This is a genomic window from Saprospira grandis str. Lewin, from assembly GCF_000250635.1.
Lineage (GTDB): Bacteria > Bacteroidota > Bacteroidia > Chitinophagales > Saprospiraceae > Saprospira > Saprospira grandis.
Map to the genome: position 1 here is coordinate 1,715,001 of NC_016940.1, position 57,671 is coordinate 1,772,671.

44 protein-coding genes (2 of these 44 cut by a window edge) are annotated in these 57,671 nt (G+C 47.5%); 16 read left to right on the top strand and 28 right to left on the bottom strand.

Features of this window, described 5'->3' with window-relative positions; all coding sequences use genetic code 11:
- Positions 1–1,406 carry the 5' portion of a DUF5723 family protein gene (locus SGRA_RS07610; RefSeq protein WP_015692057.1) on the bottom strand. The gene continues 100 nt to the left of window position 1, outside the view, so only the first 1,406 of its 1,506 coding nucleotides appear in the window; its start codon is at positions 1,404–1,406; its stop codon lies beyond the left edge, outside the window.
- 193 nt (positions 1,407–1,599) lie between these two features.
- Here SGRA_RS07610 and SGRA_RS07615 point away from each other — a divergent pair, with 193 nt between their 5' ends.
- Positions 1,600–3,045, top strand: coding sequence for an IS4 family transposase (locus SGRA_RS07615; protein WP_015692058.1), 1,446 nt, complete (start codon positions 1,600–1,602; stop codon positions 3,043–3,045).
- Positions 3,046–3,197: 152 nt separating this feature from the next.
- Here the strand turns inward: SGRA_RS07615 and SGRA_RS07620 are convergent, their stop codons facing one another.
- Entirely contained in the window at positions 3,198–4,481 is a 1,284-nt protein-coding gene (locus SGRA_RS07620) for a DNA recombination protein RmuC (protein ID WP_015692059.1), read from the bottom strand.
- A 195-nt stretch (positions 4,482–4,676) separates the two neighbouring features.
- Between SGRA_RS07620 and rplS the strand changes: the two genes are divergently transcribed.
- Both rplS and SGRA_RS07630 read left to right on the top strand, forming a co-directional pair.
- Complete coding sequence (rplS, locus tag SGRA_RS07625; protein WP_015692060.1) at positions 4,677–5,090, top strand: 50S ribosomal protein L19; 414 nt, start codon at positions 4,677–4,679, stop codon at positions 5,088–5,090.
- 91 nt (positions 5,091–5,181) lie between these two features.
- The gene (locus SGRA_RS07630; protein WP_015692061.1) at positions 5,182–6,429 is read left to right on the top strand and encodes a hypothetical protein; all 1,248 of its coding nucleotides are present in this window, start codon (positions 5,182–5,184) and stop codon (positions 6,427–6,429) included.
- Positions 6,430–6,578: 149 nt separating this feature from the next.
- Here SGRA_RS07630 and SGRA_RS07635 read toward each other — a convergent pair whose 3' ends face one another.
- On the bottom strand, positions 6,579–7,847 hold the full coding sequence (locus SGRA_RS07635; protein WP_015692062.1) for an MFS transporter: 1,269 nt from the start codon (positions 7,845–7,847) through the stop codon (positions 6,579–6,581).
- A 179-nt stretch (positions 7,848–8,026) separates the two neighbouring features.
- Here SGRA_RS07635 and SGRA_RS07640 point away from each other — a divergent pair, with 179 nt between their 5' ends.
- From SGRA_RS07640 to SGRA_RS07665, 6 genes are all read left to right on the top strand, one after another.
- Positions 8,027–8,752, top strand: coding sequence for an RluA family pseudouridine synthase (locus SGRA_RS07640; RefSeq protein WP_015692063.1), 726 nt, complete (start codon positions 8,027–8,029; stop codon positions 8,750–8,752).
- Between the two features lie 18 nt (positions 8,753–8,770).
- Complete coding sequence (locus SGRA_RS07645) at positions 8,771–9,097, top strand: rhodanese-like domain-containing protein (protein ID WP_015692064.1); 327 nt, start codon at positions 8,771–8,773, stop codon at positions 9,095–9,097.
- Positions 9,098–9,354: 257 nt separating this feature from the next.
- Positions 9,355–10,935 carry an NAD(P)/FAD-dependent oxidoreductase gene (locus SGRA_RS07650; RefSeq protein WP_015692065.1) on the top strand — a complete coding sequence of 527 codons (1,581 nt, stop codon included), beginning with the start codon at positions 9,355–9,357 and terminating at the stop codon, positions 10,933–10,935.
- Between the two features lie 175 nt (positions 10,936–11,110).
- Positions 11,111–11,554 (top strand): hypothetical protein, encoded by a 444-nt coding sequence (locus tag SGRA_RS07655; protein WP_015692066.1) that lies wholly within the window; start codon positions 11,111–11,113, stop codon positions 11,552–11,554.
- A 146-nt stretch (positions 11,555–11,700) separates the two neighbouring features.
- The gene (locus tag SGRA_RS07660) at positions 11,701–12,441 is read left to right on the top strand and encodes a hypothetical protein (protein WP_015692067.1); all 741 of its coding nucleotides are present in this window, start codon (positions 11,701–11,703) and stop codon (positions 12,439–12,441) included.
- Positions 12,442–12,488: 47 nt separating this feature from the next.
- On the top strand, positions 12,489–13,046 hold the full coding sequence (locus SGRA_RS07665) for a hypothetical protein (RefSeq protein ID WP_015692068.1): 558 nt from the start codon (positions 12,489–12,491) through the stop codon (positions 13,044–13,046).
- Between the two features lie 63 nt (positions 13,047–13,109).
- On the opposite strand, the gene cysQ is transcribed toward SGRA_RS07665, so the two are convergent.
- Together cysQ and SGRA_RS07675 are read right to left on the bottom strand one after the other, a co-directional pair.
- Positions 13,110–13,901, bottom strand: coding sequence for a 3'(2'),5'-bisphosphate nucleotidase CysQ (gene cysQ, locus SGRA_RS07670; RefSeq protein ID WP_015692069.1), 792 nt, complete (start codon positions 13,899–13,901; stop codon positions 13,110–13,112).
- Between the two features lie 12 nt (positions 13,902–13,913).
- A complete protein-coding gene (locus SGRA_RS07675) occupies positions 13,914–14,831 on the bottom strand; it encodes a zinc-dependent peptidase (RefSeq protein WP_015692070.1) in 918 nt (305 codons plus the stop codon).
- Between the two features lie 233 nt (positions 14,832–15,064).
- Between SGRA_RS07675 and SGRA_RS07680 the strand changes: the two genes are divergently transcribed.
- The 3 genes from SGRA_RS07680 to SGRA_RS07690 all read left to right on the top strand — a co-directional run bounded on the left by SGRA_RS07680 (position 15,065) and on the right by SGRA_RS07690 (position 18,188).
- The gene (locus SGRA_RS07680; RefSeq protein WP_015692071.1) at positions 15,065–16,888 is read left to right on the top strand and encodes an AMP-dependent synthetase/ligase; all 1,824 of its coding nucleotides are present in this window, start codon (positions 15,065–15,067) and stop codon (positions 16,886–16,888) included.
- A complete protein-coding gene (locus tag SGRA_RS07685) occupies positions 16,857–17,285 on the top strand; it encodes a hypothetical protein (protein ID WP_015692072.1) in 429 nt (142 codons plus the stop codon). The genes SGRA_RS07680 and SGRA_RS07685 overlap by 32 nt, the downstream gene beginning before the upstream one ends.
- A gap of 297 nt (positions 17,286–17,582) precedes the next feature.
- Positions 17,583–18,188 carry an LON peptidase substrate-binding domain-containing protein gene (locus SGRA_RS07690; RefSeq protein ID WP_015692073.1) on the top strand — a complete coding sequence of 202 codons (606 nt, stop codon included), beginning with the start codon at positions 17,583–17,585 and terminating at the stop codon, positions 18,186–18,188.
- Between the two features lie 718 nt (positions 18,189–18,906).
- On the opposite strand, the gene SGRA_RS07695 is transcribed toward SGRA_RS07690, so the two are convergent.
- Positions 18,907–20,355, bottom strand: coding sequence for an L-serine ammonia-lyase (locus tag SGRA_RS07695; protein ID WP_015692074.1), 1,449 nt, complete (start codon positions 20,353–20,355; stop codon positions 18,907–18,909).
- 286 nt (positions 20,356–20,641) lie between these two features.
- On the opposite strand from SGRA_RS07695, the gene SGRA_RS07700 reads away from it, so the two are divergent.
- Positions 20,642–22,432 (top strand): BamA/TamA family outer membrane protein, encoded by a 1,791-nt coding sequence (locus SGRA_RS07700; RefSeq protein WP_015692075.1) that lies wholly within the window; start codon positions 20,642–20,644, stop codon positions 22,430–22,432.
- 212 nt (positions 22,433–22,644) lie between these two features.
- Positions 22,645–23,316, top strand: a complete 672-nt coding sequence (locus tag SGRA_RS07705) for a Crp/Fnr family transcriptional regulator (protein ID WP_015692077.1) — start codon at positions 22,645–22,647, stop codon at positions 23,314–23,316.
- Positions 23,317–23,385: 69 nt separating this feature from the next.
- Here SGRA_RS07705 and SGRA_RS24260 read toward each other — a convergent pair whose 3' ends face one another.
- The 6 genes from SGRA_RS24260 to SGRA_RS07740 form a co-directional block, all read right to left on the bottom strand.
- The gene (locus SGRA_RS24260; protein ID WP_015692078.1) at positions 23,386–25,941 is read right to left on the bottom strand and encodes an OmpA family protein; all 2,556 of its coding nucleotides are present in this window, start codon (positions 25,939–25,941) and stop codon (positions 23,386–23,388) included.
- 263 nt (positions 25,942–26,204) lie between these two features.
- Positions 26,205–27,194 (bottom strand): PorP/SprF family type IX secretion system membrane protein, encoded by a 990-nt coding sequence (locus tag SGRA_RS07720; RefSeq protein WP_015692079.1) that lies wholly within the window; start codon positions 27,192–27,194, stop codon positions 26,205–26,207.
- Positions 27,195–27,781: 587 nt separating this feature from the next.
- On the bottom strand, positions 27,782–28,066 hold the full coding sequence (locus SGRA_RS07725) for a hypothetical protein (RefSeq protein ID WP_015692081.1): 285 nt from the start codon (positions 28,064–28,066) through the stop codon (positions 27,782–27,784).
- Positions 28,067–28,118: 52 nt separating this feature from the next.
- Complete coding sequence (locus SGRA_RS07730) at positions 28,119–28,757, bottom strand: RloB family protein (RefSeq protein WP_041329562.1); 639 nt, start codon at positions 28,755–28,757, stop codon at positions 28,119–28,121.
- On the bottom strand, positions 28,738–30,042 hold the full coding sequence (locus SGRA_RS07735; RefSeq protein WP_015692083.1) for an AAA family ATPase: 1,305 nt from the start codon (positions 30,040–30,042) through the stop codon (positions 28,738–28,740). The genes SGRA_RS07730 and SGRA_RS07735 overlap by 20 nt, the downstream gene beginning before the upstream one ends.
- A 65-nt stretch (positions 30,043–30,107) precedes the next feature.
- Positions 30,108–31,607, bottom strand: a complete 1,500-nt coding sequence (locus tag SGRA_RS07740; RefSeq protein WP_015692084.1) for a sodium:solute symporter — start codon at positions 31,605–31,607, stop codon at positions 30,108–30,110.
- A gap of 327 nt (positions 31,608–31,934) precedes the next feature.
- Here SGRA_RS07740 and SGRA_RS07750 point away from each other — a divergent pair, with 327 nt between their 5' ends.
- Positions 31,935–34,562 carry an AAA family ATPase gene (locus SGRA_RS07750; protein WP_015692086.1) on the top strand — a complete coding sequence of 876 codons (2,628 nt, stop codon included), beginning with the start codon at positions 31,935–31,937 and terminating at the stop codon, positions 34,560–34,562.
- A gap of 1,149 nt (positions 34,563–35,711) precedes the next feature.
- Here SGRA_RS07750 and SGRA_RS07755 read toward each other — a convergent pair.
- The 11 genes from SGRA_RS07755 to SGRA_RS07815 all read right to left on the bottom strand — a co-directional run bounded on the left by SGRA_RS07755 (position 35,712) and on the right by SGRA_RS07815 (position 48,294).
- Positions 35,712–36,476 carry an MBL fold metallo-hydrolase gene (locus SGRA_RS07755; RefSeq protein WP_015692089.1) on the bottom strand — a complete coding sequence of 255 codons (765 nt, stop codon included), beginning with the start codon at positions 36,474–36,476 and terminating at the stop codon, positions 35,712–35,714.
- A gap of 12 nt (positions 36,477–36,488) precedes the next feature.
- Positions 36,489–38,264, bottom strand: coding sequence for a T9SS C-terminal target domain-containing protein (locus SGRA_RS07760; protein WP_015692090.1), 1,776 nt, complete (start codon positions 38,262–38,264; stop codon positions 36,489–36,491).
- 358 nt (positions 38,265–38,622) lie between these two features.
- Positions 38,623–39,246 (bottom strand): polysaccharide deacetylase family protein, encoded by a 624-nt coding sequence (locus SGRA_RS07770; RefSeq protein ID WP_015692091.1) that lies wholly within the window; start codon positions 39,244–39,246, stop codon positions 38,623–38,625.
- Complete coding sequence (locus SGRA_RS07775; protein ID WP_041329874.1) at positions 39,233–39,979, bottom strand: shikimate dehydrogenase family protein; 747 nt, start codon at positions 39,977–39,979, stop codon at positions 39,233–39,235. Before SGRA_RS07775 ends, SGRA_RS07770 begins: the two co-directional genes overlap by 14 nt.
- A gap of 340 nt (positions 39,980–40,319) precedes the next feature.
- Complete coding sequence (gene rfbB, locus SGRA_RS07780) at positions 40,320–41,375, bottom strand: dTDP-glucose 4,6-dehydratase (protein ID WP_015692093.1); 1,056 nt, start codon at positions 41,373–41,375, stop codon at positions 40,320–40,322.
- Entirely contained in the window at positions 41,375–42,307 is a 933-nt protein-coding gene (locus SGRA_RS07785) for a UDP-glucuronic acid decarboxylase family protein (protein ID WP_015692094.1), read from the bottom strand. Before SGRA_RS07785 ends, rfbB begins: the two co-directional genes overlap by 1 nt.
- 6 nt (positions 42,308–42,313) lie before the next feature.
- Positions 42,314–43,636, bottom strand: coding sequence for a UDP-glucose dehydrogenase family protein (locus SGRA_RS07790; protein ID WP_015692095.1), 1,323 nt, complete (start codon positions 43,634–43,636; stop codon positions 42,314–42,316).
- Between the two features lie 707 nt (positions 43,637–44,343).
- On the bottom strand, positions 44,344–45,165 hold the full coding sequence (locus SGRA_RS07795) for a ParA family protein (protein ID WP_041329565.1): 822 nt from the start codon (positions 45,163–45,165) through the stop codon (positions 44,344–44,346).
- Between the two features lie 319 nt (positions 45,166–45,484).
- Positions 45,485–46,735: a hypothetical protein gene (locus SGRA_RS07805; RefSeq protein WP_015692099.1), complete on the bottom strand. Its 1,251-nt coding sequence runs from the start codon at positions 46,733–46,735 to the stop codon at positions 45,485–45,487.
- Positions 46,736–46,758: 23 nt separating this feature from the next.
- A complete protein-coding gene (locus SGRA_RS07810; protein ID WP_015692100.1) occupies positions 46,759–47,343 on the bottom strand; it encodes an RNA polymerase sigma factor in 585 nt (194 codons plus the stop codon).
- Positions 47,344–47,373: 30 nt separating this feature from the next.
- Positions 47,374–48,294, bottom strand: a complete 921-nt coding sequence (locus SGRA_RS07815; RefSeq protein WP_015692101.1) for a hypothetical protein — start codon at positions 48,292–48,294, stop codon at positions 47,374–47,376.
- 295 nt (positions 48,295–48,589) lie between these two features.
- On the opposite strand from SGRA_RS07815, the gene SGRA_RS07820 reads away from it, so the two are divergent.
- Positions 48,590–49,921: a dicarboxylate/amino acid:cation symporter gene (locus SGRA_RS07820; protein ID WP_015692103.1), complete on the top strand. Its 1,332-nt coding sequence runs from the start codon at positions 48,590–48,592 to the stop codon at positions 49,919–49,921.
- Positions 49,922–50,176: 255 nt separating this feature from the next.
- Here the strand turns inward: SGRA_RS07820 and SGRA_RS07825 are convergent, their stop codons facing one another.
- The 5 genes from SGRA_RS07825 to SGRA_RS07845 all read right to left on the bottom strand — a co-directional run.
- Complete coding sequence (locus tag SGRA_RS07825) at positions 50,177–51,454, bottom strand: M16 family metallopeptidase (protein WP_015692104.1); 1,278 nt, start codon at positions 51,452–51,454, stop codon at positions 50,177–50,179.
- On the bottom strand, positions 51,454–53,649 hold the full coding sequence (locus SGRA_RS07830) for a tetratricopeptide repeat protein (protein ID WP_015692105.1): 2,196 nt from the start codon (positions 53,647–53,649) through the stop codon (positions 51,454–51,456). The genes SGRA_RS07825 and SGRA_RS07830 overlap by 1 nt, the downstream gene beginning before the upstream one ends.
- A gap of 548 nt (positions 53,650–54,197) precedes the next feature.
- Positions 54,198–55,592 carry a DUF389 domain-containing protein gene (locus SGRA_RS07835; RefSeq protein ID WP_015692107.1) on the bottom strand — a complete coding sequence of 465 codons (1,395 nt, stop codon included), beginning with the start codon at positions 55,590–55,592 and terminating at the stop codon, positions 54,198–54,200.
- Positions 55,593–55,733: 141 nt separating this feature from the next.
- On the bottom strand, positions 55,734–56,297 hold the full coding sequence (frr, locus tag SGRA_RS07840; RefSeq protein WP_015692108.1) for a ribosome recycling factor: 564 nt from the start codon (positions 56,295–56,297) through the stop codon (positions 55,734–55,736).
- 129 nt (positions 56,298–56,426) lie between these two features.
- Positions 56,427–57,671: the 3' portion of an ABC transporter ATP-binding protein gene (locus tag SGRA_RS07845; RefSeq protein ID WP_015692110.1), read on the bottom strand. 573 nt of this gene lie beyond the right edge of the window; only the last 1,245 of its 1,818 coding nucleotides appear in the window; its start codon lies off the right edge, out of view; its stop codon occupies positions 56,427–56,429.

A 57,671-nucleotide genomic window follows, 5' to 3' on the forward strand; every position in this document is an offset into this window, starting at 1 on the left:
CGCAAGCCCCCATAGACATTCAAGCCATGCACATACTCCCCCAATAGAAAATTCCAGACATTAGAAGAGCCCAAATAAAGCGGCCCCGCCCGAAAAGCAAAGCCCGCATTAAAATTATTGTAGCCATCTATTGCAAAAGGCAAAGCCAACTCATACCACTTATGCTCCCAGCGAGTACTGACTGACCATTGGCTCAAATCATGCAATTTAAGCGGTGCCCCTCCAGAAGCAAAAGCAAAATGTCCCGACATATTGACAAACAAGCGAGAAAAGACATGATAATCGACCTGAATATTCATAGAAGTAGGCAAACGTAGCTGATAAGCATCATTTGTTTCTTCCATATTAAAAGAATCCCGCATAATGCGACCAAAATCAGGCAGCCCATCAAAATTCATGGAGTCGATAGGCCAATTTACAGCCACATCACTAAAATTAGCACCATAAGTTCCTCGCTTAAAATTAACCACCCCTAAATCCAAAATAGACAAACCTACCTTTAACTTATACTGCTGCCCATCTCGAATTCCAGGAATAGGCGACTTCTCCTCTGGATGCCACTCATAAATCACCCCAAGATCCGCATTAAAGCCTACCTGATTGAGCAAAGCGGCGGCTCCATCAAAAGCAGATTGACGAACCGTATCATTTCCCTGAACGGCCGTGAAATCCTGCCAGTTATTACTATAACCAAAACGCACATTAGAGGCCAATACATTTAAGGTATCCTCATTAGGAAAATTAACGACCAAAGTATCGGCATAAAAATAAGAGCTAAATCCCCCAATTGGCAACTTCAAATGAGCCGCTACCTTTAGGCGGTGCTCCCCCTTCTTCCAAACTTCTTGCCCATAAGCCAAACCGATTTCAGTCCAAAAACCCGCCAAAGCCTGAAACTTGCCATTATTGATATTGATATTTTGCAAACTCGGATTCTCCAACTCCGATAAAATCATCTGCGCCATATCCTGATCCAAATTATCAATATGGAAATACTGCCGCAGGGCCGTCGTCACCGCAAAAGAATGCCGCCCAACCTCAAAACCAATAGAAGGCCCCAAGGTATAGCCCTCCTGATACATCCTCGCCTCATCTTTAGACTTCTCCCGCAACTGCTGGTCCCGAAACAACTGAAAGTTCCCACTATAAGTACTATCAAATAACGGATTTTTCAACTTACTCAGGTTAAACATACTGGTATTCAACCCCAAATAGTTGTTGCTAATATTCACATCAAAACTAAACAGATTGATATCTTGCCGAAACCGACTATTTACAATATTCGCCGGATTTACAGAAATAGATTGTATGCCCGCATAATTACTGGCATGATAGCCCGTAGATGGCTGGGCCCAAAGCGTTAGACTCAAAAAAAAGAGTCCCAAAAAGGGTAAAATAGTTTTCATAGGGTATTGGTTTTGTTTTCCTTAAAACGAAAAATAACACTAAAAAGTGGCAATACCTTATTTTTTTGGGGCCTCCGCCTCCCTGCGGTCGTCGGCGCTACGTTGCGGGGCTTGGGTTGACCCACTTTTAAAAATAAGCTTAAATTAGCTCTAAATCAAGATTTATATGGACAGTACAAATGTATCTTCATTTATGTTAAATAAGCAATCAGTAAGAGTATGTTATAGATTAGTAGAGAGTCTAAAAAATAATCCTAACCCACATTTAACAAATGTAGCAAAAACTGATGCAGACCGTAAGGCTTTCATGAGGTTGTTATCAAACAAAAATCTTACTGAGGAATACATTCAATTTGAGTTTATTGGCAAAAGTAGGGAGTCTATGAAGGTGGTTGAAGAAAAGCTTCTGGCCTTTCACGACACCTCTGAAGTTGTACTGAATAAGCAAAGAAATAGACTAACGGACAAAGAGGGTTTAGGCCCTGGAGGTCGGGAAACAAATTTGTCTGTATTTCTTCACATGGCTCTACTATATGGTCGAGAAAGCTTTCATTATCATGGCTTAGGAGGTGTTCAGCTTTATAATCGATATAAAAATAGAGTAACTTGTAAGGAGGCTGAAAATAGAAATACGGGTCATTTTAGAGGTGAAATTACGAGATGGAAAGTAAATGTAGAAGAGACAGAATCTGCGTTAAAAATAATTAACGACCTAATTGATATTTTACATGTTTGTGATCGAGAAGGAGATGTTTATCCCATGATGGAAAGTTTTTTCAGACAGCATATTAAGTTCTTGATTCGGTCTCGAACAGATAGACGAGCAACGATTTGGGAGGATGGCAAAAAGATTCCATTATGTGATGTCTTTGAACATTATCCAGCAGACTTTGAGACGACAGAAACGGTCAAGAGTAGCCGTAAAAAACTTAACGGGAAGAAGCTAGTTATTCGATCTAAAAAAGTGACTTTTGCCGTTCCCAAATCTTGTAAGTATGTTCTTGGCGAACCAAAGCCTAAGTCAATGACAATCAATGTTATTGAGGTTTTTGAAAAGGGCAAAGGTTTTTCAAAATCTGCCGCTAGAAAAAGAAGCCGAACAAAAAAAGATCATGATGATAAAACCATCAGTTGGCGCTTACTCACAAATGAAGAAATCAACAGCGAAGAAGAGCTCTTAGAGCTTGTTCTTTGCTACCGCAAGAGGTGGTTAATTGAAACATACTTTAAATATTTAAAATCAGATGGCTTTGATATTGAAAATATATGTTTGAAAACAGGTAAAGCTATCCGCAAAATGATACTTATGGCAATCAGTGCATCTGACAAGGTCCTTAAGCTTAAAGAAGCTGGACTTAACCAAGATAATGAGACTCCAGCAACCTCTATTTTCACAGAAGATGAAGTAGAAGTCTTAGATCTTATATTTAAACAATATCTAAAAGGCGAAAGCCAAAGCCCTTCTTTGCGCAATCCATTCACCTCTAAATCAATAGCTTGGGCCTATTGGATCATAGCGAGGTTGGGCGGATTTAATGGCGCAGTGAAGAAAACTAGGCATGCCGTATCCGTCAAAAAAATAGGACTAGGATTAGAGAGATTCATATTTATGTATGATGGATATCGATCCCTAAATTGACACCGCTATAAAAAGTGGGTCAACCCAAGGCTGCGCCGCTCGCAGGTCTGCTCGGCCCTTCGTTTTTTTCGCTTTGCTCAAAAAAACTCGGTCTGGCCTGACGGCCACCCCTCCACATCGCTAGGCCAATTTGCCCCTGCTTCGCTCCTCCCCTACAGCTCTTCCTCCTTGCTTTGCATGCTATCGGGCAATTGTCGACTATTTTGGCTTCCCAAACTCCTCAACTTATCACTTTCATTAATCAGGCTGTTTCTTTGGTCCCGCAAATCATATAGAATTTTGTCGTAGTTGTTTTGCACCGTCTTAATTTGTTTTCCCAAGCTCTCTATCTTTTCTACCCAAAGCACAAAGCGGTCGTACAAACGCCCCCCCTGCCGAGCAATCTGCTGGGCATTTTCATTTTGCTGTTCTTGCCGCCAAAGCTGCGCAATGGTCCGCAAACTGACTAATAAGCTACTCGGACTCACCAAGACAATATTTTGCTGCAAAGCATCAAAAAACAATTCTTCTTCCTCCTCTAAGGCCAATAAAAAAGCAGGTTCTACGGGAATAAATAAGAGCACATAATCTAAACTATTGAGCTGCGGCAATAACTCATATTTCTTCTCACTCAAGCCCTTTATATGCTGCTTAATGGCCTGAAGATGCTCTTTTTTGGCCTTGGCCGCCGCCGCAGAACCCTCTTCGGCCTGCATATAGCGCAAATAGGCCCGCAAGCTCACCTTAGAGTCCACAATTAATTGCCGATTTTGGGGCAGCTGCACAATGAAATCTGGCTGCCGCTTCCGGCCATCAGGCGTTACAAAGTGGGCCTGCGTCTTTATCATATACCGCTTACTCAAACCCGAAGCCTCAAATAAACGCTCCAAAATCTGCTCGCCCCAATTGCCCTGCAACTTGAGGTTCCCCTTCAAGGCCTGAGAAAGCTCCTTGGCCTCCTGCCCTATCGTTTGGTTTAAGCTAAACAATTGCCGAAGCTGCTCATCTAGTTGGGCCTGCTTCTGCTGACTCTGCTGATGCATTTGCACCAAATCTTGCTCAAAGCGACGCAGTTGCTGCCCCAAGGGCTGCAACAACTGCTGCAATTGCTCCTGACTCTGTGCCTTTAGCCGCTGCCCCTTTTCTTCCAATAACTGATTGGCCATCTGCTCAAAGCGCAAATACATCTCTTCCTGCAAACGCTGCAACTCCGACTCCTGTGCCTGACTCTGCTCCCGCAACTGATCAATAAGCGGCTCTTGGGCCGATAGGGCCTTATGCAATTCTAATAACTCCTCGTTCTTTCCCCTCAACTCGGCCTCCTTTTCTTGCAACAAGGGCAACAACTGCCCCCCACTATCTGGCTGATTAGTCGGCTTTTGCCCCCTTTTCCCCCATAAATGGCCTAAAATAAAGCCCAAAATCAATCCTGGAGCAAAAAAGATTAGATATTCCATAAAAATTAGCTATTTTTGCCCTCCATTCTTTTAGTGGGCCAACCAAAGATATTAAAAATCTGAAAGCAGGCAGCAACTGGCCCTCATCTAGCACAATTTTGCAATAAAAAAGGCTCCTTTCTTATTGGGAGTTAGATATTTTATTATCTTTGCCTCGCTTTATAGATAAAAAACGCTATCAATTATATTTTTGAGATGAAAAACTTGATTCAGTACGTAGAAGAGCAGACAGCCAGAGAGATGAGCCAGTTCGATTATTTCAAGGCTGGTGATACTGTGTCTGTCACTTATAAAATCATTGAAGGTCAAAAAGAACGGGAACAAACTTTCCGTGGCACCATTATCCAAGTTAAAGGAACTGGTGTTACTAAAACTTTCACGATCCGCAAAATCTCGCACGGTGTAGGCATCGAGCGTATCTTCCCTTTCAACTGCCCCACTTTGGTGAGCATCGTGAACCACCAAAAAGGCCGCGTTCGTCGCGCTCGCCTTTACTACCTTCGCAATGCTATCGGAAAAGCTGGCCGCGTGAAAGAGAAAACTTTTGTTAAGCGTCAAACCGCTGAAGACAAAGGTCGTAAGTATAGCTGGACCTTCGGAAACAAATAAGAAGTTTTTCTACTCAAGACTTACTATATCAAAGGATTGTTGACTAATTTAGTCAGCAATCCTTTTTCTGTTCCCCTTAATTATCTCCCTCATGAATATCCAAAAAACAAATGAAGGCTACCTCATTAGCAACCCTTGGAGCCGCTTTACAGGCATTGGCCTCCTCATTTTTGGCCTTATTTGGACCAGCTTCAGCAGCTTTTTCCTCTATATAGCCAATAGCCAACTAAAGGATAAGTTTTCGGCCCTAGATCTCCCCTTTATTATTATGCCTAGCTTTTTTATCCTCATTGGCATCGGCCTGCTTTATATAGCCCTCGGCAATATCCTGAACACCACCAAACTACAGCTCTCCAAGGATGAACTCCTTATCTCTAGCGGCCCTATCCCCTTCTTTAAGAAAAAACGAATCTGGAAAAATCAGGTCCAACAGATTTTTATCATCGACTCCGCTAAGCGAAATAGCAATGGAGTACTGCCCGCCTATCTCAACCAAGATGGCCAACGCCAATACCTTTTTGGCCAAACCTTCAGCCTGCCCAATCCCTGCTTTTTAACGGTAGAAGAAGCCCAAACCCTAGAAGAGCTCATCGAAGATTTTTGGGGCATCCAAGATGCTCCCGTTAAAGATGAATTGCCCAAACACAGCCCAAATACAGCGATAGAAGAGTTTCCCTACTTTCTGGAAGAAGATGCAAGCGAAAAAGGCCCAGAAATGGAAAGTGCAAACAGCCCTCAAAGCTTCTCTGAGCTCCAAAAATTACTAAAAGCTCGCCCCAATAGCATCCTTACCGACTTTAATCAAGATGGCCTCTTTTTGGTCAAAAGCTGGTATAACCCCATTGGCTATTTTCTCTTTGTTTTTGGCCTTATCTGGACTGGCATCACGGGCAATATTGCCTTTTTTCTCTTCCAGCTTTATCTAGAAGACAAGCATATTATTACGCTCTTCGCCATTGCTTTTCTCATGATTTTTGTCGCTGTTGGCCTCTGGCTCCTTCGCCGTGCCCTGATCAACCTTGTCAATAGTAGCCAGTTTCAGCTAAATACCGATTTCTTCAGCCTCAGACACCGCCCTTTTCGAACAGGCAAAAAAATCCGTATCCCTATCCAAGATATTGAATACTGGGACTTTGTAGAAGAAAAGAAAGAATACAAAAGAAAGGGCAGAACAAGAACAGAACTCATCTACCCCATTTCGGTCCAACTCCGAAATGGAGAACGCCAACAGCTATTTGATGCTAGCCTACTCTCCATTTCTCAAGAAGAAAGCGAATATCTGGTCCAGGTTTTTAATAGCGCCCTGCAGCAAGTTCGTGGCAATGAACATGAGTTTTAGCGCAGCCATACCGCCTTTGGCCTAGCGATGTGCAGCAGTGGCCGAAGGCCAGACCGAGGAGCAAAGCGACGAAGGGCCGAGCAGACCTGCGAGCTGCGAAACGTAGCGCCGCAAGGCGAAGCCGCAGCGGAGGCCCCAAAAGAAAATAACTACTCCTCCTCTTCTTCTTCGGCAGCTTCTCTTTTGCCCACAATTGGGCCATAATAGGCCCCCAAAATGCCCGCAGATAAGCCCAAAAAGCCCATAAAAATGAGGAAACTAAAGACCACTTGGCCCTTTTCATGAAAAAAAGGCAGGCTAAATAAGGCCAAAAAACCCAGCCGAAAAAGCGTATTGCTAATGCCAAAAATGCTATTGGCCCGCCCAATCACCTGATTGGGCACCACCTCAAACAAATAAGAAACCCGAATCACACGCACCCCCGCATTGGTTAGGCCCAAGAGCAAACTCACGGCCCAAAAGACCCCAACAGAGTAAAACGAAAACATCGCCCCATACTCTAAAAGCGTAATGAGCGTGAGCAGAATAATCGCCGATAAAAAGCTAAAGCCCTTGAAGATCCGCTGTATGGCCAAACCCGCCAAAACGGCCCCAACCGAATAGAGGACCTCCGAAATGGCAAAAATACTAGCCGCACTATCGCCCTCTCCCGCCAAACACTGCTTGACATAAGTGGGCGAAAGCTCAAAAACATGCAAAAGAACCGTAATAAATACGGCATGGGTCAAGACCCCAAACAAAAAGACATAGGGCTCGCCCTTTAGGTAATCCCAACCGATCTTGAGGCGTTGCCAAAGGCTGCCCTTCTCGGCTTCTCTTAGGGTGAGCGACTCGAACTTCATAAAAAAGATAATCAGTAGGCCCAAGACATAAGTACTGGCATCTAGGGCAAATATTTGAGGAAGTTCCCAAGCCTCAAATCCCCAATAATCCGCCATTTCAGGATCCAAAAGCACCGCCGCTGCCCCCCCAGCCAAAGCCGAGGCCAACTGCCCCTGTACCTCTAACAAAGAAGCAATTTTGCTATAATGCTCCCGCTCCGTAATTTCCTGCATAAAGGCATAAAAACAGAGATAATGCAGACTGTAATTCCAAAAGGTCAAGGCAAAAGCCCCCACCGCAATATAGTTGTTCAGCCCTTGGCTAAACCCTAAAGCCGATAAAGCCGCCAAAGCCAAGGCCATAAAGGCCATCAAGACTAAAAATAGCTTTTTTCGGTCGTGCTTATCTACCAAACTGCCCGCATAAGGCGCCCAAAATAAGGTCACCAAAGTAATTAGGGTATAGGCCAAGCCAAACCAAGCCGACTGACCGCTTTCGGCAAAGTAAAGCGGTACCGCTATCATACTAATGCCCTGGGCCACCCCCGAAATAAAATTGGCCCCTAATAATAATCGAATAGCAGATTTGTTTCTCAAAGCTTTTCTATTTTGTTGGCCCCAAAGGTCCTGAAAAATTAGAGGACTAGCCGCTCCCCAGCCTTTAATCTTTTCCTAAGAAATTTGCCCCCCAACTCCCCCGCCCTTTCCTTGCTTTCCAGCCAATTGAATATGAGTTCTTCAACAACTTGATTATCTTTGTGCCCTAAAATAACATCATGCGAGAAGAAAACTATACCGTTATCCATGAGGATAACCACCTGATTGCCCTAAATAAACCCGCGGGCTGGTTGGTCCAAGGCGACCAAACTGGCGACCGCCCCCTCTCCGAATTTGCCAAAGACTATATCAAGTTCCGATACCAAAAACCAGGCGCCGTTTTTCTAGGTGTCATTCACCGTATCGACCGCCCCGTTAGCGGTACGGTCCTCTTTGCCCGCACCTCTAAGGGCCTCGAAAGAATGAATAAGCTCTTCAAGGAAAGAGCCGTCCAAAAACGCTACCTCGCAATCGTAGAAAAACGCCCCGAGGAGCTATCGGGCACCCTCTTGCATTTTATCGCCAAAGATAAAGAACGCAATATCGTTTCGGTCTCTAATACCGCCCGAAATAAACATTATAAGTTCGCTAAACTCGACTACCGCCTGCTTGGCGGCATCGGCGAGCACCATTTGCTAGAGGTGATTCCACACACTGGCCGCCCCCACCAAATCCGCGCACAGCTCGCCCGCATGGGCTGCCCTATCCGTGGCGATGTGAAGTATGGCGCAAAAAATAAAAACAAAGATGGCCGCATTCACCTTCATGCCGCCAGCCTTTCGTTTATTCACCCCGTCAAAAAAGAAGCAATCGATATTTGGGCCCCTATCCCCAATGAGCAGATCTGGAAACTCTTCCAAGATGCCCTAGGCGAAATGCCCGACTATAAAAATGTCATTATCTAAACAGCAAAACAAACCACTATGGAGCAGGTAAAAGCCGTTAATGTGCAAGAACTCAAACGGATGCAAGACGATCAATTCGATTTCCAACTCATCGACCTTCGAGAGGCCGATGAACTCGATATTTGCCATATCAATGGGATGCATATCCCCCTAGGAGAAATTGATGTCCGCGCCCAAGAAATTGCCCGCGATAAACCCGTGGTTTTGCACTGCAAAACAGGCCGCCGCTCCTATATGGCCGCCCTCTTCCTACAACAACAACACGGTTTCGATAATCTCTATAGCCTAGATGGGGGCATTATCGCCTACGCCAAGGAAATTGATCCCAATATGACCGCTTATTAGCAAGTTGTTTAGGGGCGTTACTCCTTTTAGTCGTCGAACTGCGGCTTGCAGCCTTGTTGTCGCAGTTCGCTGCTGTTTTGGGGCCTCCTGCCTGCGGCAGGCGCTACGTTTCGCAGCTCGCAGGTCTGCTCGGCCCTGCGCCGCCAAAGGCGGCTGGGTCTGGCCCTTCGGGCCACTGCTGCACATCGCTAGGCCGAGGCCCAAGCCTGGCCCCCTCCCCAGCCCCTATTTTATCATTTACTACCTAAATCGTAGTCATGCCTCAAGAAGTAGAAATTAGCCTTTTGCCCCAAGAGCTGGAGCAAGAGGCCCTGATCGAGAAAAAATTGCGCAAAAAGTTGCGCTGGCCCAAGGATCAACAGTTGGCCCATTGGCATATCCGCAGAAGAAGCCTAGACGCCAGAGGACGGCAGCCGCTTTTCCGCCTCCGTATTGTGGCCTATAAAACGGGAGAGCTTGTTCCCGAAACGCCTTCTATTATTGCGGCCTTGCCGCAGGTCCAAAATCGCCCAGAAGTCTTAATCGTTGGGGCGGGGCCCGCAGGCTATTTTGCCGCTCTAGAACTTATTGAACTTGGCCTAAAACCCATTATCCTCGAAAGAGGAAAAGATGTGCGGGCCCGCCGCCGCGACCTTCGGGCCATTCAGCAGTTTGGCGAGGTAAATCCACATTCTAATTATTGCTTTGGCGAAGGTGGAGCCGGTACTTATTCCGACGGAAAGCTCTATACCCGCTCCAAAAAAAGAGGGAGCATAGAAAAATCCTTGCGCTTGTTTGTAGAACATGGCGCCCCCAGCGATATTCTCATTGATGCCCACCCGCATATTGGCTCCAACAAACTGCCTAAGGTAGTGGCCGCCATGCGAGAGACCATAGAAAGCAAGGGCGGAGAAATCCATTTTGAGGCTTGGGTTACCGACTTCCTCATTGAGGAGAAACAGGGCCAAAGAAGCCTAAAAGGCTTGCGCACCGCCGATGGCAAAGAATGGTGGGGCCAAGGCGTTATTTTAGCTACGGGCCATTCGGCCAGAGATATCTTCCGTTTATTGGACCAAAAAAAGGTGGCCATTGAGGCGAAACCCTTTGCCCTTGGCGTGCGGATAGAACACCCTCAGGCCCTAATCGATGAATTGCAGTATGGCATAAAAGAGCGGCCCAAAGAACTGCCCGCCTCTAGCTATAGCCTAGTTTGCCAGGTAGAAAACCGAGGCGTATTCTCCTTTTGTATGTGTCCGGGCGGATTGATTGTGCCCGCTTCTACGGCCCCAGGCGAATTAGTCGTTAATGGGATGTCGATGTCTAGACGAGACTCTCCTTTTGCCAATTCGGGCATGGTGGTGGCCGTAGATATGGAAGACTTGAAAGAGTATGCGCATTTAGGGCCATTTGCGGCCATGAGCTTTCAGCAAGAGGTAGAACAAGCCCTATTTCGGGCGGGAGATGGGAGCCAGGCGGCGCCAGCTCAGCGCCTTACCGACTTTGTCAAGGGGAAAACCTCTAGTAGCTTGCCAAAAACCTCTTACATCCCTGGAATTTACTCGGCCCGTTTGGACCAATTGCTTCCTGCGGGAATTAGTCGTCGTTTGCAGCTTGGTTTGCAACAGATGGGCAAAAAAATGCGGGGCTATTATACTGAAGAAGCCCAATTAATTGGCGTAGAGAGTCGAACCAGCTCCCCTATTCGGATACCGAGAGAGCCAGATAGCTGCATGCATCCAGAACTAGCGGCCCTATTTCCCTGTGGAGAGGGAGCGGGTTATGCGGGCGGCATCATTTCGGCAGCTATGGATGGGCAGAAAGTGGCCCAAGCCTTAGCCAAATGGATAGCGGCCCAATAATTTTGCGGTGGACAGGGCGCGGAGCGCCCGCAGGCCTAGGGGCCTGAAATGGTGCGGCGCAGCCGCAGACCAAGGAGCCGGAGGCGACGCAGGGCCGAGCAGAGCTGCGAGCCATGCAAGGGCCCGGCCGCCGAAGGCGGCAGGCCCCCAAAAAAACAACATAAAACAAAAACAGATGGGACTATTTAGCAACCCTTTGAAGAACCCCAAAGTCTTGGATATGGTCTTTGGGAAGGCCCAAGAGGAATTAAACGAGGCCTTAATTTATCGGAAAAAGCAATTTGAGGACCCCAACCTATATATGTGGGTGGAGGTAGAACAGGGCCTGCCCTTTGTTTGTCTGCGCAACTTGGCGGGAGAAAATCTGGTCCGGATGACCGCCCAGCAACTGCTGCAAGACGAGGCCATACAGCAGCAGCTCAAGAAGATTCCCTCTCTTGTGCGGCCCTTTATTAAGTGGGATGTTGTCTTGCCCAAAATGAATGCCATCTTAGTGCGCCAATTGGGGACCGACAAAAACATCAAGGTAACAGAAGGGCCGAAAAAAGCCATTGTAGACCTTTGGGAAGCAGGCGAAGAGCGGCAAAAAAATATCTCCTTGACCGAAATATTTTTGTAGAAAAACAATCTTTTAGAGAAGAATTGCGTAAAAGAATAAAAAAGCGGAAGTGCAAAAGGCAGCTTGGCAAGTAGTTTGCCCAATAAAAAAAACCAATACAAGACAAGCCCTTCATTTATTCATCACCAACTTTTATCTCTACATACATGCAAAAATTAGCATTTCTATTTCTTTTCCTAAGTTTTGGTTTTGGCGCAGTACAGGCGCAGAAAACTCAGGCAACAGAAAAAAACCTGATTAAGACTTTGGACCCAGAAGGTGCCGAAAACATCAGCTTTAAGTTTAATTTTGAAGAGCTAGACCTAGAGCCTTGGGATCAGAGTAGCTTGCGCATTCGTCTTTTGGTGCACTCTAATTATCCAGAATCCATCATGAAAGAGCTGCTCAAGGCGGGTCGTTATGAAATGCAAGGTTTATTGGATGGAGACACCTACTATATCACGATGCCAAATTTGGATAAGATGATTACGGTTGGTAACTTGTTATTAGAGGAAAAGATCTTTGTATCGGTACAAACGCCCGGCTACTTTCAGAAAGAAGGCAAAACCATTAAGAAAAAGCTAGATCCGGCTTTGGTGGTTAATGCTAGAGGAAATCAGGCTGCTTTGAAAAAGATGCGCCAGATTAAGGAAGACATTGAGGACAAAGTGGAAGTAGAATTTGTTTGGATTGGCGTGAATGAGCAATCATCGGCCAAAGCCAATATGAAAGACCGCTTTAAGAAGAAAGATGAAAAGACCAAAAGCCGCGTGCATGGTCTATCTGAAGAGGAGCCTGTTGGGGCTAGCCGTCGTGGAACGATGCAGCCTAACATGACTGCTGAAGAATTTAAAAGCCAATATGGAGGAATTTGGATTTTGGTAGAAGACGAACTCGACTACAGATAGCCATTGCCTCTGCTCTTATTTTTATTTTGATTACAAAACACACAATCATGAGAATCTCTGCCTTTATTGCTCTATTTATGTCTTTTGCTTTTTTGGTTCAGGCCCAAGACAATAGCGAAAAAACCTTGGTAAAAACCCTAATGCCCGAAGAAAGCTCGGAAGTGGTTTTTGAAACCAAAAATGCCACTATTGGCGCCGAACCTTGGGATCAGAAAGGAATGCGCGTAGAAATCGAAGTTATTTCTAATATGCCTGTTTCTGTATTGGAGCAATTGGTAAAAGCGGGTCGTTATGAGCTCGAAGGTCGCACAGAAGATGGTATTTTCTATGTGAATGCGCCTAAAATGGAAAAGCAGGTTACTGTTCGTGGTAAGTTGTTGGAAGAAGTGATCAACTTCAATGTAAAAACACCTGGCTACTACGTACTTAGCGAAAACCGCCTCATGCCTGATGCAGGTCTAGCCGCTCGTGGTAACATGAAGCGCAACATTGAGACCGTTATCGTAATCAAGCCTGTTCTTAAAACAACACTTCAATCTGATGCTCAGATTGAACTCAAAACTGGTGATATCAAAATCGGTGATGAGATCATTGAGATCGAGTAAGTTAATATAGACGCTAAATTTTAGCCCTAGTTCTTTAGAGAACTAGGGCTTTTTTTATGCTGCTTATTGCTCTTCTTTTCCTTGGGCCATAAAATGCGGATTATGCAAATCGGCCTTATTGTAGCGCAGTGGTTTTCGGCTCTCCCAATCGAGGATTTGGCCCCCAGCTTCTTGCAGGATAATTTGAGGAGCGGCAGTATCCCATTCCATAGTGGGACCTAAGCGGGGGTAAATATCGGCTTGGCCTTGGGCTAGGGCCATAAACTTTAGGGCGCTGCCTTTGGCCATAAATTGCGGCTGATTTAGAGACTGAATATAGGCCGTTGTGGCAGGCCGAAGATGTGAGCGAGAGCCCAAAACCCGCAAGCCCTGCTGTTCAAAAGAGAAACTGCTGGCCCAAATCCGTTTATACTCGCCTTCTTCTAGCAGATAGGCCCCCTCTCCTTTTTGCGCCCAGTATAGATCCTGATTTAGGGGGGCATAGAGCAAGCCAAAAATAACCTCGCCCCTTTCCACTAAAGCGATATTGATAGCAAACTCTCCATTTCGGTGGACAAACTCTCTGGTCCCATCCAAAGGATCAATCAGCCAGCAATAGCGGTAATCTTTACGCTCCTCATAGGGCGCTATCTGCTCTTCTTCCGAGATGATCGGAATCTCGGGCCAATGGCAAGCCAAGGCCTGGCAAATAATGGCATTCGAGCGCTGATCTGCCAAAGTCAAAGGGCTATCATCTGCTTTTTGCTCTAGCTGCCAATTGGCTGTAGGCTGCTCATAGACCTGCATAATAGCTTGTCCTGCCTCTTGGGCAATTTTTTGAATCAACTGGATGTCAGAAAGGCTTAGCGCAATCATTTTCTCTATAGTTTAATGTAAATCATCTTCTTCCTCTAGGGCTGGATTACCCACCCCATCCTGTAAAGCTGGCGCACTAAAACTAAGGGGATCCTGCCCATAGGTCTTTACCAAAAACTCATAGACCTCAGGAAACTCTCCCTTAAAGGCCTCAGGATAAGTAAAAAAGTGCTCAGAAGCTAACTCAAAGAGCTCAAAATCAGGCAGGCCCGTATACTCTAGGCTATAGCCCACCTTAAACTGACGCAAAACATGCAGCCGAGCCAAAAAGTCCATCCGGTCCCCTATCGGTAAATCTTCATCATGAATATGATGCTCGGCCTTAAAGGCTTTGGCAAAGCCATACAAACAAACATCATAATACTGATGCGGAGCCTTTAGCCCTCGGATAAACATATTGACAGAAATGAACAAGCTGCTAAATGGCTCTTCTTCCTCAAATTCTACCGCATGAATCTTCTCATTGATCTTAGGCGTGATGAAGGTCCGAGGAAATAATACAATCATTCCCAACTTAGGAAAAAACTCTTTCTGAAAAGCCTTGCCCATCGTCATCTGAATAGCCCGAGCAGATACCAATAGCTGTATATCACCAGGCAGCTTCTCCGCCCCTCTCATCTGAAACTGCTTTTGCATTCTGAAAATGCTTAAGCGCTGCTCAAAAAAGCGCTTGTGCTCTGCCCCCAAATTGCGGTAATAAGGGAAAAACTGCCCCAATATATCTTGCTCTACCTTGGCCAAACCCGGAGGATGCTTTACCGCCCACCACTCGTAAATTCCTCTACGAATTAAGTAGGTGCCCACAAAAATGCCTAAGGGGATCGCTCCCAACCATTTCCACTCATCAGCAATTAAGTCATTGAGCAGAAGATAGACAAATATTAAGGTGCCAATACCAGAAGGAATCAGAAGAAGGGCTAAAATAGGCATAAGAGTAAGATGCTAGTGGACCAAATTATATTTTTATATAGCTGCTTAGATATAACATCTTTTTAAGATAATTTTGCAAGCAAGGATATTTATATCTAAGATATTTTCTAAATTTAGAACAGCAGCCCTAAAGCCGCTCTCCCCAAACAAGAAGGCCAAAAGGCCCAAATTGTTACATTCAAGCCATGATTTAGTATGCGTTTTATCGCTCTAGGCCAAAAATAATCAACCTTATGGAAATTCGTCGTCTTTTTGATATCCCTTATTATCAAGCTGCCCATTATCCCCTCCCCAAAGCTATCGGAGGCCAGCATATTAGTGGCAAAAAGTACTACTATAGTACCGAAAAACTATTAGAACTGGTCAATAAAGTGAGCTGGGGACTCCTGCAAATGGGCATGAAACCCGGCGATAAAATTGCCCTGATCTCTTATAATAACCGCCCAGAATGGAATATCATGGACCTGGGTATGCAGCAAATTGGGGTGATTAACGTCCCCGTCTATCCCACGATTAGCCCCGATGATTATGTCTATATCTTTAATGACGCTACGATTAAGTATGCTGTCGTTGGCCATGGCGACCTCCTCGATAAGGTCCGTACCGCCCAAAGCGATATCCCCTCTCTTCAAGCTATCTTTACCTTTGATGAGGCCGATGCCCAAGGACAAGTAGATGCCAATGGCCAAGAGGTCAGTTTCTGGGAACATATCTGGGGCGAAAACCCCAATATGGACATTATCCAAGCCCATAAGGATAAAATTAAAGCCGAAGATCTAGCGACCATTATTTATACCTCCGGAACTACAGGCAAACCCAAGGGCGTGATGCTCAGCCATAATAATATTGCCACCAATGTCCGCGATGTGCTCCCCTTTATTCCCCTTCAACCCCAAGATATCGCCCTCAGCTTCCTGCCGCTCTGCCATGTCTTTGAACGAACCGTTACTTATAGCTATATGGCCAAAGGAGCACAGATTTTCTATGCTAAAGACCTCGATACGCTCTCGGAAACCCTGCAGGATGTCCGCCCCCATTTCTTTACTACCGTCCCCCGACTCCTCGAAAAGGTCTATGAGAAAATGATGCTGAAGGTCCAAGCCGAAGGCGGCCTCAAAGAAAAAATATTTAATTGGGCCCTCGGACTAACCGAAAAGTATGATTTCGATTGGCAGGCTGCTGGCCTAGAAGCCATCAAATGGAAGATTGCCGATAAACTAGTCTTCTCTAAGGTTAGAGATCGCCTCGGTGGCCGCTTGAAAGGAATTGTAACAGGCGCCGCCGCCTGCCCCCCTCGCATGACGCAGCTCTTCTCTGCTGTGGGCGTCCCTATCCGTGAAGGCTATGGCCTGACCGAAACCTCTCCCGCTATTTCTATCAATATTTTTGAGCCCTACCAAGCCATGATCGGTAGCGTTGGCCCTATCCTCCCTAGCGTGCAGGTCAAAATTGATCAAGACGATAGCTATGGCCCCGGCGAAGGCGAGGTCCTCGTCAAAGGAAATTCGGTCATGATGGGCTACTACCGCAAAGAAGATAAAACCGCCGAGGTCTTTAATGAAGAAGGCTGGTTCCTCACTGGCGATATTGGCAAGATCGTAGAAAACAAAAAAGGCATCAAGTTCCTCAAAATTACCGACCGCAAAAAAGAACTACTCAAAACTTCTGGCGGAAAATATGTCGCCCCCACCCCCATCGAAAGCACGCTCAAAGAAGATCTTTTGGTGGAGCAGGTCATGGTGGTTGGCGAAAAACGCAAGTTTGTCTCGGCCCTTATTCAACCCAACTTTGAAAGCCTCAAGAATTGGTGCCAAGATAAAAATATTACCTGGACCAAGCCCGAGGAGGTCCTCGCAAACCCTAAGGTCCTCGCTTACTTCCAAGCGGTGGTCAACCGCTATAACCCCCGCTTCTCTAAGGTCGAGCAAATTAAGAAGTTTCATCTGGTCCCTACCGCCTGGGGCGTAGAAACAGGAGAACTCACGCCCACCATGAAGCTCAAAAGAAGAGTCATTTTAGCCAATTATGAAGATGCTATCGAAAAACTTTATCAGTAAATTCTTAGTCCTCAGCCTATTGCTGCTCAGCCTTGCCGCCTGCCAGTCTTCTAGCACAGACCCACTCTATAGCCCCGAAGACTTGGCCGGAAATTGGCGCCGCATCGATAGCAATAAACCAAGCCTAGATGCTATGGAGGTAGAAGTGGAGGGTACCGATGCTTTTATTCGAGCCACCAATGGCAATAGCCCCTACTTTTTGCTCGGCCAACGCAAATGGCGCCGCATCAAACCAACCGATGGCCCCAATTTTAGCTATGAGGATAAAGGCAGCAATAATGAGTTTTATGATGGCACAATGACGCTCGATAAAAGTGGCCCTACAGATTATCTCTACCTCAATGTTAAGGTGGCTGGCAACGGCAATGGCAACAGACAAACCTGGGAACGCTTTTAAATAAGCTCCTTTTTTGGGGCCTCCCCTGCGGCCCGATGGGCCTTGGGGCGGGCTGTGCCGCAGCTCGCAGGTCTGCTCGGCCCTGCGCCGCCTTCGGCGGCTGGGTCTGGCCCTTCGGGCCACTGCTATCCATCCCTAGGCCGCTCATCTCTCTTTTTCAGGCCAGGCAGTCTGCTTCGGCCCTAAAGGGGACAAAACTTCGGTTTTGTCCCCTTTTTTTGGCCCTGCCTACTCTACTCACAAACATATTGCTCAACTGTTTTTATCTTTATGCTGTTACTATAAATAAAACTGCCTATGCTTCAAGCGCTGCCACTCTTTCCCCTCCCCCTAATCAAAATGCCCGGCGAACTGCTCCAACTCCATATCTTTGAGCCCCGCTATCGCAAGTTACTAGAGGACCTCAAAACAGGAGAGCAGCCGCTTATCGGAATTCCCTGCACTATAGAGGAACCCGCCCAAGCAGGTCAATTAGGCTGCCTAGCCCGCCTAAAGTCTATTATTAAGACCCATCCAGATGGCCGTGCTGATATCTACCTAGAGGTCATTGATCTCATCCAATTAGATAGCTATAGCCCAAAATGGCTAGACAAACCCTATCCCGGCGGTCAGGTCCAAGTGCTCAATGCCCAAAATAGCCGCCTTCAGGACCACTGGCTAATGCAACAGCTTCGCCTACTCAAGGCCCAATACCCCCTCGCCCTTCCGCTCTCCCTACAAAATGATATGGGCGAATTTGACCTCCTAAGCCAACTCCCTATTCAAGATAAGGCCAAACTACACTATCTACAATTGCCCCCAGCTAGCAAGGCCCGCAAAGCCTTACTCCACTATGAGGTCAAGCAGTTGGGCCTCTTACTGATGCAACAAAAAGCAGTCTATAAAGGCTTTTGCTTTAATTAAATCAAGCCTTTGGCCCAATAATAAAGAGGAGCAACTACTGTGGTAGTTGCTCCTCTTTTCGGTCTCAGCGAGGGGTTCTCCTAGCCCTACAGAGGGGTTCCCATACCCCTCTGTAGGGGTCGCATAGTCCTCAGGAGGGGTCTTATACCCCCAAGCGAGGACCTATAATAGTCCTCAAGAGGACCAATGAAAATCCTCTTGAGGACTTTCCTTAATCCAAGCGAGGACTTCTCCTAATCCTCAGGAGGACGTCTTTAGGTCCTCCTGAGGACCTAAGATAACCCTTGCGAGGACCTCTGCAAATCCTAGCGAGGACTTCTCTTGATGCTAGCGAGGACCTACAGTAGTCCTAAAGAGGACCTATGCACCTCCTAAGGAGGACCTCTGATAATCCTCTCCCTTATTTTAGGCCCCTATTAGCCAGAATTTACAAAAAAAAAGAGCCAAAGCCCCTAGGCCTTAGCTCCTATTTAATCCTCTAGAACACAGTAAAAATAGATAGGGCTGCTTGGCTTCAATGCTCCCCTATAAGGTATAGCCTAGGGCTAAGGGCCTGCGCTGGCCTTTGGCCAGCGCATCGGCTGAGGGATGGGCAGCAGTGGCGCGAAGCGCCAGACCCAGCGGGCGCAGCCCGCGCAGGGCCGAGCAGACCTGCGAGCTGCGATACAGCCCGACCCGAAGGCCCAAAGGGCCGTAGGGGCAGCCCCAAACCCTCCTCCTAACATTCAGAAAGGCCAATAGGCACCTGTACAGCCAGCCCACCCTCTGCGGTTTCCTTATACTTAAAGTTCATATCTTGGGCGGTCTCCCACATGGCCAAAATGACCTCATCTAGGGCTACTCTAGCTTGGCCCGGCTCCGTTTCTAGGGCCAAATAGGCGGCATTGATGGCCTTAATGGCCCCCATGCTGTTGCGCTCAATACAAGGAATTTGGACCAGTCCCCCAATAGGGTCACAGGTAAGGCCCAGATGGTGTTCCATAGCAATTTCGGCAGCGATTAGAGACTGCTCATAGCTACCGCCCAGACATTCGGTCAGGGCAGCGGCGGCCATGGCCGAAGATACCCCAATCTCGGCCTGGCAGCCGCCCATAGCTGCAGAGATGGTCGCATTGATTTTGAACAAAACCCCCACCTGTCCAGCCGTTAGGAGAAAGCGAGCGATATTCTCCTTCTTAAAGTTATCGGCAAAGCAGATATAATACATCAGCACGGCGGGAATCACGCCAGAGGCCCCATTGGTAGGGGCGGTCACCACTCGGCCAAAGGCCGCATTTTCCTCATTGGCAGAGAGGGCAAAGCAGCTGACCCACTTAAAAATATCTTGATGTGCATGTTGTTTACTTCGGATCAGGCCGATCCATTCTTGGGCATTACTATAGCTAGCTTGCTCGCCCAATAGGCGTTGCATCATGCGGTTGGCGCGGCGGTGCACCTGCAAGCCACCAGGTAAGATTCCCGTTTGATGGCAACCTTTATAGACACAGGCCTTCATGACCTCCCAGATTTCCCAGGCCTGCAAGAGGCTACTTTCGGCGGGCCGCCATTGCTTCTCTCTTTCCAAGACAAACTGGCTAATCGAGGCGCCATCCATAGCTTGGCAATAATTGAGAATATCCTTGGCCTTGCGAACCGAATAGCTAGTGACCAGCTCTGGAAAATCCTCCTCTTCTTGGATCGGGCCATGATCTAGGGCCGAGGCCCATTCAATAAAGCCGCCCCCCACCGAATAATAGGTTTCCTCTAGGGTTTCATTGGCCAAAAAGGCCTTTACTTTTAGTCCATTGGGGTGATAAGGCAGATTTTCGGGCCAAAACTGCAGATCCTGTTCATAGCAAAAAGGGACCTTTATTTGGCCGCCCAGCAAAATGCGTTTACTCGCCTTAATATCTTGAATACGGGCCCCGATTAGATCGGTATCTGTTGTTTTGGGGTCCTCATTGAGCAGGCCCATCAGCACCGCAATATCGGTTCCGTGCCCAATACCCGTCTTGGCCAAAGAGCCATAAAGCTCCAGCCTAATTTGTTTTACCTTTGGCCAATTCTCGGCCCCAAGTCGTTTGTGAATAAAGTGCAGCATGGCATTCCATGGGCCCAGCGTATGCGAGCTCGAGGGGCCAACGCCCACCTTAAACATATCAAAAACGCTTAATGAATCCTCTTGCATAGTTGTTGTTTTCTGTACAGACGAAATTACAATCTTTATTCAATTCGCCTAAGTCCCCTACTTTAAATCGCTTAAAAGTTTTGTTATTATTTATTTGGGGCTGCCCCTACGGCCCTTTAGGCCTTCGGGTCGGGCTGTGCGGGGGCTCGCAGGTTTGCTCGGCCCTGCGCTTTTTCGCTGCGCTCAAAAGCTGGGTCTGGCCTTCGGCCACCCCCTAGCATCCCTCAGCCATAGGGGCGGGCTAAAGCCCTTCGCAAATCCCCCTCTCTTCAAAACAGCTTAGTCTATGCCTTCCTTGCTTATATTTTTGCTTTGCCTATGCTCTACTGTTGTTGTTTATGGGCAGCAGTTTTCCTTAGCCTTTCCCTTAGACAGTTTGCCCAAGCGCTGGCTCAAGAAGCAGGCCCCGCCTGAGGGTTTAACTGCTGCGGCCTTGCAGCAATACTGGCCCAAACAATTGGCTAGGCTACATCAGTTAGGTTATTTGGAGGCCCAATTGGGTCTGCCGAGGCAGTTGGATAGTCAGGCTTATGTTTTGCCCGTTATCTTGGGCCCTGTCTATCACTTAGAGCAGTTGGCCCTAGATAGCATTTCGCCTTATCAGTTGGCGGCCTTGGGGCCAAAGTATTGGGATTTGGAGGGCCGGGCTTTTTCTATGGCCCAAATTGATGAACTAGAACTGGCCTTATTAAAATATGCCGAGCGCCATGGTTATCCCTTTGCACAGACCCATTGGCAGCTGAACAAAATAGCGGGGCAGGATATTTCGGCCCAGCTGCTATTGGACCAAGGGCCATTGATTCGCTTAGATAGTTTGGATATTCGGCGGAAGGGGAAAAAGAAAGGTCCTCCTCCTATTCGCAAGGGGTTTTTGTCTCCCTATTTGGGCCTAAAGCAGGGCCAGCTCTATGATGAGCGGAAAATACAGGCTATTCGCAAGCGGATAGCGGAGCTTCCTTTTTTGGCCCTAACGGCCGACCCCTACATTCTATTTGAGGGGAATTTGGCTCGGCCCATTTTATTTCTGCAGAAGAAAAACGCCAGTCGCTTTGATGTCATCTTTGGTCTATTGCCCAATGAGAATGCGATTCCTCCAGCACCAAAATTCAAATTTACGGGGCAGGTAGATATAGAACTGCTCAACCCCTTTGGGCGGGGGCAGCGGATTTCGGGCAAATGGCAACAATTTGAGACGGGCCGTTCGGAATTGAACCTAGCCTATTCGGCCCCTTATATCTTTAGAACGCCATTGGGTTTGGCGGGCGACTTCTCTATATATCGGAGAGACAGCACTTATATCGACATTATTGGGGAATTGGGGATTAGCTATCTATTTGATGGAAACCAAGAACTGACTGCTTTTTGGAAAAACAGTAGTACAAGCGTGCAGCAAATGGACACCTTAGCGGTTTTACAAAATCGGAAACTGCCCAATTTGGTTGATAGTCGGCAAAATATGTTGGGCTTAGCCTATCAGTTGAGGCGGGTAGATTATCGTTGGAACCCTAGGCGGGGATTTATCTTGGGGTTAGAGGGGAGTTTGGGGCAGAAAACCGTCAGGCCCAATTCGGCCATATTGAACTTAAGGGACCCTGCTGATTTGGACTTTGATTTTGGGCAGCTTTACGATAGCGTCAGTGCGGTGGCCCAATACCAACTGAGTACAGACCTACAATACTTTTTGCCCTTAGCCAGTCGGCTGACTATTATGGGGCGGCATCGGATGGGCTACCTACTTGGCGCAGCGGAAAAGTATGATAATGAGTTATTTCGTTTGGGGGGGCAACAACTTTTAAGAGCCTTTGATGAACAAAGCATACTCTCAGAATATTATCATTTGGTCAGTTTAGAAGTTCGTTATATTTTGGGACAGAACAGCTACAGCTACCTATTTGGGGAGCTAGCTCAGTTTGAGCAGTCTAATAATCAACGCAAAACTTATGCTTTTGGGGCAGGATTGGCCTTAGAAACCCCAGTAGGGGTATTTGCAATAAGTTATGCTTTGGGAAACTATTGGGAAAATGCTATTTTGTTTCGCAATGCAAAAATTCATTTTGGCTACCTAAATCGCTTTTAAGTGACAGCGGGCCAGCGGCGGCAGCTAATAGCAAGAAAACCGTTGAGCGGCCTAGGGATGGAAAGCAGTGGCCCAAAGGGCCAGACCCAGCCGCCGCAGGCGGCGCAGGGCCGAGCGAACAGCGAGCTGCGACACAGCCCGCCCCAAGGCCCATTGGGCCGCAGGGGAGGCCCCTAAAAATAATATGCTAATAAAAAACAAGCCCTACTAAGATGGAATTAACGACACACCTAATCCGCAAATCTTTTCCCTTACTCACGGAACTAGAGTTGCAAAATGAAATTGTAGAATGTTCGACCTTGCGAGCATTTGATGCCAATGAGACCTTAATGGACTATGGCGATTACATTCGTCATGTGCCCTTGATGATAGAGGGGAGTATAAAAGTTTTGCGTCAGTCGGATGATGGCAATGAATTATTTTTGTACTATCTCAATGGGGGTGACACCTGTGCGATGGCCTTTACTTGTTGCATGATGCGCAGGAAGAGTGAGATTCGGACCATTACGGAGGAGGCCAGTCAGGTTATTTTTATTCCTTTGCAAAAAATGGAAGATTGGATGGGGCAATATCGGAGTTGGCGCGAGTTTGTGATGACCTCTTACAACAACCGTTTTGAGGAACTATTTAGTGCTTTAGACAACATTGCCTTTTTGAAGATGGACGAGCGTTTGCTGCGTTATTTGGCCAGCAAGTCGCGTTCTTTGGGGCAGAAGATGCTCAACACCACGCATCAGGAAATTGCCAGAGAGCTAAATGCTTCTAGAGAGGCTGTTTCTCGTTTGCTCAAGAAGCTAGAGCGCAAGCAACTGCTTCGTTTGGGCCGCAATAAAATTGAATTATTATTGGAGCCAGAGGCCTTAGAGAACTGGAGCCGAGACTAGGTTTTGGGGAAGAAAAAAGACCACTTTCTGTATAGAAAGTGGTCTTTTTTTATGCTTATGCCGCTCCTTTTAGTTTGTGCTAGAAGTGGATTCGTTCCTACCGTTTTCTTCTTCTACGGCGGGCGCTTCGGGGCAACCTTGGCAGGGGTCTACACTAATGCCATCCATACGTTTGAGTGATTTCAGCTCGGTGCCGTCCTCTTTCCAATCGATAATAGTAAACTCTGTACGGCGGTTTTCCTGATGTTCCTCTTCGGTACAGGGGATGCCATCATAGCAATCGTTGAGCATGACTTTTTCGCCCATACCTTTAGCTTTGAGGCGTTTTTTGGGAATTCCTTTTCTCATCAGGTAGCGGACCACCGACTCTGCGCGGCGGTTAGAGAGGCGTTGATTACTGCGTCTTTTTCCGCGGGCATCGGTATGAGAAGTAAAGCGTACAGAAGCTTGGGGGAACATTTCGAGAAATGCCACCAAAGAATCTAGGCCAGGGCGGGCATCGGGGCGGATATTAGCTCTATTAAAATCGTAGAAAATGTGTACGATTTCGGGAACGCCTTCTGGGCGTTGGAACCAGATTGTATCGCCTTCTGGCGTGACCATATAGATTTTGTTGCCATTAACATCGATATAATTCTTATTGCCTTCTTGGTCCTCACATTCATCATATCCATTTTCATCTTGATTACCTGTGGGCAGGCAATCTTCGGGAAACTTCTTTTGGTCGGGGCAATCGGCGGTACCGGGCAGGCAGTTGATGGCCAAATCCACCTCGATTGCTTCATCGCCTTTACCGATATTTCTGGTCGTAAAGGTAGAAGACGACTTCGTATAGCCATCTTTAGAAACGATCAGTTGGTAATCACAATCCTCATTGATTTCGAGGAACTCATAATAACCTGTTTCATCGGTTAGGGTAGAGAGCTCATTGAGTGTTCCCTCACAATCTGATTTTAGGCGGACCAAAGCATTGCCTAAAGGTTGTTCAGAGTAGCCATCGATTACGGTACCTCCTACATCAAACACTCTTTCGAGGTCTAGAGGAATTTGGATCACCACCGTTTGGCCGGGTTTGATATCTGCGGCCTTTGTACGAACATTATTGGGGCGGTAGTTAAGCATTTCTGCGGCAAAATCGCAGGGATTATCGAGTCCTACTTCCAAAAAGGCCTTACCGTCTCGGTTGGTGGTATAGCTATCTACGGAGCTACAGGCGGTATAGACCGTAGCGCCTTCAATGGGCATTTCGGTAGCTTTATCAAAAACGATCACCTCTACAGAGATAGACAGCTTCGTAAAGCTATAAATTTGGTCGCCTACGCCATCATCGCCTTGGCCCTCGCCATTATCGCGATTAGAGGCGATTAGTCCGTAAGTTTTGGTTTCATTCATCGTAATCGAGAAATCGTCCTTATTACTATTGATCGGGTAACCGAGGTTGACGGGATCTAGCCAGGCGCCATAGCTTTCGGTCACCTTATAAATATCTAGTCCACCAAGGCCGATTAGGCCATTCGAGGCAAAATAGAGGGTCATATCTACGCCTTCGCCATGGGCAAAGGGGAAAGCCTCATCGCCTTCTGTGTTTACGGTGGGGCCTAAATTGACAGGCACCGACCAGCGGCCGGCCTCCATATAAGAGGCATAGAGATCTAGTCCTCCAAATCCCCCGGGCATATCGGAGGCAAAAAAGAGCATAGTTCCATCCTTAGACAAAGAGGGATGCATCACATTATAGCCTTCATCATTGAAGTCGACCCCTTCGGGTTTATCCCATTTATCCCCTTTTTTATTGACCAGGTAGATTTTTTGGCGGAGCACGCCATCTTCATTTCCGGCCTTACCATCTAAATCGGTAGCCGAGAAATAAGCCTGCGTTTGGTCGGCATTAAAGGTAATTGGGCCAATATGGCGGGGTGTTTTACGGATCTTCTTGGCGTATTTTTCGGGTTCGCCATAATCATAGATATACTTCTTTTCATCTTTGAGGGTCAGTTCAAAGTCAAAGAGTTGGGCAAAGCCGTCTTCGGTCCATTTATCTTCTACAATTTTGGTCGGAAACTTAGACTTAACGCGGTCTCTAGTCGAGCTAATAATCACTCTTTCTTTTTCGCCATCTTTATATAATACGGGCGAAAAGTCATCGGCATTACTGCTCAGCTCTGGCCGTACCTCTAGGTCGTAGAGGTCTCCCGAGGCCCTGAGATTATCTACCATAGATTCCTCGCAGGCTTTTTCTAGAAAGCGAGCTCGGGTATCATCGGGCATAAGTTTGAGGTATTCTCTCACCCATTTGGTGGCCTTTTGGCATTTGCCATTCATTTGTAGGGCCTGCGCATAATAAAGCAAAGTAATGGGTGGGGCCTGTGGCATCAGCGACACTTGTCCGTACCAATACTCCATTTCATCAGAGTTGCGGAGCATACGGTAACATTCAGCAATATTGAGTTTGGCCTCTGATTCATCATACTTCTCCAACACCTTTAGATAGACATCAATAGCGGCCTGATAATTATAGTCCTCCATCAGGCGTTTTGCCTTACGCAACTTTCCTTTTTGGGCCATTAGGCCTGTGCCCAAAAGGCTAAATAAAAGTAGTAGAAGAAAGGATTTATTATAACGCATATATGTTTTATTTAAGCACAAGACACTTTTATTTTGGGGCTGCCCCTCGCTTTGCTCGGGTCGGGCTGTGTCAGGGCTCGCAGGTCTGCTCGGCCCTTCGTTTTTTCGCTGCGCTCAAAAACTCGGTCTGGCCTTCGGCCACCCTTATCCATCCCTCAGCCTGCGGCGGCTTTGCCGCCTGCCAAACGCAGAAAGAGCAGCATAAAAGGTCCTGTACTTAGTCGTTTTATTTTGCTGCTCTTTCCTTGGGTTCAACTTTAATTCTAGAAATAACGGACGTGCTTGGTTTTGCCTTTATAGCGCATCAAGTCATAGCCCAGCATAATTTCATAAGATCCTTGGGCGGGTCCTTGCAGTTCGGTTAGGGTATAATCATAGGCGGCACCGATACGGAGGCCATTTTCGAAGCGCATAGAAATCCAGAAATCGACAGAGTCATAGGTACTTGTTTGGTCAATCACTTGTAGGGCGGTACGGAAAGAAGCCCCTACCCAGAGGCGGTTGTTAAACAAGAGCGAGAGGTCCACATCCATTTCGGTGGGGGCCGCCACATTATTCAGTTCATTCTTCTCAAAGAGGCCCACATGTTTCACGAGCAAAGAGGGGCGAAACACCATTGTAGAGTTGAGGGGAATAGCCACTCCACCCGATACATAATAGTGGCGATATTGTTGGGCCACGGGAATATTGGGGTTATTGGTTTCTTGGCGCAGCGCATTATTGATAAGCATAGGAGCCGAAAGGCCCACAAACCATTTTTCAGAGAAGAGATAAAGTCCACCGCCAAAGTTAGGTAACCAAAGGTTGGGCTGTAAATTCTGGAAAGCGGGATCATTGAGGTCCTCTAGTTCTAGATCGGTCCAATCGGCCGCCCAGTTAGAGACCCCACCTTGCATACCGATAGACAATTTTACGGCCTTATTGATCGGCACATGATAGGCAAAAGAGCCATAGACATTAAACTGACGAGAGTTGGCAATTTGGTCCAAAGACATATTGAGCCCTAGGCCAATGTTTTTACCTTCTACAGGAGAGTGCAAGTTAATAGCCTGCGTCATGGGTGCCCCTTCTATGCCCCACCATTGTTGGCGATGTAAAACACCCATATCCAGTACCTTGGCCGTTCCTGCATAAGCGGGATTATAGCTCATGGGCATGAACATATATTTGGTAAACATAGGATCTTGCTGGGCCTGCATACTTAGGCTCAGCAAACAGCTAAAAAGTAAAGTGTATAAAATACGCGCGCTCATATCGGTCAATTGTTATTAAGAGGAAAGTCATTTTGCGAGGGGGGCCAAATGCATCTGTATTTTCTGGTCCAAACCCTCACAAAAATAGCATTTAAGTTTTGGAAAAGAATAATTTTCGATTCTTATCCCTACAGATGCAGTTAAAAAACGTTTTTGGGCCTTGGCTTGTCCGCTTGGAGGCCCTAGTTTATTAGAAATTAGCCTCCTAAGCCGCACTTTCTTGCGTCTAGCAGGGCCGCAGGCAATAGCCAGATTTAAACGCACTCACTTTTATCGTTTGCAGCAATTTCCCGCTAGTCGGCCCTATTTTTCTCGGCCATAGCGAAGGCTATGCCCTTAAAAAATAGCTGGCCTAGCCAAAAATTCATAGCAAACAATGGCCAAAGCAGCGCGATTAAATCTGGCTGAGGGATAGAAAGCAGTGGCCCGAAGGGCCAGACCTAGGCGCTTTAGCGCCGCAGGGCCGAGCGATCAGCGAGCTGCGACATAGCCCGACCCGAGCAAAGCGAGGGGCAGCCCCAAAAAAATCGCCCCTAATAACAGTGTATTAGGAGCGATTCAGAAAGGCTTTTCCTTAGGGCTAGCCTTTAAATAATGAAGATGGTTTCGGTTTCATCTTGGGCCGGAAATTGGCGGCTGAGCAGCCCAGTAACCTGCTCTCGCATTTGCTCAAATTGGGCCCGGACGGCCTCCAAAAAAGGCTGATCGACCAAGGCTTTGAGCTCTTTGAGGTTGCTCATGCCCTCGCCTTGTCTAAACTTATAGGTCTGCTCGTAGAGGCCATCTTCAAACTTGATGCTGTAGCGCAATCCCTGCTCGAAAAAGGTGACCTTCATGTCGGTGACCTCTTCTAAATATCCAATAACTCTCATAATTTTATTGCTTTTGGGCAAAGATAGGGAAATTAGGGAAAAGGGAGCCTAGTTAGAGACCGACTAAGTCAATCAGCTTATAAATATCTGCAGCCGCATCGGGCTCATTTACTTTCTTCAGTAGCTTTGCGCTATCGTAAGCCGCTTTCTGATTGGGTTTGAGTAAAGCATAAAGATTTGCGGCCCCCTTCTTAGAGCTTTTGTAGTAGTTCTCTGTTTTCTTATAACTAACTAAGTGCTTTTTCAAATCAGGCAGTAAGTCATTATAGCTCAAATAACACCTTTGTGTTTGTTTGTAGTGCAACAACAGCCAAAACTCTAGGCAAGGAAAGTTTTCCCAAACTTCAAAAATTTCAGGAAAGTCAGCTAGTAAATTAGTTTTGATACGCTTATAATCATTTAATTTCTTAGGGTTCCCCTCTCTATCCTCTTTATAGGGCACATCTAAATCAACAATCCAGATCACCTTATCTCCTAATGTAGCATCTGCTTCCTGACAAATTTCGCTTAGCTCTTTTTCTATATCTTTAAGTGTTTTTTTAGTTGGCAGACGAGGCGCAATATCTATATCTAAGCGTTCAAAACCTTTTAGGCTATCCAGATACCACTTCTCCGTATCTCCATCCACAAAGAAGACTAACTTTTTCTTTACACTTCTTTTTTTACGGGCTTTAGTCGGTCTTTTGCGCATTGGCTAAGGGATCATCTAAATTGGGAATTGCACCAAGTCGCCCTTTTTCATAGGCATGATAGTAGGCCTCTGAAGAGCGAAAATCTTTAGCCTCAAAATCAGCTAAAGAGAAAAGCTCTGAAGCCCCATTGGCTTGTTTTTCTGTAAACCAAATGGCATCCGCCCGCAGAATATCCTTAGAGCGCAAAAGCTCTCTTTGGTGGGTGCTGAGAATAAGCTGTGAATTGGGCTGACTATTAAGTAAAAAGCTAAGCAGAAAATGCTCTAATAGTTCGGGATGCAAGGAGCTGCCTACCTCATCAATAGAAAAAATAGCTGCTTGACTGGCCAGAATAGCGAGCAGGCCACTAAAACCAAAATAGCGTTTTGTGCCCTCAGATTCTTGTTTTAAATCTAATAGATAGCTCTTGCTTTCCTCCTCCCCTTTGACCAAATGTTCAATTCGGACCCTTTTATACTTAACTCCTTTTTCTTTCAGGGCTTTAGCTAAATTAGAATCTTTCTCTAAAAGCCTTTTCATCTGTTCTGGCAAATGCTCTTGTTCCTCAAAAAACACATTCTCTATCTTCAGGTCTGCTTTTTTCAGAAAGGATAAAAAGAGCTCCTTATCTAAAGTTCCTTGATCTAATTTTCTAGAAATAAAGCTAGTCAATTTTGTTTTTGGATCTATCATAGGGTGTAGAACCTCCTTAAACCAAGAAAGCGCAATTCTTAACTCTCGACAATCTGTATTGGCCTTATGAAAGGCCCCCAAAACAGTGCGATTCCAGAGTACATGGGTCTTTAGACTTTCCTGCTCTATTTTAGAGAGTTTAATCTTAGAGCCCCAATTGATTTCGCTCAACTGCTTGGCTACATCTGTTTTTCGCTCAAAAACAAGCGCCCGACGAGGTTCATAATAATGTAGACTTTCCTCTAAAATTGCTTCTTGATTAAAGCGAAAATAATAGTCAAACTCAATTCCTTCATGAATAAAGCGAATGCCTAGCGCACTATCCTTTTCTAGCGGATTATCACAAAACAAAAAAGGTTGATAGTCAATTTCATCGCTTTTATCGTTAGCTGCCTCTAGTTGTAGGTCACGCATAAATTCTAAGGCCTTCAACCAACTACTTTTACCTGAAGCATTGGGACCAAAAATATACAGCAACTTCAACAGCTTCAATTTACTATTGGGCCGATGAATATAATATTCACTTAAATGCTCCGCCTTATTCGCCTCAAACGATAGGGTCTGAGCTTCTTGGATGGGACCAAAGTTTTCTACTAAAAAATCTATAATCATAAGTTTTCTACTATTTCATGTAAATATACAGCATCTAAACCAGAAATAAAAGCAAACAAATGACTTTAAACCTTTGCCCGCCTCGACAAAAGCAACAGCCCCAACAACATCAATCCCCCATTCAACAACAAGATTTCAAAGCCAAATTTGTAGCCCCAAGCTTCTGCATAATGTTTGATGACAAAACTGAGCAAAGGGGCCCCAATGGCCAAAAAGGGAATGTATTGGTCCTTGACAGTCCTTTTGCTAAACAAACCAAAGCTATAAAGGCCCAATAATGGTCCATAGGTATAACCCGCCGCCTTAAATAATTGATTGATCACCGACTGCTCATTGATGTAGGCAAACAACAAAATAACCCCCACCAATAAGGCCGAAAAAAAGAGGTGCACCCGCTGCCGACGCTGCTTAGATTCCGCTGTCTCATCCTCTTCCGACATCCCCAAAATATCTATGCTAAAGGAGGTCGTCAGGGCCGTCAAAGCAGAATCCGCACTAGAGTAGGCCGCCGCCACCAAACCCAACAAAAAGCAAATGCCCATGAAAATCGGCAGCTGGGTTAAGGCGAGTTGTGGATAAATCAAATCATAGGCAATTTTATCGCCCCGCATCGGAAAATCTAGGCCTTTTTGCTGCATATACAAGAATAAAAGCCCACCCATCCAAAGGAATAAAAAATTGACGATCAATAAGATAGCACTAAAGCTATACATATTCTTTTTGGCCGATTTTAGATCTTTGCAGGCCAAGTTTTTTTGCATCATGTCTTGGTCCAAACCCGTCATGACAATCGTGATAAACATGCCCGAGAAAAACTGTTTGAAGAAGTTGTTGGGGTTGCTCCAGCCATCTTCCCAAAAGAAAAATTGCCCCAAATTGGCCGCATCTAAGGCCGAAAAACTCTCGGCTGCGCCCAACTGCATGCCCGATAATAGGTAGTATAAACTAAAGCCCAAGGCCAATAACATCATGCCCGTTTGCAAACTATCGGTCCAAATAATCGTCTGTAATCCAGAGCGAAAGGTATAGGTCCAAATCAAAAGCACCGAGCCTGAAGTGATGGCCCAAAGCGGTATTTCCCAACCGCCCAAACGCAAAATGCTATCTAAAACCAACACCACCAGATATAAGCGAAAAGCCGCCCCTAAGGTCCTCGATAAAAGGAATAAACTGGCCCCCGTTTTATACGTCCGCTCCCCAAATCGCCCCTGCAAATAACTGTAAATGGAGGTCAAACGCAAACGATAATATAAGGGCAATAAAACCTCTGCAATGACCAGATAACCCGCCAAATAACCCAAAACAACCTGCATATAGGAAAAGCCCTGATTGAGCCCCCCAGCTCCCACTACCCCCGGTATCGAAATAAAAGTTACGCCCGACAAAGAGGCCCCAATCATCCCAAAAGCCACCAAGGGCCAGGGCGCCGCCCGATTCGCCCGATAAAAAGCCGCATTGCTGCTGTTTCCCCGACTCTGCCAAAAGGAGAGCAGACTCAAAAAGATAAAATAGCCCAAAAGCAAAAGCAGGATCCAAGCCGCCGATAGTTGTAGTGGATAGTTCATAGTTTTTGTTTTTTCTTGGGGCCCGCGGCCGCCCTTCAATTTGGGGCGGCCGCCGCTATGCTGCGGGGCTCACAGGTCTGTTCGGCCCTGCGCGGGCTTCGCCCGCTGGGTCTGGCCTTCGGCCACCCCTCCGCAGCGCTGGGCCATCGGCCCTTCGGGCCCAAGGCGGCAAAGCCGCCTTGCCGCAGCCCGCCAATTGGCCCAAATTTAAGCCCTAAAAAGAGCCAAACAAACTCTTTGGCAGAGATAGCAAGCAAAAGTTTGAAAAAGTTGTATTTTTAAGGACGCAAAAGTCCCCAAAATTAACCGAATTTTTAATCCAAGAATATGAGTGCCCTAGGCGGAAACTATAAATTCAAGCACCTCAAGGTGTTTGGCTCGGTAGAAAATCTCTACCAAAATGTAAAAAAATATAGACGGGTATATGATGAGTCCGAAGCTCGTTATATCTATGCAGAAATGGCCCTCTATAATAAGTTGTTCGATGAAAAAGATTGGAATATTAGCCTGCGCCTAATATGTACCAACGAAGCCACAGAAGAACAACTCTGCGAACTCAAAAAAGACTTTAAGGTCAGTAAGGATACTAATGTCTTTTATGTGCGCGAAGGCTGGGGAACCCCGCAGCCCGGCTGGTGGAAAAAAGGCAAGTACCGCTGGGATGCCTATATCGGCGACGATTTTATTGGGACTAGCCACTTTTATGTTACCGATGGCGGCCTAGTGACGCCCACAGAAAATCCCTACCTCAAAATTAAACAGGTCCGCCTCTTCGAAAGCGATGGGGAAGGCCTCGATTTAGAAAAGCGCCAATATCTTCAGGTCTTTTCTCAAGCCAAAACTCGCTATATCAATATCGAAATGGCCGTGGACCTCCTCAAAGAGGAAGAACTGCTCCCCCTAGAGTTTCAATTTAATTTCTATAATGATGCAGGCCAACATAAGGCCTATATGGAGTATTTCTCCGAAATTACCGATAAGCGACAGCAACTGAGCTTCGATACAGGTTATGGTCTCGATAAAGGCGGCTATTGGTTCGAGGATCGCTATACCCTAGAAATTATTTTCATGGACCAACTCATTGGGGTGGTCCCCTTTGAAGTGGGCCAAGAAGAGGAAGCCCTACAAGGTAAAATGCCGTTCCAGCTTTCTGGCCGCAAAACAACCACCCTGGGCCAACAAAACGAAGAAGGCGAGGAAGAAGTGAAAAAACTCAGCTATGAGGAGGCCGTGGCCGAACTCAATGCACTGATTGGCCTAGAATCCGTCAAACAACAAATTGATGAACTGGCCACTTACCTCAAGTTTATCCAAATCCGTAAGGAGAAAGGCTTTAAGGAAAATGCCGCGATCAATTTGCATACGGTCTTTATGGGCAATCCCGGCACGGGTAAAACAACCGTGGCCAAAATGCTCGGACAAATTTATGCCAGCCTTGGCCTCCTCTCTAAAGGCCAAGTGCATGAGGTGGGCCGAGTAGATTTAGTCGGAGAATATATCGGCCAAACCGCTCCCAAGGTCAAAAAAGCAATTGATAAGGCCCGTGGCGGTATCCTCTTCGTCGATGAAGCCTATGCCCTCTCCGATCGTGGCGATGACGGAAAAGATTTTGGTAAGGAAGTCATTGAGGTCCTCATTAAAGAGATGTCTGATGGCGCCGGCGATATTGCGATCATTTTCGCAGGCTACCCCAAAGAGATGAACCTCTTTATTCATAAGAATCCAGGCATGAGCTCTCGCATTCAGTCTACAATTCACTTCCCCGATTATCGCCCCGATGAGCTAATGCAAATTGCCGATTATGCCGCCGAAAAACGCGATATCAAACTGGATGAAGAGACCCTCAAGTTTCTTAACCGCAAGGTGGTCGAGGCTTATCGCGGCCGCAATGATAATTTTGGCAATGCCCGCTTTATCAATGGCGTAATTGAGGAATGTAAGCAGAATATGGCCCTCCGCCTGATGCGCCTAGGCGTTGAGGAAATGGAAAAAATGGAGGCCGAACAATTGTCTACCGTAATTCTAGAAGATGTAGAAAAAGCCTTTGGCCTAACAAATAAAGCCAAGGTGCATATTCCCATTGATGAGCCCCTTTTGCAAGAGGCCCTCAATGAGTTGCATAGCCTGGTCGGCCTAGAAGATGTCAAAAGAGATGTGGATGAGGTGGCCAAATTGGTCCGCTACTATACCGAAATTGGCCGCGATGTGAAAAAGGCCTTTTCGCTACATACCGTTTTTGTCGGTAATCCCGGTACCGGAAAAACGACCGTGGCCCGCATTCTGGTCAAGATTTATAAGGCCCTAGGCGTTTTGGAACGTGGCCATTTGGTAGAAACCGACCGCAAGGATCTGGTGGCTGGCTATACCGGCCAAACAGCCATCAAAACCGATGAAGCGATCGAGAAGGCCATGGGCGGCGGCCTCTTTATTGATGAGGCTTATGCGCTTACCCAAGGTGGCCAAGGCGATTTTGGTAAGGAAGCCGTAGATACTTTGCTCAAACGCATGGAGGACAAAAGAGGGGAGTTTATGGTCATTGTCGCTGGTTACCCCAAGGAAATGCGGCAGTTTCTAGAAAGCAATCCCGGCCTGCTCTCTCGCTTTGATCGCACCCTCAAGTTTAAGGATTATACCGCTGAGGAACTCTTTCAAATTGCCTCGGATATGTGCGAGCAAAAAGATCTTTATCTGGATCAGGAGGCTAGCAAGTTGCTCCAAAATTATATTCAAGACCTGCTGGACCACAAACATAAGTATTTTGGCAATGCCCGTAGTATCCGCAAGGTGGTGGATGAGGTGGTGCGCCGCCAAAATCTCCGCTTGGCCAGCATCTCACATGCCGAGCGCAGCCACGAAATGGTCAAGACGATCACTGCCGCCGATCTACAAGATTTCCGCCTGATCGAACAAGACGAACAACGCCCCGGCTCTATTGGCTTTAATCACCGCGGCTAAATCTATAGCCCTTGTATAAATGACTACGCCTAGTCTTCTCTAAAGAAGGCTAGGCGTTTTTTTTGGCCTCCTGCCTGCAGCATCCGCTACCTTTACTCCCTTTGGTCGTCGAACTGCGGCCTAAAGGCCTTGTTGTGGCCTGCGGCCCTTCGGGCCTGCTATATGGGCCTGTTGGTTGAACCCCTCATAAATTTAACAGGACTATTTAAACTTTTCTGATTCCCCTTTTCATCGCCTAGGGACAAGCCCCTAGGCTAGCTTTTTCAGACAGCCCTCTAAAGAGGGCCTTTGGATAAGGACCTGCTCTGCAATAACTACATAGTAATGACCTTCTAAGGGACTGTTTAAAATTTTGTGTCTGCCCTTTTTGCTGCCTAGGGACAAGCCCCTAGGCTAGCTTTTTCAGACAGCCCTCTAAAGAGGGCCTTTGGATGAGGTCCTTCTCTGCGATAACAACTAAACAAGGCCTTGTATATCAACAGTTGAGGCCCTCGCAGAGGGTTGAACCCATTAGATTAGCCTAGGGGCTTGTCGCCTAGGCGATGATTGGCCAAATCCTAAGCAGCTAAGGCCCAAATTTTATTCTAATACACAAAATCCCGAACAGTCCCCCTTCTAAACATCATTGATTATAGCTCAGGCATCGTTAATGACCTTCCAAACATCATTGACTATAGCTCAGGCATCGTTAATGACCTTCCAAACATCATTGACTATAGCTCAGGCATCGTTAATGACCTTCCAAGCATCATTGACTATAGCTCAGGCATCGTTAATGACCTTCCAAGCATCATTGACTATAGCTCAGGCATTGTTAATGACCTTCTAAACATCATTGACTATAGCTCAGGCATCGTTAATGATGCTAAAAAGATCATTCTCTAGCTCTTTGAATAAGTTCACTAAGTCAGTACTTTAACTTATCAGTAACAGTTGGGAATAAAAAAGGCGCAAAACCTAAGTTTTGCGCCTTTTAGGCGGCCGAAGCGGGAAGCCTAGCGAAAGCATAGCCGTTGAGCGGCCTAGCGATGCGAAAGGGGGCGGCGAAGCCGCAGACCAAGGCCGTCAGGCCGCAGGGCCGAGCAGACCTGCGAGCCCTGAAGCGTAGCGCCTGCCGCAGGCAGGAGGCCCCAAAAAGAAAAAACAACCCTAATCCACTTCTATTTCTAGGCCATCATAGGCAAAGCGAATATGCGGAGGCAGTTGGGCCTCTTGTTCTTCATGCAGGCCCATATAGTGGCTAATGTGCGTGATATAAGCTCGTTTTGGACCAATGCGTTTGATCTCCTCTAGGGCTTGGGCCAGGGTAATATGAGAATAATGCTCCTCATGGTGTAGGGCGCTAATGACCAAAGTATCCAGCCCCTGCAGATAGGCGTATTGGTCCTCGGGCATGGCCTTAAAATCGGTCAGATAGGCAAAATTGCCAATGCGGTAGCCCATCACGGGCAGGCGGCCGTGGCTATACTCCAGGGGCATCCAGTTTAGGCCGATGAGCGAAAAAGGCTGATTTTTTTCTACCGTTTGCAGCAAGACCCTAGGCACCCCAGGATAATCGGCGGCAAAAATGTAGGCAAAGCTCTCTTTGAGGGCCTTTTGGACACGGGTCGTGGCATAGAGCGGCATATCCATTTGCTGCCGAAAATTAAAGGGGCGAACATCATCTAGGCCCGCCACATGATCTCGATGTTCATGCGTAATGACCAAGGCATCTAGGCGATCTACCTGGGCGGCCAGCATTTGGGCCCTAAAATCGGGACCACTATCAATGACCACCCTTTGGCCCTGATGTTCTACAAGAATAGAGACCCGCAGGCGCTGATTTCGGGGGTCTTTGGATTGACAAACCTCGCAATCGCAGCCAATAACAGGCACCCCCTGAGAGGTCCCCGTTCCTAAAAATCGAATTTTCATATTGTAATTACTTTAGCGCAACAAAAAGAGCGAGCCCTTTTGCTGCTTGTCTTTGCCTTCTTCTAATTGATATTGGGCCAAATAAATATATACGCCTTGGGGAGCGGGGCGGCCCTTAATTTTCCCATCCCAGCCCTGCATAATATCGACAGATTCAAAAATTAGGGCGCCATAACGATCATAAATTTGTAGGTGGTAATTGCCTATATTTTGGCCCAAAGCCGCCCGAGGTCTAAAAATGGGGTTTCGACCATCGGGGGCCAAGGCATTGGGAAAATGAAGCAGGGGCTTTTGCTGCAGACAAAACTCATTGGAGCGGCTCGACCAAAATAAGTACTGCCCATTGGCCAGTTTTAAACGGCCCTCGGCCTGCACATAATAGCAGCGGTTGGCCTGCTCCGAATCCCTTAAATCTATAGGGTCTAAAAATGTTCGCTGACTGCTATCTAAAAAACTAATTTGCTGCCATTGGCCCTGCTCCAAAGCATAGAGCTGATAAAACTCGGCCTGCAGGCTATCGCCCTGCAAAGGCGACCAATCTAGGCGGTTTTCAAAATTGGCCAAGGCCTCTCCACTCAACTCTAAGCTTAGGGCTTGATTGCTCGAATAGCTTAGGCCGCAAAGGTCTTGGGCAATAATCCGATAATAATAGGGGCCCCCAGCACTGTCTATATTGACATCCAAATAGCTATTTTGTTGGCTCGACTGACTGGCCAAAACCAATCGGTCTTCCCACTGCTGCCCATCCGTAGAGCGCTGTAGACGCCCTTCCGCAAAATCACTATCCAAATCCCAACGCCAACTCACTTCTATACCCGCATTGGCTGGGGCATAGCTCAAGTCCGTCAATTCTAAAAAATCAATGGGTCGATTGGCGGAAATATTAAAATCTAAAACATTGCTATTCGCTCGATAGCTGCCATTTTCCTCCATGGCTTCTACCCAAAAACGCAACTGCTGCCCATCCTCGGCCCCTAGATAGCTATAAGTAGTCGTCAGAACGGTATCAATCAGCTGCGGACTGCCGCCATTTTCTTGCATCCAAAGCAAATAACCCGCTACCCCATCGGCCCAATTTTCATAGGCATTCCAGTTCAAATCTAAACGGCGGCTACAAGGCTCAAAGCTAGAAGATAAAAAGATGGAGCTATGTGGACCAGTAGTTCCATCATTGAGCGTTCCCTCTCCCAATGGCCCTTTATTGCAATTGCTCACGGCTACAATCGCATAACGCACCAGTAAATCTGCAGAATTCACATCCGTGAACTGCGTCCCTGTTACTAATTGGTTGTTGGCCGGATAAGGGAAAAAATTCCCCGATCCATAAGGATTCTCTTTGTATATCTGGTACCCAATAATGCCTGGGCTCGGACTAGCCGACCAGCGCAAAACAGGTACGCCCGTCTGCAAATCTACCGACTGAATATTGGGCGTAATGGGCCGAGCATTGTCAATAACCGCAGAACTGGCCAAAATACTCGCCCCGCAAAGCATCCCAACTTGATAAAAGCGGTTTCCCCCACTTCCATATAAATATAACTCCCCCAACTGCGCCGGGTCCGTAATCGTATCTATGGGCTGCAAGTTGCTGGCCGTAGGACCAGAAAAAACTACATAGCCCGTGAAATTTGTACAAAGATTGGCCGAAGACCAAGTCAGAGAATCATTGCTGCTGCCCGCCAATTGCCGAGCACAAAGATCAAAAACAGCCGCCTGCCCCCTTCCCCGCTCGGGCAAAAGACAAAGGAAAAACAAGAAGCCAAAGAAATATAAATAGATATTGCGCATAAAATTTTGCCTAGTTTGTTCAACAAGATAATCAAAAAGGAATAAAGGCCGAAAAGCCCGCCTATAGCAGCACTAACGATTTAAGCCCCCTAAAGATTACCCAGCACTTTCTTCCTTGGCCCTAAAATATCCGTTAAAGTCTAAGCTAAATTTCTAGTTTCATCCTTAATATTTTGGGGCTGCCCCGCCCTGCGGGCGGGTCGGGCTGTTTCGCAGCTCGCAAGTCTGCTCGGCCCTGCAGCGCTGCGCGCTTTGGTCTGGCGCTTCGCGCCACTGCTGTCCATCCCTCAGCCTGCGGCCCTCTGGGCCTGCTAGACGCAGAAAAGGAGCAAAACTTCGGTTTTGCTCCTTTTATCTTTTAGGGCAGGGCCTTAAAAGAATAGCCTTTTGCGCTAAAATATGCCAAGAGCTCTGGCAACAAAACTCGAAGGTGAGCGCCTGCCTTCAGGCTATCATGCAAGACGATAATGCTGCCATCTTGGGCCTTTTTTTTGAGCAGCTGCATAGATTGTTGGGGACTTCTTTGGGCGTCAAAATCACCGGGAATAATTTCCCAGGCAATAATTTCATAGCCTTTGGCCCGAATCGCCTTGGCTTGGCTGGGCCGAATGCGGCCATAAGCTGGGCGAAAATAGCGAGATTGGATAAACTGCTCGGCTTTTTCCAAATCGGCTAGATAGTCGGCCGTACTGCTTTTCCAGCCATTGAGGTGGGCGTAGCCGTGCATGGCCAAGCAATGCCCTTCGGCTAGGGTGGCTTGGGCCAAATCGGGTAGGGCCGCTACATTTTTGCCCAAGCAAAAAAAGCTAGCTTTCGCTTGATAGCTAGCGAGTTGGTCCAAAATCCAGCGGCTATGTTCTGCCGTGGGACCATCATCAAAAGTAAGGTAAAGGCAAGGCCCAGTAGCAGAAGGCGGATAATGCGTGCGCATAGTGGAAAAAAAGCGTTGCCAAAAGCGGGGCGTATATTTAGGATACCACATCTCTATTCCAGATTTCCCAAGATTTTTCGGCTTGGCCAATGAGCATAGGCAAGCCATTTAATGTTTTGGCGCCTTGTTCGGCCCCTTTTTGCAAAAATAGGGTTTGGGCGGGATTATAAACGAGGTCGTATAAATAATGATTTGGGCCAATGGCCTCATAGGGCAAGCTGGGGGCCTGATCTATATTGGGGTACATGCCCAGGGGCGTTGTATTCACAATCAATTGATAATCTGCTAAGAGTTCGGGGCTGAGGTCGCTGTAGCTCAGTTGCCAGCGTTCTGGGGTTCTGGACACTACCTTATAGGGAATCTCTTCTAGTTCTAGGGCGTGGGCCACTGCTCGGGCAGCTCCGCCATGGCCCAAAACGAGAGCTTGTAGGGCGGGCCCCTCTCCTAGCAGCTCTTGCAGCCCTAAGCGAAAGCCCATCACATCGGTATTATGGCCCATGAGTTGGCCATTGGGCAAAAACTGAATACAATTGACGGCCCCCACGGCCACTGCCGTAGGTGCTAAAACCGAGAGATAAGGAACTACGGCCTGTTTATAGGGAATCGTTACATTAAGTCCCTGCAAATTGGGGTATTGGGCCAAGAGATTGGGCAGGGCCTCAATTTGGTCTAGGGGAAAGGCCTTATATTCGGCAGCCAGGCCTGCTTTTTCAAATTTCTGATTAAAGTAATTGGGAGAAAAGCTATGTTGGAGGGATTTGCCCAATAAGCCATAAAGTTGCATGCGAATAAGATTAGTGGGGAGAGAAAATAATTGGTCCAATTGGATTTTGCAGGGCCGAAGGCCCGCAGGCCACAACAAGGCCTTTAGGCCGCAGTTCGACGACCAAAGGGAGTAACCGATGTGGCGGGGAGGCCCGTAGGGCCGCAGGCCTAGCGATGTGCAGCAGTGCGGCGAAGCCGCAGACCAAGGCCGTCAGGCCGCAGGGCCGAGCGACCCGACCAACGGGAGCCGACGCAGCGAAGCAAGTAACAGCGAGCCCCGCAACGTAGCGCCGCAAGGCGCAGCCGCAGCGGAGGCCCCTAAAAAAGCAGAAAGCCCCCAAAAGGAGGCTTTACATGATCTATTGATATTGTTTTTCGTAGTAATCGCGGTAGCTACCAGAGACAATATGCTCCAGCCAATCTTCATTATCGAGATACCATTTGACGGTTTTTTCTAGGCCCTCTTCGAATTGGAGAGAGGGGCCAAAATCCAGTTCATTTTGCAATTTACTGGCATCGATGGCATAGCGGCGATCGTGGCCGGGGCGGTCCTTAATGAAAGTAATGAGTTGTTCGGCACTACCGGCTTCTCGGCCCAGTTGTTTATCCATAATTTTGCAGAGCAGGCGGACAAGGTCGATATTTTTCCATTCATTATGGCCACCAATATTATAGGTTTCGCCCAATTTTCCTTGGTGGAAAATTTTATCAATAGCGGCGGCATGGTCCTTTACCCAGAGCCAGTCGCGGGTATACTTCCCGTCGCCATAAATGGGCAAAGTCTTCTGCTTTTTGATGTTATTGATACAGAGCGGAATCAGTTTTTCGGGAAACTGATTGGGGCCATAATTATTGGAGCAATTGGAGATGACCACAGGCAGGCCGTAGGTATGGTGGTAGGCGCGCACAAAATGGTCGGAGCTTGCTTTGGAGGCCGAATAAGGCGAGCGGGGATCGTAGGCGGTGTCCTCCGTAAAGAGGCCCGTTTCGCCTAGAGTGCCATACACCTCATCGGTAGAGACGTGATAAAACAGCTTATTCTCCATATTATTGGCCCAAGCCTTACGGGCGGCTTGCAGGAGTTGGAGGGTTCCCATCACATTAGTTTCCACAAAAGCGAGAGGATTCTCGATAGAGCGATCCACATGAGATTCTGCGGCTAGGTGAATCACGCCATCAAATTGGTATTGCTCAAAAAGTTGGTCGAGCAGGGCTTGGTCCAAAATATTGCCTTTGACAAAGCTATAATTTGGGGCTTGCTCTACCGATTTGAGATTTTCTAGATTGCCGGCATAAGTGAGGGCATCTAGATTGACAATTTGATAGTTAGGATATTTATTCACGAGCAGCTCCACCAGATGGCAGCCGATAAAACCGGCGCCCCCAGTAATGAGCAAAGTTTTTTGATTTTTCATTAGAGGAGTACTTTTTTGAAGTATTCATAAGTTTTGGCCATTCCTTCGGCGCGGCTCACCTTGGGTTCCCAGTCTAAGATTTCTTTAGCTAGGCTAATATTGGGTTGGCGTTGTTGGGGATCATCTTTGGGGAGTGGGCGGTAGCCGATGCTTCCTTTGCCGACCATTTGGACCACCTCTTTGGCGAAGTCGAGAATAGAGATTTCGTCGGGATTACCAATATTCACAGGCATAGCATAATTGCTCATGAGCAGGCGGAAAATGCCTTCAACCAAATCGTCTACATAGCAGAAAGAGCGAGTTTGTTGTCCTTTACCGAAGACCGTAATTTCTTGGTCCAGCATGGCTTGCGAGAAGAAAGCGGGAAGAGCTCGGCCATCATCTACGCGCATACGGGGACCATAAGTATTAAAGATCCGTACGATGCGAGTTTCCAGTTGGTGGTAAGTATGATAAGCCATAGTAATAGCTTCTTGGAAGCGTTTGGCTTCATCATAGACGCCACGGGGGCCGATGGGATTCACATTACCCCAATAATCTTCTGTTTGGGGGTGAACAAGGGGGTCGCCATAGACCTCTGAAGTAGAGGCGACCAAAATGCGGGCATTTTTGGCTCTAGCCAAGCCCAAAAGATTATGCGTACCCAAAGAGCCTACCTTGAGGGTTTGGATTGGAATCTTGAGGTAATCAATAGGGCTAGCGGGAGAGGCAAAATGCAGGATATAATCGAGTTCTCCGGCCACATGAACAAACTTAGAGACATCATGATGATGAAACTCGAAGCGTTCTAGGGGAAAAAGGTGTTCGATATTGCGGATATCGCCAGTAATGAGGTTATCCATGCCGATCACGTGCATGCCTTCGGCAATAAAGCGATCGCAAAGGTGAGAGCCCAGAAAACCTGCGGCTCCAGTAATCAATACGCGTTTCATAATTTATTAGGCTTTAGGGTGAACCGTAGCACGGCCAATACTTTCGTAATAAAAAGGTTGCTCACGCATTTGCTCTAGCGAGTAAAGGTTGCGGCCATCAAAGATGACCTTGCTATTGAGCAGGCTGGCAATTTTCTCAAAATCGGGTGTGCGGAACTCGTTCCATTCGGTTAGAATAGCCAAAGCATCTGCACCTTCTAAGGCTTCATATTTATTTTCGCAAAGCGTAATTTTATCGCCAAAGATTTGTTGAATATGGCTCATTGCTTCGGGATCAAAAGCCTGTACTTTTGCGCCTAGCTCTAGCAACTGTTCAATAATCAAAAGTGAGGGCGCCTCACGGATATCGTCGGTATTGGGCTTAAAAGAAAGGCCCCAAAGAGCGATTGTTTTCCCCTTAAGTTCGTCGCCATAATAGTTTTCTAGCTTTTCGACTAGGCGGTTTTTCTGTCTTTGGTTCACCTGCATGACCGACTTTAGAATTTTAAAGTCAAAATCATACTCTTCTGCTGTTTTGGCCAAGGCCTTTACATCCTTAGGGAAACAGCTTCCGCCATAACCGATACCTGGAAATAGGAAGCGCTTACCGATGCGATTATCTGAGCCCATTCCTTTGCGGACGGCATCTACATTGGCGCCTACACGCTCGCAGAGGTTAGCGATTTCGTTCATAAAAGAAATGCGGGTAGCCAGATAAGAGTTAGCGGCATATTTGGTCATTTCGGCCGAGCGCTCATCCATAAAATAGATGGGATTACCTTGGCGGACGAAAGGCATATAGAGTTTCTTCATCAAGTCACGGGCGCGCTCAGAGTTGGTTCCGATCACTACACGGTCGGGCTTCATAAAATCTTCTACGGCAACGCCTTCTCGCAAAAACTCGGGATTAGAGACCACATCAAAGAGAGACTCGTCTAGGTTTTTGGCCAAGATGGCATGTACTTTTTCGGCAGTGCCTACGGGCACGGTACTTTTATCGACAATCACCTTATAAGAAGTGATTATTTTGCTAAGGTCATCTGCTACGCCCATCACATAAGAGAGGTCGGCGGCGCCATCGCCACCGGGAGGGGTAGGCAGGGCCAAAAAGATAATTTCTGCATCTTTGATCGCCTCGGCCAGATTGGTCGTAAACTTAAGGCGGCCAGCCTGAGCATTGCGCTCAAAAAGGTGGTCCAATTCGGGCTCATAAATGGGAACCTGTCCGGCCTGCATTTGCCGCACTTTTTCTTCATTGATATCTACACAAATTACGTGATTGCCTGTTTCGGCAAAACAAGTTCCTGTTACTAGCCCAACATAGCCAGTCCCTACGATTGCAATATTCATAGCCTAGAAATGATAATTATGGTTTAAAAATCTGGGCAAATATACAGTGAACTCATTTAAAAACAACTGTCCTTGCGCTTGAAAGCTAATTTTGCGCCCTTCCTCGTTATTTTTCTCCACGATAGCGCTGCTATCCTGTCAAAAAATGCCTAAAATGACTCAAAATTTTTACTCAAGCGCTATAAGAACGTCATCTTCAAAGGAGTTCAGTGAACTCATTTAAAAACAACTGTCCTTGCGCTTGAAAGCTAATTTTGTGCAGGCTAAGCAGTTGGCTTTTAATTGAATTTTCTTGTTTTTGGACCTCTTGATCGAGGTCCTCTTAAGCCCATTCCATTATTTTGATGAAAGAAGAAGCTGTTTATTCTTCTATTTAGTCGTAATTTTTGTCACAGAGGGTTTTGTTTTGGGGCCTCCGCAGCAAGCTGCGGCGCTACGGTTACTCCCTTTGGTCGTCGAACTGCGGACTAAAGTCCTTGTTGTCAGGGCTCGCTACTACTTGCTTCGCTGCGTCGGCTCCCGTTGGTCGGGTCGCTCGGCCCTGCGGCGGCAAAGCCGCCTAGGTCTGGCCGAACGGCCACCCTTTCACATCGGTTACTCCCTTCGGTCGTCGAACTGCAGCCTAAAGGCTTTGTTGTGGCCAAACGAGCTAGACAAAAAAGCGGCTGCGCCCTTGGGGCGCAGCCGCTTCTGTTGGCCCAAAGCCATTAGTCTTTATTGGCTTGTTTGCGCAACTGTGCTTTGAGTTCTTTTTCCTCGCCTTTTTGTCCGTTCTTGCTCAGAATTTCTTGGGCCAGATTAAAGAAATTGATGGCGCCTTTAGAGCTAGCATCGTACATAGCGACGGGTTTACCTTCGCCTGGGGCTTCGGCAATTCTAGAGTTTCGGTGGATGACCGTTTTAAAGACTCTTTCGCCAAAGTACTTGCGGGCCTCTTCTACCACCTCTTTGGCGAGGCGGAGGCGGGCATCGTACATAGAGAGCAGGATGCCTTCAATATCGAGTTGTTTATTGATTTGGCTTTTGACTAGGCGGATGGTATTCATCAATTTGCCTAGTCCTTCTAGGGCAAAGTACTCGCATTGGACGGGGATGACTACAGAGTCTGAGGCCGTCAGGGCGTTTACGGTAACTAGGCCCAAAGAGGGCAAACAATCAATAATAATAAAGTCGTATTCTTCTTTGAGGGGGGCAATTAGGCCCTTCATGATATACTCTCTTTGCCAGCGGTTGATCAGTTCGATTTCTGCGCCGACCAGATTGATATGGGCGGGCAGTAGGTCTAGGTCGGGCGTAGAGGTAGACTGAATAATTGTTTTGGGGTCCAGTTCATTGACCAAACAGTCATATAAGCTCTGTTCGATACTATCTGGAGAGATGCCTACTCCTGAGGTGGCATTTGCTTGGGGGTCTGCATCAATGAGGAGGACCTTATGCTCTAAGATGGCAAGGCTAGCGGCCAGGTTGATGGCTGTAGTGGTTTTGCCCACTCCTCCTTTTTGGTTAGCGATGGCGATTACTTTTCCCATATGATTACTGCCCGAGGGCATTTATTAACGTCTTTTTGGATACCCAACAAAAGTAATTTTTTTTTCCCTCAATTACAAATAGAAGATTGGGGCTGGGGCTACTGCTTGGCGGCGGGCGATTTGGCCAAAACTGGGCTTGGCCCAGCGCTGCGGAGTGGGTGGCCGAAGGCCAGACCTAGGGCGGAACGAAGTGGAGCCCGCAGGGCCGAGCAGACCTGCGAGCCCCGCAGCATAGCGGCGGCCGACCTAGGCGAAGCCTAGCCGGCCGCGGGCCCCAAAAAAAGCCCCCCTACAAAAAGTAGAGCGGCTTAGCTTTAGCTTATTTCAATTTACCGAGGGCTTTAAATTGGCCATTGGCTTGTTGTTGCCAGAGTTGATTTTGGGCATCTAGGCCCCAGAGATTTTTAATCTTGGCCTTGGGCAGTAGGGGCTTTTGGGCATTGCTGCGGTAAACCAATCCCTCTTCGGTCTCGATAATGAGTTCTTTGAGGGCCAGTTGCTCCCCATTTTCATTTTGAATAGTGAGGGTTTTATCGCTAGCCAACACCTCTTGCCAGGGGGTATTTTGGCCATAAGCCCAGCTGCCTGACTCTTGGATCAGCTGCTGTTCTGCCTTGGCCAGGGCTAGGGCTCTTTGCTCTTTTTGAGCCGCCAATTTTTCTTCATATTGGGCCAACTCCTTTTGGTAGCGCGCCTGGCTAGCTTGGGTGTAAGGAATAAGGGGCTGCACGGCTAGAGACAGCTTTTGGTCCTTATTTTTGAGTTGCAATTGGTAGTGCAATTCGTCCTGTTTTTGGATACTGATATCCGTCCAGTTCACCTCAAACCAATCGCCCTTAATTTTAGATTTAGGGGCCACCCAGAGCAGCTCCTTATATTGGGCCAAAGTTGGAAACTCCTGCGCATCTAGGTCTACATTAAAGACCTGCATATTTTCCTTGAGCTTTTCGGGAGCCAAAGGCTTTTTGGGCAAGGGAAACTCTGCTTCAATTTGGGCCTGTAAGGCTGCCGTTTCGGCAGTAGCCATAGGCTGCCAACTTTGGTTGGCGGCATTAAAGCGATAGAGGGCCAAGTTGCCTTTTTCGGGCCAAAAAAGCTGTAGATTTTCGGCCTCCGTTTGCAATTGCCAAACGGCTTTTTGCCAAACAAAATCGCCTGATTCTTGGGCCAAAGGCAGCAAGCCCGCCTGATAGCTCGCCAAAGGCGTTTGGATAATGCGGCAGCGAAGGTCTTGCGGGAGCTCGCCCTGCTGGGCCTCTAGCTGAGGCGGCAAAGCTGCGGCATAAGCCTCATATTCGGGCAAAAAGTTGAGTACGTCCTGATTTTTTGCGCTTTCTTTAGGCAGCATCCACCAGCTCAAAATGGCCAAGAGAATAGCCATAGCCGCCCCCAATCCATAGCGGATAGCGGCTGGCGTTTTGGCCTTGGGCTCCTCTGCGGCCTGCGGTTTTTCAGCTTGCCCAGTTTGCGCTTCAAACTGCCCCATCAGGGCCTCAAAGTCTTGGTACTGAGCAATTTTCTCGCTGCTAAGCGGAGGTAAATCGCGTTCAATTTTGTAATTGTTATTCATGACAGTTAGTTTATGTTAGTGGTCTATGCCAGCTTTTTGAGCATTTTTTTCATTTTCTGTAAGAGCCGATACACCTTCACTTTTGCATTATTTTCGGTAATATCTAAGATCTCTCCTACTTCCTTGAATGGGCGCGACTCGAAGAAGCGAAGCTCCAATATTTGGACCTCCTCGGCCTTGAGTTGCTCAATAATTTCTTGCATCTGTTTGTAGCGAAATTCTAGACCAATTTTATCCTCAATCTCCATTTCGTCTTGCAACAGCTGCAGTTGTTGTTCTTCAATGTGCACCACTCTATGTCGGCGGTTTTTTCTAAAAAACTGGGCAATTTCATTGCTGGCCAAGCGGTACAGCCAAGCCCCAAAAGCTAAGCCCCTAAACTCGTAGCTGCCCAGATTTTGCATGGCTTTTAGAAATACCTGAGAGCAGAGGTCTGCGCTCAAGCTCTCATCCCCCGTCCGCTTATAAATGAAGCGAAAAATGGGTTCATGATAACGCCTATACAGTGGCCCAAATGCCCGAGGCTGTTGCTGCGCCTGCTGTATCAGCTCCCATTCGGCTTTTAGTTCTTCTTGGGTTTTTGGAATATGGTTGGAAGATGTACTCATCTGTCTTTCTTACTGTGAACGGACTGCGTTCTATTCGCTAATAGAGTATTGAAAATCATAGACGTATTGTCGCCCTGCTTTTTCTACAATTTTACGAGATAATAGCCCTGCTGGCCCCTCGTATTCATAGAAAATGCGCTCCTCCAATTGCCGATCGCCATCCGCACTAAAGCGATAGCGTTCTTTTTTGGCGAGCCGTTGACTACTATACTGGTAATTTTCATCCCAAATTAGTCGATTCCTTCGGTCTTTCCTAGTTTTTGTCAATACTTGCCCTTTTTCATTCAGCTGGGCCCGCTCTCTATATACTAAACGGTGTTGGTCATGATAAAGACGAGCCAATTCGGCCTCTTGCTCATAGCTATACAAAAGTAAGCTTTTGTTGGGCCAAATGGACTGCATGGCATTGAGGTCCCTCATTTGTCCTACATCCTCTACTTTTTGCCGCAACAAACGCCCCTGCTCATCAAAGTCATAAACAAAGAGTTGCCGAAACTGCCGCTCCTGCTTATATTCCGTCACCTTTTGCAAAGGAACCGAGTCTTTTTTGTACAAAAAGCTGTGCAAATACACCAACTGCTCCTCCTGCAAACTGTCAAACTCGAATTCATCAATGGCCAAAATTTGCCCCTGCCGATAGTAGTAGTCCAAACGACGCTCCTTATCGCCCGTTGGCAAATAATAGGTACTTTTATGAGGCTTTCCATCCCGAAGGATATGCCGCTCCAACTGATAGGCCGCCTGCACTTCCTTGCCCAAAGCCCCCAAAGACAAACTGCTATCCAACTCATTGATAGCCAACCAAACAGATAGGTCATTGTAGCCGCCAGCCTCTCGCAAAGCCACTACAGAATAGGGCCGTTCGGGATAAACCTCTGCAAATTTATCTTGCAGCAGCTGGGCATTTAGCCCCCAACTCAAAGCAGAAAAAAGTAGCAAAAGACGCATCATGAAAAAAAGAATTTAATTTATCGACAGACTTTATTTATTTTTTGGGGCCTCCGCAGCAAGCTGCGGCGCTATGTTGCGGGGCTCGCAGGTCTGCTCGGCCCTTCGCTTTTTTTCGCTTTGCTCAAAAAAGCTCGGTCTGGCCTGGCGGCCACCCCTCCACAGCGCTAGGCCAATAAACGCCCGGCCCAAAACAAAGTCTCTCCACATTCATTAAGACAAAATTACTCAAAAGATACAAGGATGCTCAGGCCTTTTTGTTTGCAAGCTGCAATTTTGCCCAAAAAAAATTATCTACATGAAAAAACTAGCCCTACACTGGCAAATTTTATTAGGCATGTTAGCCGGTATTGTCCTAGCAGTCATCGCCCTGCAATTTGGAACCACCCTAGAAAATGGGGAGAATACCGCCGCCATCTTTATCCAAAACTGGATCAAACCCTTTGGGACCATTTTTATTAACCTGCTCAAAATGATTGCGGTCCCTCTTATTGTCACTTCGCTCATTAAAGGGGTGGCCGATCTCCAAGATATTTCTAAGCTCTCCCGCATGGGCGGCCGCACCATTCTCTTTTATGTTTGTACTACCATTATCGCCGTGAGCATCGGCCTGATTATGGTCAATCTCATTGAGCCCGGCGGCGGCGTTTCTGAAGCCACCCGAGACGGCCTTTTGGCCCAGTTTAAAGGCGATGCCGATAGCAAGATTATGGCCGCCGCCGCCGAAAAAGGCAAGGGCCCTCTCCAAGCCCTAATTGATCTGGTCCCTTCCAATATTTTTGTGGCCCTCTCTAATAATGGGCTGATGCTGCAAACGATTTTCTTTGTCATTTTCTTTGGCATCGGCATTATCTTGATTGATCCCCAAAAAGCCGAGCCCGTCAAGGCCTTTTTTGATGGGGCCAATGAGGTGGTCCTCAAACTTATTGATCTCATTATGTTGGGCGCTCCCTATGGCGTTTTGGCCCTTATGGCCTCTCTTGTGGCCGAAGCCCCCGATGCCGAGATTTTCTACGCCCTGATTTGGTACGCCCTAACGGTGGTCCTTGGCCTAGCTAGCCTTATTGCTATTGATGTGCTGCTGGTTATGCTCTTTGCCAAAAAGTCGCCTAGCTTTTTTACCAAAAATATTCTCCCCGCCCAATTACTTGCCTTCTCGACCAGTTCTAGTGCTGCTACTCTGCCCGTTACCATGGAGCGAGTAGAAGAGCATATTGGCGTGAGCAAGGAGGTCAGTAGTTTTGTTTTGCCCGTTGGCGCTACCATCAATATGGATGGGACCAGTTTGTACCAAGCCGTTGCCGCCGTATTTATTGCCCAGGTCCTCGGCTATGAGCTCACTTTGGGTGCCCAACTAAGCATTGTAATGACCGCTACTCTCGCCTCTATTGGCTCCGCGGCCGTGCCCGGTGCGGGTATGCTCATGCTGGTGGTGGTCCTTGAGTCTATTGGGGTCCCCTCTGCAGGTATTGCCCTCATCTTCGCTATTGACCGCCCCCTCGATATGTGTAGAACGGTGGCCAATGTTACTGGAGATGCCATGGTGGCCACTTCTGTAGCTGCTAGCTTGGGCGAACTCAAAGAACCTGAGGTTAAAAATTGGGATGACCACTACCATAAGGAGGAATAAACTCAAGGCTTTTTTGCATAAAAAGGCCCAATCCTTTAAAGGATTGGGCCTTTTGCCATTTATACGGTCCTACAGGCGGCGAAGCCGCCGCAGGCCTAGCGATGCGAAAGGGGGCGGCGAAGCCGCAGACCCAGGCCGTTAGGCCGCAGGGCCGAGCAGACCTGCGAGCCCTGACAACAAGGACTTTAGTCCGCAGTTCGACGACCAAAGGGAGTAACCGTAGCGCCCGCCGCAGGCGGGAGGCCCCAAAAAAAACTAGCCAAAAACCACCTCAGTAAGTTGTTCTTTTTGGAGATAAGTTTGGGCAATGCGCATCACCTCGGAGGCGGGCATAGCCAGAGTAGCCTCTACCAATTGGTTGTAGAAACTAGCGTCTAGGCCCGATAAAATCAGCTCTTTCCAGACCTCCGAGAGATTGAACACCCCATCTGTAGCAGAGAGAAACATCCCGAGCGAGTAATTTTTGAGCATCTGCATCTCTTCCTCGGCTACGGGCTCCTCTTGTAGTCGTTCTATTTCCTTATAAATCTCGGTCAAAGCCGCAGTTTTCACCTCCTTGGCCACATCCGTATAAATATAGAAATAGCCTGCATGCCGCATCAGCTCCTCCGCCGAGTAGACGCTATAGGTATAGCCCTTATCTTCTCGAAGATTTTGCATCAGGCGGGCGCCATAATAGCCGCCCAAAAGCGTATTGGTAAAATGGAAGGCCGCATAATCTGGAGACTTTTGCGAGAGTGCTCGGCGGCCAATGCGGATAGAGGCCTGTTGGCTTTCGGCCTTGATGGCGGGATAGTGAAAAACGCCCATTTCGGCTGGGGGCAAAAGCAAGGCAGAGCCCTGCGGACTTGGCCCTTGAGGCAGGCGGCTCAGCTCTGTTTTGAGTAAATCCATGCTTGCTGCATCGGTTTTTCCGCTAACAATCACTTGGCAATTATTGGCCAAAAAGCAACGGCGATGATGGGCCAAAAGCAGCTCTCGGTTAAGCAATTTATAATCCTCTGCCTCACTATTATAGCCATAGGGGTGTTCGCTACCAAAGAGCTTTTCGGTAAAGATGCGATAGGCTTGCAACTCATTTCGTTGGAGCTGAATGCGTAGTCTTTGCTTGCTCAACTGCTTAAATTGGTCCAGTTCTTCTTGTTCAAACTGAGGATCTAGGAGCAAATCCATGACCGCCGGCAGCAATTTGGGCAAATGTTTAGACAAGCAATAGAGGCGAATACTCAAACCATCGAAATCGTCAGAAATCTTGAGTTTGGCCCCATAAAAATCAAAGAAATCGGCCAGTTCATCGGCTGTGCGTTGGCCAGCCCCTGCCTTGAGCAAGGCGGCAGTAGCTCGGGCCTGCAACTTATGTTCTTCAAACCAGCGGCCCGCCTGAAATAGCCATTCGATTTTGAGGACCTCCTGGCTGCCCATTTGCAGCTCGTGCAAAATGAGACCATTGGCCAGTTCTTGCCGCTCGGGAGCGGGCAAAGGCAGCTGGCGGATTTGATGTATAGGGGGCCTTTGGGCCAAAATATTTTTCATTACTGTGCTTTTCTAGGATCGTAATTGGGGTCGATAGCTTTCCAGCGGCGGCCATATTCTTGGGCCTTTTGCTGGGCGGCAGCTCCTCCCCCATTTTCGGCCAATTGCTTATAGGCCGCTTCTAAGTTGTAGAGGATTGCAATATTGTTGGGCATGATGGCCAAGGCCTCCTCAAAATAGCGGGCCGCCAACTGCGGATTTCCACCAATGCCATAGGCAATGCCCATCAGGCGGAGGGTTTCAAAATCTTGGCCATTGCTGAGGCTATAAGCCTTTTGTAGTTCATTGACAGCCTCCTGCAGTTTATTCAGCCGCTGGCCCAATACTCTGGCCTTATCTCGATGCGCAACCGTCATGTTATTATTTACATCGGGATGCTCGGGCCGATAGACCTTGACCTGATTGAAGCAGGCAATGGCCTGATCAAAGAGTTTTAGGGCTTCTTGTGCCGCATTCTGTTGCTCCTTCAATTCGCCCATATAAATAAAGGCATTGCCTTGCAACAGCCAAGCGTTGGTATAGCTGGGGTGCAGCTCGATGGCCTTGGCGGCATGGCCTTGGGCCTTTTGCAAGATGCGCATTTTTTCGGCGGCGGGCATTTTGGGGTCTTGGATGCGCTCTTGTAACACCCCAGAAACCGCATTGTTGAGCTTAGCGCTATTGGGCGAAACCTCTATATCGGTAGTAAAGAGGGTATAATCATCATACCAGGCCGGATTTCGGTCTATGGTTTTATAGGCATAGAGGGCCGAAACAAAGAGCAGGCTCCAAAGTCCCAGAGAATAGTTTTTCACTCCTTCTTTATTGTCTGGCATGCGGCGCAAGAGGGCCAAAATCCCCAAGGCGGATAACAAACTAAAGCCGACAGAAGGCATAAACATAAAGCGCTCGGCCATATTGGTCCCAATGGGAAAGAACAAATTGGAGACCACCGAAAAAGTAGCGGCATAAAAGATCAGCGCAAAGGCGTAGGGTTTTCGCTTGAGCAAGCCCATAAAGGCCCAAACGGCCAAAGCAATATGGAACAATAAAATCAGGAGTACCCAAGGATCTGTTAGAGTTGGAATTTCATTTTTGGCCCCACGGATATGCTTGGGATAATAGTCATTGGTTAATGGATGTGGAAGCACCAAAAGACGGACATATTCGCCCCAAGTATAGAGCACCGTTCCATAACGTTCTGAATCGCTAAAGGGGACATATACCTGCGTTTTTCCATCGGGGGCGGGCGCCAATTTGAGATAGGGATCATTCATTAGTTCGACGGCGGGCTCTGTTTTACCATCCCAACCAATGGCGGGATTGCGCATGCCAAACCAAAAAACGGCGGCGGCCACCACAAAGGGAACCGTCCAAATCAATAATTTGTCGAAGCCCAACTGCTTGCGGAAAAAGTAGAACGAAAGCGGGATCAAAACGATAAAGGGGATGGCACTTTCCTTAGAAAAGAGGGCCACAAAAAAGGCCAAAATTGCTCCGCCGGCATAGAGAAAGAGCTTTTTGGGCTGGTCCACGGCTTTAAGGCTCCAATAGGCCGCCAAAATAGCGCCCAGAGTAACCATGATCTCATCTCGGCCCTTAATATTGGCCACCGCTTCGGTATGTAAGGGATGAGCGGCAAAGAGCAGGGCCGTGGCAAAAGCTAGAAAGTGCAGGAGCTTTTTGTCCTTCATTTGAGGATCAAAAAGGGCCATGATCCAAAGGAATAGGACCACCACCAACAAACCGTATAAAATGGCATTGATAGCATGGCTAATTTCGGGATTCCCATCATAGAGCTGTCGACCTTTTTCGTCTTTGAGCAGATTGCCCTGCGCATCCTTGGCCGGCTTCCCAAACAACTGCATTTCTAGGGCAAAGGTGGCCAGGGTAAATGGGCGATAACGGCCCCCTGCCACCAAATTCCGTTTGCCACCAAAAAAGCCTACAAAAGTATCTTCTCCCCAAATGCCCGACATCCCTTTTAGGCCAAGGCGAGTAAACTGATTTTTCTGAATCACAATGCTATCATCTACGGCATATTGGTGGCCCAAGGTATTGGCATAAAGCAGAAAAGAGACAATAAATAAAAGGTAAACTTGCCAATTGGTCTTTAGCCAAAAGCCAGCTTTAGCCGCAGTTTTCGCCTCTACTTTGGGGGCTGGCTGGACTTTGGGCGCCTTTTTAGGCGGTTGTTGTTTTTTCTTTTTTGCCATATCATCAAGTCAATCAAATCATAAAAAAGCTCATCTACAGCCAGTTTTGCTATAGATGAGCTCAATATTAAGAAAAAAGCGGCGCATAGAAAACATTTACCTAGCTACAAGCATCAGAAGCGCTTGTTTTTCCAAACTGCTGTTATTTTGGGGCCTGCCACCTTCGGCGGCCGGGCCCTTGCCGGGCTCGCAGGTCTGCTCGGCCCTGCGGGCTCATTTCATTTCGCCCTGGGTCTGCCGCTACGCGGCACCCTTTCAGGCCCCTAGGCCATTTGGCCTTCGGCCATGGGCTGCAGGTTGAAACCAGCAGCCAATTTAGGAACAGCACAGCCAGCTCCTTCCGCCAAAAAAGCAGGGGCTTTTAAGCCGCTGCGACAAGAAAAACCAAGGTCCAACAAGAATGGCTGCGGCCTTTAGGCTGCAGACAAACGGCCTAGCGATGCGAAAGGGGGCGGCGAAGCCGCAGACCAAGGCCGTCAGGCCGCAGGGCCGAGCAGACCTGCGAGCCCTGCAGCGTAGCGCCTGCCGTAGGCAGGAGGCCCCAAATCCTAATAATTTACCACTTCTACGGTATCTAAGCCCAATTCTAGTTGCAGATATTTGCTTAAATTTTGGGTGTATTTATCGGCTTGGCGGCTATTTTTCCAGTGGATGAGGGCCGTGGGCAGGGTATCCGTAATGACAGAATCTTGGAGTTGGCTACTTTTGACCACCTCGCTCAGGCCGATGGCCTCAATGTCGGGATAGAGCGCTGCAATTTTGCGAGAAATCTTGTCCAGATTGGCCTTATGGATAGGATGTTGGGCCGCCTTCATGCGGGCGATCTCCTCTCTTAGTTCACGAATTTGGCTTTCTCGGCTTTCAATTTCCTCGGTTTTTCGGCGATAAATCTCCTCATATTTACTCACATCAAAATTTTGTTGAGGGAGATCAGTTGGGCGTTTTTCGGTAGACTGATGGATATCGAGAAAGGTATGTTCTAGCTCATAGTTTTTCAGCTTTCGGCTAAACTCTGCAATGCGTTCATCGCTAAGTTCTTCGCCAAACATAATGACCTCAATGACCGAGGAATCGCTAGCATACTTGGCCTTATATTGCAGGACCTCACTTTTCTCCATCATCATGAGGTTTTCGCTAACAAAGTCTTTAACTCGGCGGGTAAAAATCGCCTCATTGACCACATGAATAGCCGTAAAGACACTGGGCACTACGGTCACCACAACGATGAGCAAAATAGCCCATTTCATTTGTTTTTCCCGCTTCTTATCGAGAAACTCAATTTGGGGAAACTGCAAAGAGCGCACGACAATCATGGTCGTCAGGGCAATAAAAATAGAGTTGATAAAGAAGAGATAAAAGGCGCCCATAAAGAACTCCAATTGCAGGGTAGCCAAGCCGTAGCCCGCTGTACAAAGCGGAGGCATAAGGGCGGTAGCGATAGCCACCCCTGGAATAGCATTACCTCGGTCGCGGCGAGAGCTGGCCACAATACCGACCACCCCACCCAAAACGGCAATCAGCACATCATAGAGCGAGGGTTGCGTTCTGGCGATCAGCTCGGCGGTAGGTTCTTTGAGGGGAGAGAGCAAAAAGTAGAAAGCGGCGGCACCGATACTGAGGACAATCATCAGGACCAGGTTGCGCAAAGAATATTTGAGGGTACCGAAATCATTGGTAGCCACGGAAAAGCCCACCCCGACAATCGGCCCCATAAGGGGCGAGATAAGCATGGCCCCGATGACTACTGCCGTAGAGTTGGTATTCAGTCCGATAGAGGCGATCAAGCAGGCAAAAATGAGGGCCCAAAGGTTTCCCCCTCTAAATTCGATGCTCTTTTTCACGTTCTCGGTGGTTCCGGCTTCATCGGTATCCAGATGCAAGCTAAACAGGCGGGTAATCTCGTCCCAGAGACGCTTGAGCAAATAGGTAAATGTATTTGGCATAGTATGCAATTTTGAAATGGACTATCAAGATACAAAAGCGATTTAGTTTTTTGTCTCTTATAGACCCAAATGGCGACTTTGGTCACAAAAAAAGAGCAACTGAAAAACAGTTGCTCTTTTTGCTTTAGGTTCTTGAGGGAATTAAACCGTCATGAGTTCTTCTTCTTTTTTAGCAAAGATGCTATCCACCTGCTTGCTATACTTATCGGTTAGCTCTTGTACCGTTTGCTCGCTGCGTTTTCCGGCATCTTCGGGATAGCCTTCTTTAACGGCGGCTTTTACCTCTTGGATGGCATCGCGGCGAGAGTTGCGGATACTTACTTTGGCATCTTCTGCAAAGCCAGAAGCTTGCTTGACCAATTGCTTACGGCGTTCTTCGGTAAGTGGTGGCACGACCATACGGACCACCTCTCCATCGCTTTGAGGAGTAATTCCCAAATTAGCGGCATAGAGAGCTTGCTCTACCACAGAGACCATTTTCTTTTCAAAGGGTTGGATAACGAGGGTACGAGCATCGGTTGTTTTGATGCCAGCCACTTGATTGAGTGGGGTGGGCATACCGTAATACTCTACTTTTACGTCGGCTACCATTTGAGGGGTAGCTTTTCCTGAGCGAATCTTGAGGAGTTCACGCTGAAAGTGGACAATACTGTTTTGCATGCCTTCTTCGGCAGCTTCTAGGGCTAAATCTATATCTTCTTGCATAGCTTAAATGGTAATTATAAGGTTGGAAAGGAAGCTGTTGCTCAGCTTTTTCGCAAAGAACGCTGCTATATTACGACTTTTGAGGCTATTTTTCAATAGAACTTATTTAAGAACTATGAAAATGGGGGGCTACAAACGCTGCAAGGCCACCAACTTCGCATAAACCCCATTTTGGGCCACTAAGTCCGCAGGGCTTCCTCTTTCTACAATTTTGCCTTCTTGCATCACTAAGATTTCATCGGCTTGTTGGACCGTAGACAGGCGGTGTGCAATCAGCAAGGCGGTCCGCTCTTGCATGAGCTCATCTAGGGCTTTTTGTACGGCCTGTTCAGATTCGGCATCTAGGGCTGAGCTGGCCTCATCCAAAATTAAGACCTGAGGATTGCGCAGTACTGCTCGAGCAATGGTCAGCCGTTGCCGCTGCCCCCCACTGAGCTTCATGCCTCGATCCCCAATATTGGTTTGATAGCCCTCTTCTTGCTCCATAATGAAGTCGTGGGCAAAGGCAATTTTGGCCGCCGCTTCTACTTGCTCTTTGCTTACATTGGGCAAACCAAAAACGATATTATTATATATGGTATCATTAAAGAGAATAGCATCCTGAGAAACCATCCCAAATAAGGCCCGCAAATCTTGTAGGCGATAAGCCGAAAGGGGCTCGCCATCCAAAAGGATTTCGCCAGATTGGGGCTCATAAAAACGGGGAAGTAAATCGGCAATGGTTGATTTTCCAGAACCCGATACGCCCACCAAGGCGATGGTTTTCCCTTTTTCTAAGCGAAAACTCACTCCATCCAATACTTTTTGGTCCTTTTCATAGCCAAACTGAATATTTTTGACCTCTATGGCTTCTTTGAGCTCACTAATGGCCAAGGCATTGGGCTGCTCATCAATTTCTCGAGGCGCTTTGAGGATTTGGTTGAGGCGATCGGCTGCAGCTCGGCCCTTTTGCACATCATAAAGGGCGGTGGCAAAGGATTTAGCCGGATCAATGATATTGTAAAACATCAAGATAAACATCACAAAGGTCGAGGCATCAAAAGCGCCATCAAAGACGAGGTGTCCACCATAAAGCAAAAGGGCCGCAATGACGCAGATCCCCAAGAATTCCGTCAAGGGAGAGGAGAGGTCCTTGCGCCACTGAATCCGATTGCTCACATTCAGATAATAGCTGTTTTCTTCGGCAAAGCGCTCTCGCTGAAAGCCCTCGGCCCCAAAGGCTTGAATCACTCTTAAGCCCCCAATGCTCTCTTCTATTTGAGAGAGGATGCGGCCCAGACTGGCCTGCGCCTTGGCCGAGTTTTTCCGCAACACCTTACCCAATTGGCCAATAATAAGGCCCACAAAAAGGAAAAGCCCAAAAGAAAAACCCGT

Bases quoted from the DNA above. Each gene is read 5' to 3' on its own strand.
- SGRA_RS07785 (WP_015692094.1), bottom strand. From the start codon at position 42,307: ATGAAACGCGTATTGATTACTGGAGCCGCAGGTTTTCTGGGCTCTCAC.
- SGRA_RS07685 (WP_015692072.1), top strand. From the start codon at position 16,857: ATGAAGATGCTATCGAAAAACTTTATCAGTAAATTCTTAGTCCTCAGC.
- SGRA_RS07720 (WP_015692079.1), bottom strand. From the start codon at position 27,194: ATGAGCGCGCGTATTTTATACACTTTACTTTTTAGCTGTTTGCTGAGC.
- SGRA_RS07645 (WP_015692064.1), top strand. From the start codon at position 8,771: ATGGAGCAGGTAAAAGCCGTTAATGTGCAAGAACTCAAACGGATGCAA.
- SGRA_RS07820 (WP_015692103.1), top strand. From the start codon at position 48,590: ATGAAAAAACTAGCCCTACACTGGCAAATTTTATTAGGCATGTTAGCC.
- SGRA_RS07695 (WP_015692074.1), bottom strand. From the start codon at position 20,355: ATGCAAGAGGATTCATTAAGCGTTTTTGATATGTTTAAGGTGGGCGTT.
- SGRA_RS07680 (WP_015692071.1), top strand. From the start codon at position 15,065: ATGGAAATTCGTCGTCTTTTTGATATCCCTTATTATCAAGCTGCCCAT.
- SGRA_RS07730 (WP_041329562.1), bottom strand. From the start codon at position 28,757: ATGCGCAAAAGACCGACTAAAGCCCGTAAAAAAAGAAGTGTAAAGAAA.
- SGRA_RS07665 (WP_015692068.1), top strand. From the start codon at position 12,489: ATGAGAATCTCTGCCTTTATTGCTCTATTTATGTCTTTTGCTTTTTTG.
- frr (WP_015692108.1), bottom strand. From the start codon at position 56,297: ATGCAAGAAGATATAGATTTAGCCCTAGAAGCTGCCGAAGAAGGCATG.
- SGRA_RS07690 (WP_015692073.1), top strand. From the start codon at position 17,583: ATGCTTCAAGCGCTGCCACTCTTTCCCCTCCCCCTAATCAAAATGCCC.
- SGRA_RS07760 (WP_015692090.1), bottom strand. From the start codon at position 38,264: ATGCGCAATATCTATTTATATTTCTTTGGCTTCTTGTTTTTCCTTTGT.
- SGRA_RS07725 (WP_015692081.1), bottom strand. From the start codon at position 28,066: ATGAGAGTTATTGGATATTTAGAAGAGGTCACCGACATGAAGGTCACC.
- SGRA_RS07630 (WP_015692061.1), top strand. From the start codon at position 5,182: ATGAATATCCAAAAAACAAATGAAGGCTACCTCATTAGCAACCCTTGG.
- SGRA_RS07810 (WP_015692100.1), bottom strand. From the start codon at position 47,343: ATGAGTACATCTTCCAACCATATTCCAAAAACCCAAGAAGAACTAAAA.
- SGRA_RS07615 (WP_015692058.1), top strand. From the start codon at position 1,600: ATGTTAAATAAGCAATCAGTAAGAGTATGTTATAGATTAGTAGAGAGT.
- SGRA_RS07655 (WP_015692066.1), top strand. From the start codon at position 11,111: ATGGGACTATTTAGCAACCCTTTGAAGAACCCCAAAGTCTTGGATATG.
- SGRA_RS07795 (WP_041329565.1), bottom strand. From the start codon at position 45,165: ATGGGAAAAGTAATCGCCATCGCTAACCAAAAAGGAGGAGTGGGCAAA.
- SGRA_RS07835 (WP_015692107.1), bottom strand. From the start codon at position 55,592: ATGCCAAATACATTTACCTATTTGCTCAAGCGTCTCTGGGACGAGATT.
- SGRA_RS07815 (WP_015692101.1), bottom strand. From the start codon at position 48,294: ATGATGCGTCTTTTGCTACTTTTTTCTGCTTTGAGTTGGGGGCTAAAT.
- rplS (WP_015692060.1), top strand. From the start codon at position 4,677: ATGAAAAACTTGATTCAGTACGTAGAAGAGCAGACAGCCAGAGAGATG.
- SGRA_RS07750 (WP_015692086.1), top strand. From the start codon at position 31,935: ATGAGTGCCCTAGGCGGAAACTATAAATTCAAGCACCTCAAGGTGTTT.
- SGRA_RS07740 (WP_015692084.1), bottom strand. From the start codon at position 31,607: ATGAACTATCCACTACAACTATCGGCGGCTTGGATCCTGCTTTTGCTT.
- SGRA_RS07735 (WP_015692083.1), bottom strand. From the start codon at position 30,042: ATGATTATAGATTTTTTAGTAGAAAACTTTGGTCCCATCCAAGAAGCT.
- SGRA_RS07700 (WP_015692075.1), top strand. From the start codon at position 20,642: ATGCCTTCCTTGCTTATATTTTTGCTTTGCCTATGCTCTACTGTTGTT.
- SGRA_RS07705 (WP_015692077.1), top strand. From the start codon at position 22,645: ATGGAATTAACGACACACCTAATCCGCAAATCTTTTCCCTTACTCACG.
- SGRA_RS07755 (WP_015692089.1), bottom strand. From the start codon at position 36,476: ATGAAAATTCGATTTTTAGGAACGGGGACCTCTCAGGGGGTGCCTGTT.
- SGRA_RS07790 (WP_015692095.1), bottom strand. From the start codon at position 43,636: ATGAATATTGCAATCGTAGGGACTGGCTATGTTGGGCTAGTAACAGGA.
- SGRA_RS07675 (WP_015692070.1), bottom strand. From the start codon at position 14,831: ATGCCTATTTTAGCCCTTCTTCTGATTCCTTCTGGTATTGGCACCTTA.
- SGRA_RS07660 (WP_015692067.1), top strand. From the start codon at position 11,701: ATGCAAAAATTAGCATTTCTATTTCTTTTCCTAAGTTTTGGTTTTGGC.
- SGRA_RS24260 (WP_015692078.1), bottom strand. From the start codon at position 25,941: ATGCGTTATAATAAATCCTTTCTTCTACTACTTTTATTTAGCCTTTTG.
- rfbB (WP_015692093.1), bottom strand. From the start codon at position 41,375: ATGAAAAATCAAAAAACTTTGCTCATTACTGGGGGCGCCGGTTTTATC.
- SGRA_RS07620 (WP_015692059.1), bottom strand. From the start codon at position 4,481: ATGGAATATCTAATCTTTTTTGCTCCAGGATTGATTTTGGGCTTTATT.
- SGRA_RS07805 (WP_015692099.1), bottom strand. From the start codon at position 46,735: ATGAATAACAATTACAAAATTGAACGCGATTTACCTCCGCTTAGCAGC.
- SGRA_RS07775 (WP_041329874.1), bottom strand. From the start codon at position 39,979: ATGCAACTTTATGGCTTATTGGGCAAATCCCTCCAACATAGCTTTTCT.
- SGRA_RS07770 (WP_015692091.1), bottom strand. From the start codon at position 39,246: ATGTGGTATCCTAAATATACGCCCCGCTTTTGGCAACGCTTTTTTTCC.
- cysQ (WP_015692069.1), bottom strand. From the start codon at position 13,901: ATGATTGCGCTAAGCCTTTCTGACATCCAGTTGATTCAAAAAATTGCC.
- SGRA_RS07830 (WP_015692105.1), bottom strand. From the start codon at position 53,649: ATGGCAAAAAAGAAAAAACAACAACCGCCTAAAAAGGCGCCCAAAGTC.
- SGRA_RS07640 (WP_015692063.1), top strand. From the start codon at position 8,027: ATGCGAGAAGAAAACTATACCGTTATCCATGAGGATAACCACCTGATT.
- SGRA_RS07825 (WP_015692104.1), bottom strand. From the start codon at position 51,454: ATGAAAAATATTTTGGCCCAAAGGCCCCCTATACATCAAATCCGCCAG.
- SGRA_RS07650 (WP_015692065.1), top strand. From the start codon at position 9,355: ATGCCTCAAGAAGTAGAAATTAGCCTTTTGCCCCAAGAGCTGGAGCAA.